General features: G+C 34.4%; 52 protein-coding genes (1 of these 52 running past the window's edge). 36 read left to right on the forward strand and 16 right to left on the reverse strand.

What is annotated here, in order from left to right; genetic code table 11:
* Positions 1–217: 217 nt before the first annotated feature.
* Both PL77_RS01665 and PL77_RS01670 read left to right on the forward strand, forming a co-directional pair.
* A complete protein-coding gene (locus tag PL77_RS01665) occupies positions 218–673 on the forward strand; it encodes a helix-turn-helix domain-containing protein (protein ID WP_044201071.1) in 456 nt (151 codons plus the stop codon).
* Entirely contained in the window at positions 670–1332 is a 663-nt protein-coding gene (locus tag PL77_RS01670; RefSeq protein ID WP_253273956.1) for an IS630 family transposase, read from the forward strand. Before PL77_RS01665 ends, PL77_RS01670 begins: the two co-directional genes overlap by 4 nt.
* Before the next feature lie 402 nt (positions 1333–1734).
* Here PL77_RS01670 and sucD read toward each other — a convergent pair whose 3' ends face one another.
* Positions 1735–2613 carry a succinate--CoA ligase subunit alpha gene (sucD, locus tag PL77_RS01675; protein WP_044201074.1) on the reverse strand — a complete coding sequence of 293 codons (879 nt, stop codon included), beginning with the start codon at positions 2611–2613 and terminating at the stop codon, positions 1735–1737.
* A 177-nt stretch (positions 2614–2790) separates the two neighbouring features.
* Here sucD and yidD point away from each other — a divergent pair, with 177 nt between their 5' ends.
* The 4 genes from yidD (at position 2791) to PL77_RS01690 (ending at position 6298) form a co-directional block, all read left to right on the forward strand.
* Positions 2791–3012 carry a membrane protein insertion efficiency factor YidD gene (gene yidD / locus PL77_RS31440; RefSeq protein WP_082026351.1) on the forward strand — a complete coding sequence of 74 codons (222 nt, stop codon included), beginning with the start codon at positions 2791–2793 and terminating at the stop codon, positions 3010–3012.
* 172 nt (positions 3013–3184) lie between these two features.
* Entirely contained in the window at positions 3185–4300 is a 1116-nt protein-coding gene (locus tag PL77_RS01680) for a C1 family peptidase (RefSeq protein ID WP_052444089.1), read from the forward strand.
* Positions 4301–4359: 59 nt separating this feature from the next.
* Entirely contained in the window at positions 4360–4809 is a 450-nt protein-coding gene (locus PL77_RS01685) for an FdtA/QdtA family cupin domain-containing protein (RefSeq protein ID WP_052444090.1), read from the forward strand.
* Between the two features lie 169 nt (positions 4810–4978).
* A complete protein-coding gene (locus tag PL77_RS01690) occupies positions 4979–6298 on the forward strand; it encodes a lipopolysaccharide assembly protein LapB (RefSeq protein WP_044201076.1) in 1320 nt (439 codons plus the stop codon).
* 77 nt (positions 6299–6375) lie between these two features.
* Here the strand turns inward: PL77_RS01690 and PL77_RS01695 are convergent, their stop codons facing one another.
* Positions 6376–7122 (reverse strand): porin family protein, encoded by a 747-nt coding sequence (locus PL77_RS01695; RefSeq protein ID WP_082026352.1) that lies wholly within the window; start codon positions 7120–7122, stop codon positions 6376–6378.
* Positions 7123–7307: 185 nt separating this feature from the next.
* Here PL77_RS01695 and PL77_RS01700 point away from each other — a divergent pair, with 185 nt between their 5' ends.
* Positions 7308–8198 carry a fructosamine kinase family protein gene (locus tag PL77_RS01700; protein WP_044201081.1) on the forward strand — a complete coding sequence of 297 codons (891 nt, stop codon included), beginning with the start codon at positions 7308–7310 and terminating at the stop codon, positions 8196–8198.
* A 364-nt stretch (positions 8199–8562) separates the two neighbouring features.
* Here PL77_RS01700 and PL77_RS01705 read toward each other — a convergent pair whose 3' ends face one another.
* Positions 8563–9420: an NAD(P)H-binding protein gene (locus tag PL77_RS01705; RefSeq protein WP_044201082.1), complete on the reverse strand. Its 858-nt coding sequence runs from the start codon at positions 9418–9420 to the stop codon at positions 8563–8565.
* A 467-nt stretch (positions 9421–9887) separates the two neighbouring features.
* On the opposite strand from PL77_RS01705, the gene PL77_RS01710 reads away from it, so the two are divergent.
* The 3 genes from PL77_RS01710 (at position 9888) to PL77_RS01720 (ending at position 13341) form a co-directional block, all read left to right on the forward strand.
* Positions 9888–11762: a helix-turn-helix domain-containing protein gene (locus PL77_RS01710; protein ID WP_044201084.1), complete on the forward strand. Its 1875-nt coding sequence runs from the start codon at positions 9888–9890 to the stop codon at positions 11760–11762.
* A 189-nt stretch (positions 11763–11951) separates the two neighbouring features.
* Complete coding sequence (locus tag PL77_RS01715) at positions 11952–13055, forward strand: Mrp/NBP35 family ATP-binding protein (protein ID WP_044201085.1); 1104 nt, start codon at positions 11952–11954, stop codon at positions 13053–13055.
* Between the two features lie 34 nt (positions 13056–13089).
* Positions 13090–13341, forward strand: coding sequence for a NifU family protein (locus PL77_RS01720; protein ID WP_044201087.1), 252 nt, complete (start codon positions 13090–13092; stop codon positions 13339–13341).
* Between the two features lie 67 nt (positions 13342–13408).
* On the opposite strand, the gene PL77_RS01725 is transcribed toward PL77_RS01720, so the two are convergent.
* A complete protein-coding gene (locus tag PL77_RS01725) occupies positions 13409–15976 on the reverse strand; it encodes a DUF5916 domain-containing protein (RefSeq protein ID WP_052444091.1) in 2568 nt (855 codons plus the stop codon).
* A 772-nt stretch (positions 15977–16748) separates the two neighbouring features.
* On the opposite strand from PL77_RS01725, the gene PL77_RS01730 reads away from it, so the two are divergent.
* From PL77_RS01730 to PL77_RS01740, 3 genes are read left to right on the forward strand one after another with little or no spacing between them, the layout of a single operon-like run.
* Positions 16749–17210 carry a hypothetical protein gene (locus tag PL77_RS01730; protein ID WP_156152209.1) on the forward strand — a complete coding sequence of 154 codons (462 nt, stop codon included), beginning with the start codon at positions 16749–16751 and terminating at the stop codon, positions 17208–17210.
* Complete coding sequence (locus tag PL77_RS30110; protein ID WP_052444092.1) at positions 17207–18199, forward strand: RHS repeat-associated core domain-containing protein; 993 nt, start codon at positions 17207–17209, stop codon at positions 18197–18199. The genes PL77_RS01730 and PL77_RS30110 overlap by 4 nt, the downstream gene beginning before the upstream one ends.
* Positions 18189–18776, forward strand: coding sequence for a hypothetical protein (locus PL77_RS01740; RefSeq protein WP_044201091.1), 588 nt, complete (start codon positions 18189–18191; stop codon positions 18774–18776). Before PL77_RS30110 ends, PL77_RS01740 begins: the two co-directional genes overlap by 11 nt.
* A 137-nt stretch (positions 18777–18913) precedes the next feature.
* On the opposite strand, the gene PL77_RS01745 is transcribed toward PL77_RS01740, so the two are convergent.
* Positions 18914–20206, reverse strand: a complete 1293-nt coding sequence (locus PL77_RS01745; protein ID WP_044201093.1) for an aminopeptidase P family protein — start codon at positions 20204–20206, stop codon at positions 18914–18916.
* Between the two features lie 279 nt (positions 20207–20485).
* Between PL77_RS01745 and PL77_RS01750 the strand changes: the two genes are divergently transcribed.
* From PL77_RS01750 to PL77_RS01770, 5 genes are all read left to right on the forward strand, one after another.
* The gene (locus PL77_RS01750) at positions 20486–22027 is read left to right on the forward strand and encodes a S8 family serine peptidase (protein ID WP_052444093.1); all 1542 of its coding nucleotides are present in this window, start codon (positions 20486–20488) and stop codon (positions 22025–22027) included.
* Positions 22028–22111: 84 nt separating this feature from the next.
* On the forward strand, positions 22112–22687 hold the full coding sequence (locus tag PL77_RS01755) for a hypothetical protein (protein WP_044201095.1): 576 nt from the start codon (positions 22112–22114) through the stop codon (positions 22685–22687).
* A 314-nt stretch (positions 22688–23001) separates the two neighbouring features.
* Positions 23002–24804 carry a DEAD/DEAH box helicase gene (locus PL77_RS01760; RefSeq protein WP_044201097.1) on the forward strand — a complete coding sequence of 601 codons (1803 nt, stop codon included), beginning with the start codon at positions 23002–23004 and terminating at the stop codon, positions 24802–24804.
* A gap of 98 nt (positions 24805–24902) precedes the next feature.
* Positions 24903–25292 carry a GtrA family protein gene (locus PL77_RS01765; RefSeq protein ID WP_044201099.1) on the forward strand — a complete coding sequence of 130 codons (390 nt, stop codon included), beginning with the start codon at positions 24903–24905 and terminating at the stop codon, positions 25290–25292.
* A gap of 9 nt (positions 25293–25301) precedes the next feature.
* Positions 25302–25691, forward strand: coding sequence for a hypothetical protein (locus PL77_RS01770; RefSeq protein WP_044201100.1), 390 nt, complete (start codon positions 25302–25304; stop codon positions 25689–25691).
* Positions 25692–25721: 30 nt separating this feature from the next.
* Here the strand turns inward: PL77_RS01770 and PL77_RS30115 are convergent, their stop codons facing one another.
* A complete protein-coding gene (locus PL77_RS30115; RefSeq protein ID WP_052444094.1) occupies positions 25722–26597 on the reverse strand; it encodes a DUF6624 domain-containing protein in 876 nt (291 codons plus the stop codon).
* 286 nt (positions 26598–26883) lie between these two features.
* Between PL77_RS30115 and PL77_RS01780 the strand changes: the two genes are divergently transcribed.
* The 3 genes from PL77_RS01780 (at position 26884) to PL77_RS01790 (ending at position 30529) form a co-directional block, all read left to right on the forward strand.
* Positions 26884–28218 carry a carboxypeptidase-like regulatory domain-containing protein gene (locus PL77_RS01780; RefSeq protein WP_172665789.1) on the forward strand — a complete coding sequence of 445 codons (1335 nt, stop codon included), beginning with the start codon at positions 26884–26886 and terminating at the stop codon, positions 28216–28218.
* 120 nt (positions 28219–28338) lie between these two features.
* The gene (locus tag PL77_RS01785; RefSeq protein ID WP_044201104.1) at positions 28339–30183 is read left to right on the forward strand and encodes a M1 family metallopeptidase; all 1845 of its coding nucleotides are present in this window, start codon (positions 28339–28341) and stop codon (positions 30181–30183) included.
* 10 nt (positions 30184–30193) lie between these two features.
* Entirely contained in the window at positions 30194–30529 is a 336-nt protein-coding gene (locus tag PL77_RS01790) for a septum formation initiator family protein (protein WP_044201106.1), read from the forward strand.
* A gap of 51 nt (positions 30530–30580) precedes the next feature.
* Here the strand turns inward: PL77_RS01790 and PL77_RS01795 are convergent, their stop codons facing one another.
* The 3 genes from PL77_RS01795 to PL77_RS01805 form a co-directional block, all read right to left on the reverse strand.
* Positions 30581–31678 carry a hypothetical protein gene (locus PL77_RS01795; protein WP_044201108.1) on the reverse strand — a complete coding sequence of 366 codons (1098 nt, stop codon included), beginning with the start codon at positions 31676–31678 and terminating at the stop codon, positions 30581–30583.
* Positions 31679–31778: 100 nt separating this feature from the next.
* Positions 31779–32924, reverse strand: coding sequence for a C45 family peptidase (locus tag PL77_RS01800; protein WP_044201109.1), 1146 nt, complete (start codon positions 32922–32924; stop codon positions 31779–31781).
* Between the two features lie 575 nt (positions 32925–33499).
* The gene (locus tag PL77_RS01805) at positions 33500–34747 is read right to left on the reverse strand and encodes a C45 family peptidase (RefSeq protein WP_044201111.1); all 1248 of its coding nucleotides are present in this window, start codon (positions 34745–34747) and stop codon (positions 33500–33502) included.
* 239 nt (positions 34748–34986) lie between these two features.
* Here PL77_RS01805 and PL77_RS01810 point away from each other — a divergent pair, with 239 nt between their 5' ends.
* The 5 genes from PL77_RS01810 (at position 34987) to PL77_RS01830 (ending at position 40407) form a co-directional block, all read left to right on the forward strand.
* Entirely contained in the window at positions 34987–35961 is a 975-nt protein-coding gene (locus PL77_RS01810; RefSeq protein ID WP_044201113.1) for an AraC family transcriptional regulator, read from the forward strand.
* Between the two features lie 410 nt (positions 35962–36371).
* On the forward strand, positions 36372–37631 hold the full coding sequence (locus tag PL77_RS01815) for a pitrilysin family protein (RefSeq protein ID WP_044201115.1): 1260 nt from the start codon (positions 36372–36374) through the stop codon (positions 37629–37631).
* A gap of 28 nt (positions 37632–37659) precedes the next feature.
* A complete protein-coding gene (gene mltG / locus PL77_RS01820; protein ID WP_044201117.1) occupies positions 37660–38715 on the forward strand; it encodes an endolytic transglycosylase MltG in 1056 nt (351 codons plus the stop codon).
* 3 nt (positions 38716–38718) lie between these two features.
* Entirely contained in the window at positions 38719–39456 is a 738-nt protein-coding gene (locus tag PL77_RS01825) for an endonuclease V (protein ID WP_052444095.1), read from the forward strand.
* Positions 39457–39561: 105 nt separating this feature from the next.
* On the forward strand, positions 39562–40407 hold the full coding sequence (locus tag PL77_RS01830) for a hypothetical protein (protein WP_044201119.1): 846 nt from the start codon (positions 39562–39564) through the stop codon (positions 40405–40407).
* Between the two features lie 186 nt (positions 40408–40593).
* Here PL77_RS01830 and PL77_RS01835 read toward each other — a convergent pair whose 3' ends face one another.
* Together PL77_RS01835 and PL77_RS01840 are read right to left on the reverse strand one after the other, a co-directional pair.
* Positions 40594–41343: an ABC transporter ATP-binding protein gene (locus tag PL77_RS01835; RefSeq protein ID WP_044201121.1), complete on the reverse strand. Its 750-nt coding sequence runs from the start codon at positions 41341–41343 to the stop codon at positions 40594–40596.
* 3 nt (positions 41344–41346) lie between these two features.
* Positions 41347–42078: an ABC transporter permease gene (locus tag PL77_RS01840; RefSeq protein ID WP_044201123.1), complete on the reverse strand. Its 732-nt coding sequence runs from the start codon at positions 42076–42078 to the stop codon at positions 41347–41349.
* Positions 42079–42322: 244 nt separating this feature from the next.
* Between PL77_RS01840 and PL77_RS01845 the strand changes: the two genes are divergently transcribed.
* From PL77_RS01845 to PL77_RS01855, 3 genes are all read left to right on the forward strand, one after another.
* Positions 42323–43171 carry an AraC family transcriptional regulator gene (locus PL77_RS01845; protein WP_044201125.1) on the forward strand — a complete coding sequence of 283 codons (849 nt, stop codon included), beginning with the start codon at positions 42323–42325 and terminating at the stop codon, positions 43169–43171.
* A 101-nt stretch (positions 43172–43272) separates the two neighbouring features.
* Positions 43273–43851, forward strand: coding sequence for an SRPBCC family protein (locus tag PL77_RS01850; RefSeq protein WP_044201126.1), 579 nt, complete (start codon positions 43273–43275; stop codon positions 43849–43851).
* Positions 43852–43860: 9 nt separating this feature from the next.
* Complete coding sequence (locus PL77_RS01855) at positions 43861–44709, forward strand: AraC family transcriptional regulator (RefSeq protein ID WP_044201128.1); 849 nt, start codon at positions 43861–43863, stop codon at positions 44707–44709.
* Between the two features lie 295 nt (positions 44710–45004).
* Here PL77_RS01855 and PL77_RS01860 read toward each other — a convergent pair whose 3' ends face one another.
* Positions 45005–45982 (reverse strand): calcium/sodium antiporter, encoded by a 978-nt coding sequence (locus PL77_RS01860; RefSeq protein WP_044201130.1) that lies wholly within the window; start codon positions 45980–45982, stop codon positions 45005–45007.
* A gap of 321 nt (positions 45983–46303) precedes the next feature.
* Between PL77_RS01860 and PL77_RS01865 the strand changes: the two genes are divergently transcribed.
* From PL77_RS01865 to PL77_RS01875, 3 genes are all read left to right on the forward strand, one after another.
* Positions 46304–46690 carry a hypothetical protein gene (locus tag PL77_RS01865; RefSeq protein ID WP_044201132.1) on the forward strand — a complete coding sequence of 129 codons (387 nt, stop codon included), beginning with the start codon at positions 46304–46306 and terminating at the stop codon, positions 46688–46690.
* A gap of 293 nt (positions 46691–46983) precedes the next feature.
* Entirely contained in the window at positions 46984–48108 is a 1125-nt protein-coding gene (locus tag PL77_RS01870; protein WP_156152210.1) for a hypothetical protein, read from the forward strand.
* A 405-nt stretch (positions 48109–48513) separates the two neighbouring features.
* Positions 48514–49809 carry a C45 family autoproteolytic acyltransferase/hydolase gene (locus PL77_RS01875; protein WP_044201136.1) on the forward strand — a complete coding sequence of 432 codons (1296 nt, stop codon included), beginning with the start codon at positions 48514–48516 and terminating at the stop codon, positions 49807–49809.
* A gap of 494 nt (positions 49810–50303) precedes the next feature.
* Here the strand turns inward: PL77_RS01875 and upp are convergent, their stop codons facing one another.
* The 4 genes from upp to PL77_RS01895 all read right to left on the reverse strand — a co-directional run bounded on the left by upp (position 50304) and on the right by PL77_RS01895 (position 54230).
* The gene (gene upp / locus PL77_RS01880) at positions 50304–50957 is read right to left on the reverse strand and encodes a uracil phosphoribosyltransferase (RefSeq protein WP_044201137.1); all 654 of its coding nucleotides are present in this window, start codon (positions 50955–50957) and stop codon (positions 50304–50306) included.
* 421 nt (positions 50958–51378) lie between these two features.
* Positions 51379–51630 carry a hypothetical protein gene (locus PL77_RS01885; protein ID WP_044201139.1) on the reverse strand — a complete coding sequence of 84 codons (252 nt, stop codon included), beginning with the start codon at positions 51628–51630 and terminating at the stop codon, positions 51379–51381.
* 24 nt (positions 51631–51654) lie between these two features.
* A complete protein-coding gene (locus tag PL77_RS01890; protein ID WP_044201141.1) occupies positions 51655–52179 on the reverse strand; it encodes a redoxin domain-containing protein in 525 nt (174 codons plus the stop codon).
* Positions 52179–54230 (reverse strand): mechanosensitive ion channel family protein, encoded by a 2052-nt coding sequence (locus tag PL77_RS01895; protein ID WP_052444096.1) that lies wholly within the window; start codon positions 54228–54230, stop codon positions 52179–52181. The genes PL77_RS01890 and PL77_RS01895 overlap by 1 nt, the downstream gene beginning before the upstream one ends.
* 58 nt (positions 54231–54288) lie before the next feature.
* Between PL77_RS01895 and PL77_RS01900 the strand changes: the two genes are divergently transcribed.
* The 4 genes from PL77_RS01900 to PL77_RS01915 all read left to right on the forward strand — a co-directional run.
* Positions 54289–55260, forward strand: coding sequence for a glycosyltransferase (locus PL77_RS01900; protein WP_044201143.1), 972 nt, complete (start codon positions 54289–54291; stop codon positions 55258–55260).
* 77 nt (positions 55261–55337) lie between these two features.
* Positions 55338–56081 carry a tetratricopeptide repeat protein gene (locus tag PL77_RS01905; RefSeq protein ID WP_044201144.1) on the forward strand — a complete coding sequence of 248 codons (744 nt, stop codon included), beginning with the start codon at positions 55338–55340 and terminating at the stop codon, positions 56079–56081.
* 8 nt (positions 56082–56089) lie between these two features.
* A complete protein-coding gene (locus PL77_RS01910; protein WP_044201145.1) occupies positions 56090–57445 on the forward strand; it encodes a sigma-54 dependent transcriptional regulator in 1356 nt (451 codons plus the stop codon).
* Between the two features lie 92 nt (positions 57446–57537).
* On the forward strand, positions 57538–57671 hold the start of the coding sequence (locus tag PL77_RS01915; RefSeq protein WP_044201148.1) for an Hpt domain-containing protein. It continues 214 nt past the right edge of the window; the window shows 134 of its 348 coding nt (coding positions 1–134); it begins with the start codon at positions 57538–57540; its stop codon lies off the right edge, out of view.

Consider the following 57671-nt stretch of genomic DNA (forward strand, 5'->3'; position numbering starts at 1 on the left):
TGACGCTTTTCCCTTCAAGGCCAAGGGAATAAGTAGCAAATGAATTGGGTAGAATGTTCACTGGCGCGAATGTTAAGCGTTAGCGGCATTCGTGTCCTACAGATCAGTAGAAATCTCCTGATTTCTAAATACCTTAAATATTCGAAAACTTAGTTTACAATGTACTAATACACTGTAAACTATATTTTCGTAAATTGAGGTTCTTAAATTTAAAGAAATGAAAAGAGATCATATTCAATTAAGTGAAGAAGAAAAAAATCACATCAAAGAACTTCTTTCTAAAGGTGATATAAAATCAAGAGTAAGTCTTCGTTTGACTTCTTTACTATTGCTCAATGAGCACAAAACATATAAGGAAGTGGCTTCTATTTTACAAGTAAGACTAGCCACTGTTTCAGATTGGAAAAAGAAATATAAGTTAGAAGGTTTAAAGTCTTTACTGGAAGAAAAACCTCGAAGTGGCCGTCCTGCAGGTCTAACAGGTGAAAATAAGGCAAAAATTACGGCATTAGCTTGCAGTATTCCTCCTGAGGGTTATTCTAGATGGACCTTAAGAATGTTGGCTGATAAAGTAGTCGAATTAGGTTATGTAGATGAAATCTCCCATACACATGTTCAAGAAATATTGAAAAAAACGAACTTAAGCCTCACCTCAAAAAACAGTGGTGTATAAGTAGAATGACAGGAGAGTTTATTGCAAGGATGGAACAGATCTTATGGTTATATAACCAGCCTTATGATCCGAAATACCCTGTAATATGCTTTGACGAACGTCCTTGTTTCTTGATTGGAGATAAAGTGGATCCTATACCCATGCGAAATGGAAAAGTAAAGAAGGAACATTATAGTTATGAAAAAAATGGTTCGTGTGTATTATTAATGGCGATAGAGCCTTTAACTGGAAAGCGATTTGGTAAAGTCTATAAGCAAAGACGGAAGCAGGAATATGCAGATTTTATGCTTGAATTAAGCCTCTTGTATTCAGGTGCTCACCGAATAAGATTAGTCCAGGACAACTTAAATACACATAATAGTAGCTCTTTTTATCAAAATATGGAAGCCGAAAAAGCATTCGAACTCACTCAGAAATTTGATTTCTATTTCACACCAAAATCTGCAAGCTGGCTTAACATGGTAGAAATTGAATTTTCAGCATTATCAAAACAATGTTTGTCTGATAGAATTCCATCTCAGGAAGAATTAGAAAAAAGAGTGATGGCAGTAATCAAAGATCGGAATGACAAAAAAGTCAAATTCAAATGGCAGTTTACGAAAGAAAATGCCAGAGATATTATGCATAAAAGCTACAATCAAATATTAACGAAAACATAGTTTACAATGTAAGTAGTACATTGTAAACTAAATTACCGTAAGCTTTTGGTTGATTATTCTGCAGGCTTTTATGTTCTACTTTCAAGCTTCATTTTTCCATTGATGAAAAACGAAGCAAAAAATCTAGGCTTAGAAGTTAAAAGCTAAATCTCATTCCTCTCACCTAAATGATTTTAAACTCGCTTTGCTCAAACAACAAAATCATTTTTAACGGCTCAAGTCATGAAATTCTTAACGCTTTTCTCTTCAATGCCGGGGGTAGATATAGCTTAATAATTGTCTGATTACCCATTAAAAGACAAGAGTTTTTGAAATAATCGTCTAAATTTATGAAATAAAAAAAAGCTCAATGACTCTAGGAGTCTATTGAGCTTTTTTATGATTGAAACTCTAAATTAGAGCTTAAGCTTCCACTAGAAGTTTTGCTAAAGTTTCGCCGATATTTGCTGGAGATTTTGATACCGCAATACCACATTCTTCCATAATACGCATTTTAGCTTCTGCAGTATCGTCTTCACCACCAACAATAGCACCTGCGTGACCCATTCTACGTCCTTTAGGAGCAGTTTGGCCAGCAATAAAACCTACAACAGGTTTAGGGTTGCCTTGTTCTTGGATCCATTTTGCAGCTTCAGCTTCATAGTTACCACCGATTTCACCAATCATTACGATAGCGTCAGTATCAGGGTCAGCCATTAATAATTTCACAGCTTCTTTTGTAGAAGTACCAATGATTGGGTCTCCACCAATACCAATGGCAGTAGAAACACCATAGCCTGCTTTTACAATTTGGTCAGCAGCTTCATAAGTTAAAGTACCTGATTTAGATACGATACCTACTTTACCAGGTTTGAAGATAAATCCAGGCATAATACCTACTTTTGCTTCACCTGGAGTGATAACACCTGGACAGTTTGGTCCAATCAGTGTTACGTCCTTACCTTTTAAGTAGTTTTTGGCTTTCACCATGTCTGCAACAGGGATACCTTCTGTAATTGCGATAATTACTTCGATACCAGCGTCTGCTGCTTCCATGATTGCATCTGCCGCAAATGCTGGCGGTACAAAAATGATAGAAACATTAGCACCTGCTCCTTTTACTGCATCTTCTACAGTGTTGAATACAGGGCGATCAAGGTGAGTTTGTCCTCCTTTACCTGGAGTTACACCACCTACTACGTTTGTGCCGTAAGCAATCATTTGCTCGGCGTGGAAAGTGCCCTCAGATCCAGTGAATCCTTGAACAATTACTTTTGAGTCCTTATTGACCAATACACTCATGGTTGCAGTTGGTTATTTGTTAGTAAATATTAATATTACTTTTTGCAGTTGCAATTTATATAATTACATTGTCAAAGTGAATAAAGATCATCCTTTTTATTACATTTTATCATTGGATCGCTCTAAAAAGGCTAAAAAAGGGGTTTTTTATAGCGACTTGTACCCGAATAAGCGAATATGAATAAGGTTTTTTCGAAGATTTTAGTGATTTTGGTTAGAGGTTATCAGTTATTGATTTCACCATACACACCATCTTCTTGTAGGTATACTCCAACATGTTCAGAGTATACAATCCAAGCTTTGAAAAAGCATGGAGTTAAAAAAGGAGGCAAGTTAGCCATCAAAAGAATAAGTAGCTGTCACCCATGGGGAGGAAGTGGTTATGACCCAGTTCCCTAATATTTAAAAGGGCTTCAACTCCGTATTAACTGAAGCAAAAGAAAAAGTAAACTCCGTTTTGGAAGAGGGATTTTGTCAGGTGAAAATTAGAGTTTAAGCCAAAATAAAAGTATATTGTAGCCATGTTACCTTTAAATGGTACTATTTATCTAAAAATTATAAATATTAGAATATGAAAACGCTATCTTTTAAAAGTGTAGTGGCTTCTGTATTAATGGCTGGTATTTCAACTGTCGCTGCTTTTGCCCAAAATGATGCAATCGTAGATGGAACACAACTTAAAGTGGTTCATCAGGTGAAGACTACGCCTGTAAAAAATCAAGGGAGAACGGGGACTTGTTGGAGTTTTTCTACAACTTCATTTATCGAGTCAGAGTTGATGAGAAAAGGAAAGGGAGAATTTGACCTTTCAGAAATGTATTTTGTGAGAAATACTTACCCAGAAAAAGCAGACAGATATATAAGAAGACACGGGAAAACACAGTTTGGAGAAGGAGGATTGGCTCATGACGTCATGAATGTCATCAAGGAAGAAGGTTTTGTTCCTAACAGTGTTTATGATGGAAAAGGTGGTGATAAAGGTATGCACGATCATCAAGAATTATTTGGTGTAATGGAAAGCATGCTCAACACATTAGCTTCTTCTAAAAAATTGACAACGAAGTGGAAATCAGCATTAGAATCTGTTTTAGATGCCTATATGGGAGCTAAACCGACTTCATTTACTGTTGATGGAAAAGAATACACTCCTCAGGAATTTGCACAAGCAATGGATTTTAATCCGAGCGATTACGTGGAGCTGACTTCATTTACTAATCATACTGATTACAAACCTTGCGTTCTTGAGATTCCAGATAACTGGTCAGATGGAATATATTATAATTTACCCTTAGCCGATTTACAACAAGTAATGGATAATGCTTTGGATAAAGGTTATTCTTTGGCTTGGGATGGGGATGTAAGCGAAAAGTCATTTTCACACCGTAAAGGAAAAGCTACGATTGAAGATGAAAATGGCGTTGAACCTCAAGTGACAGTAGAAGATCGTCAGGCAGCTTATGAAAATTACATTACTACTGATGACCACCTGATGCATATTGTAGGAATTGTAAAAGATACCGACGGTAAAAAATACTATGTAACAAAAAACTCTTGGGGAGCAAACTCCAATGATTTTGGCGGTTATTTATACATGTCTGAAGGATATATTCAGATGAAAACAGTATCAGTAATGGTACATAAAGACGCGATTCCAAGTTCAATTAAGAAGAAAATTGGATTGATTTAAAGAGATTTATTCCCTAGTGATTCCGGTCACTAGGGAGGCTATTTATACTTATTTGTGCGATGACTCTCAAAAAGAAAGATATTATTAACACTTTGCCTCGAATTATAGATTTAGATGAATTTGGCTCTTATGATGAGGGCTTTATTACAGCAGTAAGCGAATTATCTCAAGTGCCTTTCAGTATTAAAAGGGTATTCTGGACCCATGGAGCAAATAAAGATACCGTTAGAGGAAATCATGCCCATAAAGAAACAGAAGAGGTGATTATTGCAATACAAGGCAGTATCGAAATTGAAGTAATTTTAGAAGACATGAAAAGACGCGTTTATCTGTTAGATAACCCACGTCAAGGTTTATATCTTCCTCCGCATGTATGGAGAACGTTGTACTTCTCGAAAGATGCGATTTCTATTACTTTGGCTTCAACAGATTACAATAAAGACGATTACGAAAAGGACATGGTCAATTGGCTACAAAGAGACTTTTCTGACGATAAATTTTATTCTTAATCGAAGAGTGGAATAATAAATAGAGTTTGTAATTCGTTATTAATCCGAAAAAAACTCTAATTTTAGAGGAATTTAATTTAAAATGTCGTGATTTTTAGTCTATATCATTACTAAAATATGTATAGACTTACAAAATATAAGAGGCACAAACTCAATGTACTCGTTTATTATGGCTCGAACACTATTCAAAATATTTTTACTCTCAGTATGTTTTGTAACATCCGCTACTTTATTCGCTCAAAACGATAAGGCTTTGGATCATTTTGTTAAAGCTGAAAACCTTTTTAATAGTAAACAATATACCAAAGCAATTGATGAGTATTCATTAGCGATTAAAAACGATTCATCGCAGGAAAAGTATTTTTTAAGAAAAGCAAAGTGCCAAGTGGCATTAAAACAATTCAATAATGCTATTGATACTTTTTTAGAAGGACTTTCGAACTTTCCTGAAAATGGAGTGATGAATTTTCAAATTGCCAACCTTTACTTAAGAAAGGATTATTTAGATGATGCAATTTATTATTTCGATAAAGCATTTGATTTTAATGATACTGAAAAAATAAAGGTGACATCGAAGAATCAGATTATTATGATTCTTTTCAAACAAGAAAAGTATGATCAAGTTCGCCCGCATATTAATGATGTTTTGGCAGTAGCTCCCAACAATTATTTAGCACTTTACTATTCAGCAAAGCTGTATAACATGAATGAGGAGTACCCTAAAGCGGTCGATGATATTCATAAAGCATTAGAATATGTAAAGTCCAATAATAAGAATCACTTAGCAAGGTTCTATTATGAATTGGGATATGCTTATTACAACTTGGAAGAGTACGATAAGCTTGATGGGATTATTGAAAAGGCGAATTATGGTTCTTACAGAAAATTGGTGTTGAAATTAACACCTGAGTATAAATATTGGATTGCTTTGTGTTATTATGAAATTTATGATTTTGAAAAATCTACAGATTTATTGTACACTGCATTAAAGCAAGATCAAAGTAATTTAAAAGTACACGAACTTCAGATTAAAATTGCTGAAACAACTTCTGACAAAACAGAACAAATTCAGAAGGCTTACCATATGATTGATAACCTTGACGATCAGCAGATGAAAGTCAAAACGTATCAAGATGTGGCTACTTGGCAATTAGGTTCAGAACATTATATTGATGCTATAAAGTCATGTGATGAGACCTTAGCACTAGATGAATATAATTATATCGTAAAGTATACAAAGGCAGTAGCATTGTTCAAATTAAATCGAACAAAAGAGTCTATGGATGTATTAAACGAATTAGTGAAATACAATGGCTTGGATGTGAAAACAAAGTCAAAATACTACTTCACATTGGGCATTGTAGCTATGAAAGAAAAGGAATACGATCTAGCAATACACTCTTTCAAGAGTGCTAAGTTGGATAAGACTTATAAAGTTGCTGCAGATGAAATTATATCTTATCTGAAGTCTAAGGAAGATAGCATCTGAAGGTAATTTTTACCGGATAAAAAAACACCTATAAACCATGAAAAGTTTATAGGTGTTTTTTTATATCTTAGTTTTGATTAATCTCTTCTTTCCCAACCACTTTCATCGGGTTGCTCTATACTTTGCCCACTTTCGTTATTTTTTGGTTTTTCTTTCCACCCACTGATTGGGATAAGATAAGAAAAAGTAACACCACCGAGCACGGAAGTAGACCCTTCAGTAGAAGTTCTTCTTTCGTTTTCTAAAACATTCATCATACTCGCTGCAAAGCGTCCTTCTACCTGGAAATGTCCAATTTTAGTGATGAGGTTTAGTCCACCACCACCTGCAATAGAGAGAGTAAATGGATTAACAGGCTTCTCATAATAATCATAACTCTGATCATCAAGATCGGTAATGACTTTTTTAGATTCTCCAATAAGAATATCCAATTGAGGACCTAGAGTGATGAAAAATTGTAGGTTTTTCTTTCCTATATAAATATGAGTAAGAAAGGGAACTTGGATGTATTCAAATTTCCTATTATAGATTTCCTGAGTAATATCAAAGCGGTTGACTTCAGTCCAGCCAATAGCATTATAATTGACCTCAAGTTGTGCTCCAAAATACTTTTCTGCATGGTATTTCATCACTACACCAAAACTAGGTGAAGTTTCTGGTAAGGTACTGATTGCAGGAAGGAAACCAATTGATGTAGAGAAATAACCTCCTTTTATACCAGCGGAAATCTTAGCTGGTTTGAGAATATTTTTTTGTGCGAATGTTGAAGTTGACAACAAAAACACGGAGAAGATGACTAAGAAGGTTCTATAAATTAGATGCATGTAAAAAATAATATATCTAGCATAACTTTCAGTAAAGATAATATCTAATTCTAATGTTTGATAAAAACTGTAGTATAAATTACAACTTATGAAACTTTATCATAAGCTACTTTTATTTCATTTGACTAAATTGGAAACAATTGTCAAAAGAAAAATTGTTAGGACTATATTAATGTGATAGCAGAATGTCAGAAGATCCACACACTTTTTATCAATCTTTATTACAAAAAGAACTAGGGACACATATTCGGTTAAGGGAATATCGTTCCATCTCAGGTGGTTGTATTAATGAAGCCTTTAAGATGAAAACAAATCAAGGCGATTATTTTTTAAAGGTAAATACACATATGCCTCTCCATTTTTTTGAAATGGAAAAAGAGGGACTCCTTTTATTAACTGATAAATCAAACTTTACGATTCCTAATGTTATCGCTTTGGGGACATTTGAGGGAGTACAGTATATTATTTTGGAATTTATTGAAGGTAGACGAACATCCACTAACTTTTGGGAATCGTTGGGGAGTAAGCTTGCCGAATTACATCAAAATAGTCATGAGACCTTTGGTGGTGTTCGTGATAATTATATTGGTGAATTACCTCAGTCAAACCAAAGTAAAGAAAACTGGTTGGACTTTTTTATTGAAGAAAGACTTCTACCTCAGGTTCATTTAGGAGTCCAAAATGGAGTTATTCCTCAAAAATATATCGAAAGTACGAATGCTCTCCGTCAACTTTTGAAAGACTATTTTCCGGAAGAAAAACCTTCATTATTGCACGGTGATTTGTGGAGTGGAAATACGATGTATGATACAGAAGGACAGCCCTGTATTATTGATCCGGCAGTGTATTATGGACATAGAGAAGCGGAATTAGCATTTACGACGCTATTTGGAGGTTTTGATAAATTGTTTTTCGAGGTTTATAATGAAGTTTTCCCATGGGAAAAGGGGATAGAAGAGCGCTTGGAGGTTTATAATATCTACCCCTTATTAGTGCATACCAATCTTTTTGGTGGAGGGTATTTGGAACAGGTAAATGAAATCTATAAGAGAATTGATAATGCTTTGGGCTATTAAAAAATACTTTTTGAGGTAAAAGGAGAGGGGCTTATTTCGGTTTAAATCAAAGTATCTCGATTTATTTATCTCTTCAATATTTATGGACAGTTTTCCCTAAAAAAGTTGAAGATCAGAGTATAAACTAATTTCGATTTTCTTTTATCGAAAGAAAATGGGGGTTTGTCGAAAAAAGAATCACTTTAAACGAAATAGTATAAAAGTAAATATTTAATAACTTAACTTTACAATACACTTAATGATTAAGTGTCTCGAGCTTAAAAAAGTTCATCTGTTTTATGACAGAATAGATATTTAATTACATTATTTGGTTTAATTGTTAAGGGGAGAGAAACTCACTGTTTTGCAGTGAGTTTCTTTTTTTTTATTTCATTTCATCATAAATAAAATCAGTAGGGTTCTCATATAAAAATGTGAAACCGATTTTATCTTGTATTTTTTGACTATCTACGATTTTGAAAGGCGGTGCAGATGCAGGAGAAATAAATGTAGGTACAATATAATTTCCATATTTAGCGGTAGCTTCATAAACAATCCTTTTTGGAGGGTGTTCAGGTGCCACTAAGTTGAAAACCTTATTCCAGCTATTATGATCATTGATTTCAAGTACTTTCATAATCGCTCTTATAACATCATCTCTAAAAACATAGTTCACTGGAATGTCACCTGTAATTAAATCTTTTTTGCCGTCTACATATTTTGCAGGGATTCTATCGTATCCCATCAGTCCACCACATCGTAGTATAGTGGCGTCAAGATCAGTATTAATTCTAAGTACTTCCTCTGCTAATATTACAGATCTAGAACGAGGGCTATCAGATGAAGCTGCATTTTCATTGACAATGGCGTTTACATCTTTATAAACGCTTGTTGAACTTGTATAGATAACTTTATTGACAGGCAGTTTCTCAATTTCATCTCTGATACCTTTTATTTGTTCTGCATGAAAAGTCATCATTTTATGCTGACTAAACCTTGGTGCCATACAAATAATAACAGCATCAGTATCTAATAAATCTATTAAACCATCAGTATCATTGCAGGTAGGATCAAATCGCAGGAAATAGCCTTTCGCTCCTAATTGCTCTATGGTCGCTATTTTTGATTTAGTTCCAGTACTAGCTTTAACTTCAAAACCATTTTCTATTAATGTGGAAATAAGAGGAAGGCCAAGCCAACCTGCTCCAATGATGCTCACACGCTTTATTTCGGGGAAACTCATAGTTGTTTTTAGTTGAATGTATAAAAAGAGTTTTAAAAAAAGAGTATATTTCTAGTAGACTCTAAATTTATTGACACAAAAAGTATTGCTAACAGGAAAGATACATATAAGCATGTAAAATTCCACTTTAAAGCAGTACTAATATTTATTGAAATAAAAGTGAATGATTTTTCACATTTAAGGTGATTTCATTCATAAAGCACCATTAATTTTGTACTCATAATCTTAATTTTTCAAATTAAAATTACATTATAACACAATTAATTCGTGTTAAAGTGTTGTCTTGTCGATGGTAATCTTTAATTTCAAGTTATCTTTAGAAACAACATCGCTCAATCATGATGAAGAGTTTATCTGGAAGCTTTGCTTTTTTTATTAAACAAAAGGTTCCAGAAATGTTCGAATAACTGTATTAATTAGTTTACACTTTAATAAGTTTTCAATACCATTGACTAGCATGAAATAGAATGAATAACAGAACACTACATCTATTTTACCTTCTTTTAATTTTTTTAAATTTTCCAAGCTTCTCTAATGCTGAAAACGGAGAAATGGTTTTTAAAATTATTGAATTACCAGAGTTTACTCCTGACTCTGCAGACATTTATTTAGCTTCCTCACTAAACCAATGGTCTCCAAATGATGAAAAGTATAAGTTTAAAAGGAGTCATGATGGGTATTATTATTTAAAACTCCCCAGAATGGATGAGTCATTTCAGTATAAGTTTACGAGAGGATCTTGGGAATCTGTAGAATCTACTGAAAATGGAGATTTAAAGCCGAACAGATATTACGATCCGGAAAGTCCATCGATGATTGAAATACAAATTTATTCATGGCAGGACCTTGCAAACCAAATGGAGGAAAGGATACAATTGATTGTAACCGAACTTCCAGAAGCTACACCGTATGACGCCAGTTTATTTGTCGTTGGCGATTTTAATAATTGGAAGCCATTGGATCTTGAAAGTAAGATGGTGAAGCATTCGGATGGGTTTTATTACCTGACTTTGCCCACCGGGTTAAGAAAGTTTGAATACAAGATCACCAGAGGTTCTTGGGAGTCTGTAGAAGGGAGAGAAAATGGTAGAGCGATTCCCAACCGTGTTTATGATGTAGCTGTAGATGGGTGGAAGAAAACAATCAAAATCCGTTCATGGGAAGACTTGTCAGGTAGTACAACTACGCCTTATATGTTTTTACTATTATTAGGTGCATTCCAAGGCTTGTTATTAATTTTCTCAATTTTTGGAATACAAGAAAATAACAGGAGGGCCAATGTTGTACTAGCAGTATTGATTTTATTTACCTCTATAGCTTTAATGTCTAGAGTAGCCATGTATTACAGGGATATATTTCAGATGTTTCCAAAGATATATCTTATCCCGGAAATGCTATTGTTGATCTATGGTCCTTTGTTTTTCATATATATTAAGCAACTCACGGAATCTGAATCAAAGTCAAAAGAAATCTTTGTTCGTTTGATTCCGTTTGGCATTCAAGTACTTGCATACCTTCCACTTTTTGCACTGTCAAATGATCAATTCGAATACGGTGTTTTAAATAAACATTATGAGGTATTCTTCAACACTATTGGTGGTTTGGGGTTGATTTTTAGTGCTTATTATTGGTGGAAATGTAAATGGTTATTAAGGTATCAACATCATCATAGTATGAACATTCTTTCAGAAGAGAGAAATATTAATTACCTCAATGGAGTAATGTTGGTATATGCTACTTGCTTGGCGATTTGGAGTTTGATGTATGTTGTAGGTATAGGAGGGGTATTTTTCGATTATTCACCTCAAAATATCATCAATATGCTTACTGATACGTTATGGTTAATTATTGCATGTATTTCATTTATAATGGGCTATTATGCAATGAATCAACCTGAAATATTGAGAGTGGCAGAGGAAGAAGAAATCAAAAGTATTGTTGAAGCTAAAGTAGAGGAGGAAGTGGAAGAGAAAGCACCTCAAGGTTTGACGGAAGAACAGCTTTTACTGAAAGAAAAATTGGCTCAAGAAATGAATGAGCATAAATTATATACCAATTCAAGGTTGACTTTACCCGAACTTGCTCATCATCTTAAGACAAGTACGCATGATATTTCTAAGGTCATTAATGACGGATATCAGAAGAACTTTTATGATTTTATAAATGGCTACAGAATTAATGCATTTATTGAGGAGGTAAATAAGGATACACATCAAGAATTGACGTATTTAGGGCACGCTTATAATGTGGGCTTTAACTCTAAAACAGCCTTTAATAGAGCGTTTAAAAAGGAGAAAAAGAAAACACCAACGCAGTTTTTTCAACAATTAGTTTCTCAGTAATTAAATATGCCCTTTAAATAAGTTAATTTATTATAATTATTTTATGGTATGTTGTTGATTCTTTGGGAAATATTTAAATCTCAATATTTATACTATTATATTTGTAATTAATCTAAATAAGAATAAGGTTTACAATATCTTTTGTATTAATTTTGTGCCAACAAATATCTAATTGAGGAATATAGGAATATGGCATATACGCAAGATGATATAATTAAGGCCTTATCAACTGTAGAAGAGCCAGATTTAAAGAAAGATTTAGTTTCTTTAAATATGATTAAGGATGTGGAGGTAGAAGGTAATAAAGTATCTTTTACTGTAGTTTTAACTACACCTGCTTGTCCATTAAAAGAGTTAATAAGACAGCGTTGTGAAGACGCTATACATAGAGATGTTGCTGAAGATTTGGAGATAACTGTAAATATGACTGCAGAAGTAACCTCCCTTCAACAACGCGGACCAGTGTTACCAGGCGTGAAAAACGTAATTGCGGTTTCATCTGGAAAAGGTGGCGTAGGGAAATCTACTGTCACTGCAAACCTTGCTTTAGCACTTGCAGAAACAGGAGCAAAAGTAGGTGTAATGGATGCTGATGTATATGGACCTTCAATTCCTACAATGTTCAATTGTGAGAATGCTCAGCCAGGAGTTGTGCAAAGAGGAGAGAAAAACGTCATTATTCCAATCGAAAAATATGGAGTAAAGCTATTGTCAATTGGTTTCTTAACACCTTCAGATAATGCTGTAGTATGGAGAGGACCAATGGCTAGTTCGGCAATTCGTCAGTTCTTCATGGATACAGATTGGGGAGAATTGGACTACTTATTGATTGATTTACCTCCAGGTACAGGTGATATTCATTTATCATTAGTACAAACTGCAAAAGTGACAGGTGCTGTCATTGTCTCTACACCACAAAAAGTAGCTTTAGCAGATGCTGTAAGAGGATACAAAATGTTTGCTTCTAAAGATGTAAATGTTCCTATCCTTGGTGTCGTAGAGAATATGGCTTACTTTACTCCAGCAGAACTACCTGACAACAAATATTACCTGTTTGGTCAGGATGGAGCAAAAACATTTGCACGTAGGTATGAGTTACCTTTCCTAGGAGAAGTGCCTTTGGTACAGAGTGTTAGAGAAGGTGGCGATGATGGAGTGCCGGTTGTAATGGAAGAAGGTAACCCAGCAGGTAAAGCTTTCGTTAGCATTGCAGAGTCTTTAGCAAGAAATGTAGCCATTAGAAATGCAGAATTGCCAGAGACAGACCAAGTAGAAATTAAGACTTGGGAATAATAAAAGATATTAACGCCTTAATAGGATTACATATATGAGTGAAACATTAATTAATGAAGTAGAAAAAGCCTTAGAAACAATTCGTCCTTATTTGGAGGCGGATGGTGGAAATGCCAAAGTAGTCGAAGTTACTGAAGATGGTGTAGCTAAAGTGGAGTTGTTGGGAGCTTGTGGTGATTGCCCTATGTCAGCGATGACATTGAAGGCTGGAATAGAGCAGGCCATAATTAATGCAGTACCAGAGGTGAAAAAAGTTGAGGCCATCAATATGACAGTAGAGTCTTAGGACTTCACTGTTTGTAAAATAAGCAATAAGCCACTTCGCTTTATACAAGTGAAGTGGCTTATTGTGTTTAAAGCATTCTTTTGACCTGACCATAATCCAAGAAATAACTCAAACGTATAGAAAGCGTATTCAGCTGAGGCTCTTCCCACATTTCCTTCATGTTGTCTGAGAAGTTGGTTTCAGAATTGTGAGTGGAAGATTTTAATTCATTTCTCCACATAGCGGTAAGAAAACTACCCGGAAGGAACTCCCAACTGTAAGAAAGCTCCATGTCAAATGTATTATAATTGGTGTTTTGTGTATGCTCACCGTTTTCATCAAGGTCTGTATAATCTGTGGTTAACAGGTCACCTGTTGTTGATAAATCAAAAAACTCATCATAATCTACTCTTCTCCAATAATGTCTTAAACGTAGTTTCATGGACATTTTAGGATTGAAATAATATTTAGAAGTAAAATTGTTCTCAAACGTTTTGACGTCTCTATTGCCATAAATTACACTTTCCACATCACCATTATCTTCGTGAAGTGTGGTCACATACCCCTTCTCATCCCTCTGATTGTTCCAAGATACAGAATGTGTGAGGTCAAAACGATCCGTAGCTCTGTAGGTTTGATTATAAGAAATAAAATTATCCAACTGAGAAAATTCTGGTCTTGCCCAATAGGATATTCTCACACTTCCCGTATATAAGTTTCTACTGTCTGAATTGATTGTAAAGCCTCCACCATGTGACATGTACTCTTTGAAGTAATAACCGTGCTCTCTTGGTCCAAAATAATCATAAGATATTCCAGGATGGATATAACTATCAACGTTCATACTCCAAAAGTTATTAAACAGGAAATAACCATCTGCCCATACTTTCCTACTTGTGAAAGTTCTAGGATTGTAAAGCCAATTTTCATCATAACCTACTCTCAACCAGTAGCGTTGATAAAATGGTCCCGCTTCAAATTGATTATAAGAGGCATTCGAATAAAACCCAATTTTATTTACTGCGGAGTTATACCCCATATCATTAGGGTTGTAAGTGTCTGATTCAATATTTGATGATGCCCAATAACGCCACTTTCCACTCACTTTACCACCTCCAACATCGATTCTATGTCCTAGTTGAGTATAACCTTTTTGTTGTGTTTGTCCATTTTCACTTTCTTCTGAAGGAAAAAACTCCTGGCTCAAAGCACCAAAACCTCTGACTCTATACGTATTGGTTCGGTCAAAGAAATTGAAATCGGTTGAAGTAACATTCGAAGATTTAAATCCTTCTCCTCTATAGACGTTAGCGTTCATCACTCCAATCTTAGAGTTGTTGGGTAATGCTTGTTCTACAGAGATGATATTAAAATTAGTTACTGGATCAGCGAGTTCTTCTCTTCTTTCTCCTGTAGTACTATCTTCTATGATGGCAAAGGTTTCATTGGTAATAGAGTTTAAAATACCCACTCCGAGTCCTTTTTCTGTAATACCCGTCAGTTTTGTATTATTAAGAATAGGAGCATCTGAAGGTTTATAAATAAAGGCTTCATTTTCTCTGAGTACTTCATCGCCAGGATTATTATGGTTTTGACCGATCCTTCTGGAGTAAAACTGATCCCATTTATTGAAGATGGTGGTACCTTGGGTGAAAAAATCCCTAAACTCTCCAAATTGCACTTCATAGGCAGAGAGGTTCAATACTTGGTTGTCTGCTTGTACTTGAGAGAAATCGGGAATTAAACTTACATCTAAAGTAAAACTTTGACCTAAACCTACCTTTATATCTGCTCCACCTGAAAAAGTGTGTGCAAATTGCCCTCCTTGTTGACCAATAGAAACATTACTAATATAAGGTGTAAGCGAGAGTCTAATTGGTGGATTGACATCGTAGATTCCTCTGAGTGTACCAAATTGATTGACATATCCTGACTTATTGGCATCAACAGCATTCCAATAAGAAGTCTCACCCGAACGAGCGATGACCCTACCAAAGTTCAATCCCCATATTTGTTCTTTTCCATCGGGCATTCTCAATGCTCTATAGGGGATTTCCATTTCAACAGCCCATCCTTCCTCATTGACCTTTACGGCACTTGTCCATATTTCATTCCAGTTGCCATCCCATCCAGATGTGCCTTGAATACGATCACTTTGTACGCCTGATGCACTTACCACAAATTCATAAGTGTCTTGTTGCGTGTTGTAGGTATCAAAAGAAACAATAAAGAAATCACCACCATTACCGCCTGAGTCTCTTTCTCCCATATTGGTGCGTATGGAGTCTGGTGCTGTGTCATAAAGTTGTGCACTTATATAAATGGCGTAATTGTCATAGGCCACTTGGACTTTGGTCTTTTGGGAAGATTTTTGAAGGTTGTTGGGAGAATTTTGAATAAAATATCCCTCAGAAACATATTTCATTGGAGTGTCTTCAAAGTAAATATAGTTTCTTGTACTGGCCGTAAGCTTATTGATTTGTAACGGATCTTTCCATACCTGATCATCCAAAATGCCATCTATTTTTGGTGGAGAAGCAGTGGGCCAGGCATGCAAATTTTTTCTACTAATATGTTGTGCGTTTAATTGCTGAATTGGTAGAATGATAATTACAATTGACAAGCATAAAAAAAGGTTCACGAATTTAGTTGCCATGCTAGTTAATAAGTTGTGCGTTTGATTGTAGGGTAATAATTCAAAGATATATTACGATACTAAAGATGATTGCGAATTGATTTTGTTTTAATATAGTTGTTGCGAAGTTTCATTTCTTCCATTTGAAGGTATAAAAAAAAGGCCACAATATATTGAAGTACTAATACATTGTATAAACTAAATTAACTTCTAATCGATCTTTCTACTAGCTTTTATAGGGTCTGCTTTCAAGTTCTCTTCTACTTCATTTTTTTTGTATTGAAACAAGAACAAAACAATCAAGGCTTAGAAGTCAAAAGCTAAATTCCATTTCTATCGCCTAAATGATTTTAAGCTCGTTAAATCTCAAACAAGAAAATCATTTTTAACGACTCACTTCATGAAATTTTCAAGTCCGTGGTAGAACTACCAAACTAAAAGAGTAGTAAATCCACTGGTACGAATGTTAAACGATAGCGTGATTCGTGTCCTACAAATCAGCAGAAATTTCCCGATTTCTAAATACTATAAATATTTGAAAACTTAGTTTATGATGTATTAATTACAATTTCAGTATTATATCATCAGCATTCAATAGTTATTAATATTACTTAAGGAAAGGGAGTGTATACTTCGTTCTTTTATGATTTTTTGCATTTTGTTTTAAATATTAATCAAGATCTAAAACTTTTAAGTCAAACCTAAAAAATAGGTGTTATTTTTCTACTAAAGTTTACACGTTGTAATAAGCTTTCTTACTAAACGGGATAATGAAATATAAAAGCAAATGAAGATGCCTGATAGAATTATGGTTAAATATTATGTATTACTATTAGTGGTTGTTTTTTTATTAGGGGGGACTTTAATATCATGCACTAATAATGAATTAGAAATTCAATCTATTGATGTCTATGCTATAAAGTGGTATACTTTTACTGAATATTCATATGATAGTGAAATTATTATTAATCATAGAAAGAAGAAACATTTTAAAATCGAGAATAAAAAGGATTTAAATTTAATAAGTAAAAGGTTATCAAAGCTAAAACCATTAGAAGGCTATGATGATCTTGATGTACGGATGGTATGTCATATTAATTATTCTGATGGTTCAAAAGATGAATTGTGTTTTGGAACTACCATTGTTTCAAAGTATAAGGGAGCTATTTATGAGAAAGATACTATTTTAATTAATACTATTGAAAAGTATTCAACTGTTGATAATAGTATTCGTAAAAGATCAAGAAAAAAATGAAACAACTACTCCACTTCCTATTTATACTTTCTCTCATCAGTATAAATTCCTTCGCACAAAATCCTTTTGAGCAATACAACTACAAACCAAAAGTAGCAACATTAAGCCAAGGAGAATACAATGAATTTCACGACCAAGACACTTTAGTTCAGATTGGATCTGTAATTCTAAATACCAAAACACAAGAAATTGTCGCTTTTGTAAAAAAGGATACACTTTATTCAGAAGCTACTCTTGAGCCTGATATTGTGAGTAGGTGGTTGAGTCCTGATCCTTTGGCGGAGAAGTATCCAAAATGGACTCCATATCATTACGTTCACAATAATCCTTTGAATATGATTGATCCCGATGGACAAGATGGAATTAGGGTGATTGATAAAAAAAATAAGACGATTACGATTAAAGCTGTATATTTTGTACAATCAGCTGATAGGAATTATTATACTTCAAAAGGAAAAACAAAACAATTCGGTGGTTACTCTGAAAAGCAAATTAGCAAAATGCAGGAGGGTACCAATAAGTATCTTAATAAATTAAGCTTGAGGGTTTCTGATGGTGAGTATAAAGGTTATTCAATAAACTTTGATTTAGAATTTAGAGATGGAGGTACTGTTGAACAGAGTAAAAACAGTGCACAAAAGGAAATGCAAGATGGACATTCTATTGGAAATAGTTTTACCAAGGGAGATAGTAATGTTTATTCTGGATTTGCTTCTAAAGAAATTGATAATGGTGATGGTACTATAAGTACTACAACTGTTGGAGGTATTACTATTGGATATAAAGATGTTATGATGAACTCCTCAAAAGATACCAAGATGAATAGAATCCATGAAATTTTTCATACTCTTGGTTTTAGTCACCCAAAAGGTATTGGTGGTTCTGGTGGAATTATGAAATATCCACCAGAGAAACCTAATCAAAATGATGCTAATCAATTAGGTAATGATTCATTCTTACCTGCAGTTATATTAGAGGATGAAAAATAAAATAACTTTATTAGTAATTATATTGGGCGTATCATTTTGGATGTTTGCTGCTGAAAATGATCCATCTAAGGATACTCTATTTTATATTGAGTTTAATATTCGTAGTGAAACGAGTCATCCAATTGTAATGGGTGGAATAATAAAAAAGTTTGATTATTCTAAATTGGATTTAAGTGATGGAGAAAATTTTGTATCAAGCTTTTATGAGCAAGGTTATTTTGTACCAAGTTTATTAATTTACGACCAAGTGATCAAAGAAATTATTAGGATAAATAATGATAGCACCTTGTGTAAATATTTAGGTCAAGGACAAAAGTTAATGAACCTAACAATTGGAAATGGGCGTGAAATTAAGTTGATTTTACAAAGTGGTGAAAATGTCTTTCTTAAGATTACGGAGTTAACAGGACAGTTTTTACATTGCAAAAAAGAAAATATGCAATTGCCTTCAGTTTCAAATGAATACCCTCCAAATAATATTGAAGAAATAGTTGATATTTATATTCCAATTAATATTACAAATTATACAAAACCATCAAAGAAATACATAAAGGAAATAATAAAAAATAAGAATTAGACATAGTTTTTTTATACTCTCTTTTATGTCTAATCTTAATACTAACACTTCTTTTGAATTTACATGTTAAAAAAACACCCTAGCTCAATGTTTTACATCAAACTAGGGTGCAATATATATTAAAGCTATAAAGTGAATTACTTCGCCATAATGCTTTCAATCTCCTCAATCTCGATTGGAATATTTTTCATCAAGTCAAATGGCTCACCTGATTCTTGGATAACGAAGTCGTTTTCAATTCTGATACCCATGTTTTCCTCTCTGATATAAATACCTGGCTCCACTGTAAATACCATTCCAGCTTCAAAAGTTTTATATCTGTTGCCATAGTCATGAACGTCTACGCCAATGTGGTGAGAAGTACCGTGCATAAAGTATTTCTTGTAAGCAGGCCATTTTGGATCTTCGTTCGCAATATCTTCACGAGTGATCAAACCTAAACCTACTAATTCTTCTGTCATCAATTTACCTACTTCCACATGGTAGTCCATCAAGTTGTTGCCTGGAACAAGCATTTTAGCAGCTGCTTTGTGTACTCTTAATACAGCACTGTAAACTGCCGCTTGACGCTCTGTAAACTTACCATTTACTGGGATGGTACGCGTTAAGTCAGAAGCGTAGTTGCCGTACTCACAACCGAAGTCCATTAATAACAAGTCACCGTCTTGACAAACTTGATCGTTGTCGATATAGTGCAATACACAAGCGTTGAAACCTGAAGCAATGATTGGCGTGTAAGCATGTCTTCTTGAGCCATTGCGAACAAACTCGTGAGTGATTTCAGCTTCGATTTCATACTCCTTCACACCTGGCTTTGTGAATTCTAAAACTCTTCTGAAACCTTTCTCAGTGATGTTACAAGCTTTTTGCATAACATCAATCTCAATTTGTGACTTTACAGTACGTAAGTCGTGCATGATTGGTGAAATACGCTCGTATTTATGAAGAGGGAAGTTTTTCATGCATTCCACTCTAAAACGATCATCTGGCGTTTCAACAGTAGTGTCAGCACGAAGGTGCTCGTTTGTGTTCAAGTAGATGTGCTCTGAATCGAAAACAACCGTTTTGAATACTGTATCGAAATCAGATAACCAGTACACCGACTCGATTCCAGAAACTTCAGTAGCCTGTTCTTTTGTCAATTTTGCTCCTTCCCAGATGGCAATTTCCTCATTGGTTTCAATTAAGAAAAGCATTTCTCTATGGGCAGGATCTTTGGCGTCAGGATTGATCACAAGAATACTCTTTTCTTGATCAATACCACTTAAATAGAAGATGTCAGTTTGCTGAATAAATGGCATTGTACCGTCAGCACTAGTAGGCATGATGTCGCTTGAATTGAATACAGCAACTGAATTTGGTTTTAATCTCTCTACTAGACGCTTACGGTTCTCAATGAACAATGTCGAGTCGATTTTTTCGTATCTCATGATTGATCTATGTGTATATATTAATATTTATGATTAACTTTTCGTCAAGTTAAGCGGCAATACGCTTGTACTGCTAAGTACATGGAAAGAAGTAAAGGGATAATTTTAGGTTAATATTTTTTATTCTAATCAAGGCAGATTTGCAGAGCATAGCCGTAGCTACGTGATAAAAATCTAACGAAGAGTAGGATAAAAAAGATAAGGTAAAATGTCCGTTTTCTTTTGTCCAAGTACTGACTTAATTCGAATTTACTTCTTCCATTGAATTTTCAAAACTAGATGACAATAAGACTGGATATTTATTCTGTTTTTTTTTCAGGAGAAAAACGGCTTAGAAGGCTATTCTTAAGCTATTTTTTCATCCTTTTTACTGTTTTTCCAGTTTTCGCTGACGAAAACCAACGTTTTTGGGTTGTTTTTGTAGATAAGTGTAATAATGAAGATTTAGAAATTTTTAACCAATCCATCTGTCAGGAATATATTGAAGCATTGCACGAGCAAGACTTTTTCGCCCAAACGAAATCCAATTGGCTTAATGCCGTGACAGTTGAAATTACATCAAAAAAAGAGTTAGATCAGCTAAAAAGCCTTTCTTTTATCAAAGAAATTAAGCCAGTCAACAGAAGTTGGAAACTAGCGAGTATTCATCAAGAAAGTGATTTTAAGCAGTCCTCGTATACAGTAAAGCAAATCCAACCTAAAAAAATCTATGATTTGAAACTAGATGGAAGTGGGGTAACGGTAGGTGTGATTGATGCAGGCTATTATAATGCTACTAAAAATACCTATCTAAAACATATTTTTAAAGACGATCGAGTTTTGGGTTTTAAAGATTACCTGTCAGGTCCATCAACGACAAGTCAAACTTTCTTTGGAACCAAAAGGACGAGTTCAGATAGTCATGGTACCACCGTTTTAAGAATGATTGCGGGGCAAGAAGGTAATATGAGATACGGACTGGCAGATAAAAGTAATTTTTATTTAGCGAGAACAGATCACGGAGACAAAGAATCGAGGAGTGAGGAAGAAAATTGGATCATGGCTTTGGAGTGGATGGTAGATTCTTTAGGAATAAAACTGATCAATAGCTCATTGGGCTATACGAATGGTTTTGATCGTAAAGATGAAAATTATCTTCCTTCTCAGATGGATGGAGAAACTTCTATGGTGACGAAAGCAGCAGAAGTAGCCACTCAGGAAAAAGATGTGTTGTTGGTGGTTTCGGCAGGGAATGAAGGAGATTCCAATTGGAAAGTCATCAGTGCTCCCGCAGATGCCAAAGGAGTATTGAGTGTTGGGGCAACAACAAAATCAGGTGTGAAGGCGAGTTACAGTAGTTTAGGTCCTGATTTTCTGGATTATGTAAAACCCGAAGTTTCTTGTTATTCACTGTTTGGAACCTCTTTTTCAGCTCCAGTAATTACGGGTCTTGCGGCTTGTCTGTGGCAAATGAAACCAGAGGCGACGGCAAAAGAAATTAGAGGTGCTATTATTCAGTCTTCTTGGTTTTACCCTTACGGTAATAACTATGTGGGCTACGGTGTTCCGAATGCAAGCAAAGCGATCAACATTTTAAAAGGAATACCGCTAGAAAATCAGACCGAAATAATTCATGCCCAAAATGAAAAAAATATTGAAATTAAACCTCAAGAAGGTGAAGGCACTTTGTTAATTGCTTATCATAAAGTATCAGAAACTGTTGTTATTAAGCAAGAATTCATATATTTGAATAACGATGCATGGAAAGTCAAGAAAACTAAAAAATCCATAAGCACTACACTTTGGACGGGAGACCGTCATATTGAAATTTTTTGGAAATAATATAGGTACATCTTCAAAAGATAAAATATTGAAAATCAACTTCTGTATTTTGTACTTATTCTACTATCACCTTTACTATTTAACATGAAATTGTTCGTTCAAATTACCATTATTCACTTTATACTTAGTTCTTTATTTAGCTGTGCCCAATTAGATAAAATTCAAGACACTGAAGAAGTTTATAACTTTGATCTTACAAGTGTTGTTGATTCAGCTGTAAAGGATTTAAGCCGAACATCGCCAGCTGTAGAGAAAAAAGTACTCTATGATGGACAAGAAGACAAAGTTGCTTCCTCTACTATTAATTGGGAGGATGAGTTGGAAGTTTTTGAAGATGCGGATATCAATAAGCCCATTTTAAAAAACAGCTATCAGAAATCAATACAGAATAAACCTGACGGAGGAACACTTACAAGATTTGAAGCCAGTGGTCCAAGAGAATTAGTCCGATGGATGGAAATAGAGAAAGATTCGGATGGCGAACTTCTGAAGATTGCTTTCAAAATGTTGACCGATAATTCTCTTTACGCTACAGAAAAAGAAGGGCAGTTGGTGTTTTCTGAAGGTCAAAAGTTAAAAAGTTATGCCATTGAAGGCATACAGACGATTGTCTTTTTAGGCGATAAACACTATTCTATTGAAGGTAACTTAGTGTATTAGAGACACTTGTAATATTGTCATTTTTAAGAAGAGATATTTGAAGAAAGAGCTTGAAATAAGCTCTTTTTTTGTTAATGATGGAAAAAAAGTAAAAATAATTGCTCTCATTTATAAACGTTTGTGTCGTTAACTAGCAAAACAAAAAATAAATAGACTACCTTTGCGGTTCAATTAGGAAACTGTAGCGCTTTTGTCCGCATCATCATAACTGTTGGTTGTCCGCCGACAAAGAATAAGGATTATGAGAGAAGTAATATTCAATCTAGTACTTAAACTTATAGTAGTATGGAAGGAAGCGTCTTAAAAAACAAAAAATGACAAAATTTAGTGAATTAGGGCTTAAAGAAGAATTGCAAGAAGCAGTAGCAGAGCTCGGTTTTGAACAACCTACACCAATACAAGAAGAAGTAATCCCAACTTTATTAACAGAAGAACTTGATTTAGTAGGTTTAGCACAAACAGGAACGGGTAAAACTGCAGCATTCGGCCTTCCACTCCTACACCGTGTTGATGTCTCAAACAAAAAGGTACAAGGGTTAATTCTATGTCCAGTTCGTGAACTTGGACTTCAGATCGCAAAAGATCTTGAAAACTTCTCTAAAAAGCTTAAAGGTTTAAAAATCGTTGCCGTTTACGGTGGTGCTCCAATTGACCAACAAATCCGTCAGTTGAACAAAGGTGCACATGTAATTGTGGCCACTCCAGGACGTATGCACGATTTAATCCGTAGAAACAAAGTAAATATCTCTGAAGTAGAGACAGTAGTACTTGACGAAGCGGATGAAATGTTGAAAATGGGTTTCAAAGACGAGCTTGATGCAATTCTTGAAGAAACTCCTGAAGACAAAAACGTATGGTTGTTCTCTGCAACTATGCCAAGAGAAGTAGCTCGTATTGCTTCAAACTACATGACTGAACCAAAAGAGGTAACAGTTGGTACGAAGAATACGGGTAACAAAAACGTAAAACACTACTGCTACACTGTAAGAGCTCAAGATAGATATGAAGCTTTAAAACGTGTAGTGGATTACAATCCAAATATATACGGTATTGTTTTCTGTCGTACAAGACAAGAAACAAAAGACGTAGCAGAGCGTTTGATGCAAGATGGTTACAATGCAGATGCATTGCATGGTGATTTATCTCAAGCACAACGTGATTATGTAATGGGTAAATTCCGTCAACGTACTTTACAATTATTAGTAGCAACGGACGTAGCTGCTCGTGGTTTGGACGTTAACGATTTATCTCACGTCATCAACTACAACTTGCCAGACGATATCGAAACGTACAACCACCGTTCTGGTCGTACAGGTAGAGCTGGTAGAGATGGTACTTCAATTGCAATCATTCACATGCGTGAAAAGCACCGTTTGAGAGCTATCGAGCGTGTATTGAAGCAATCATTCATCATGGATCCAATTCCTTCTGGTCCTCAAATTTGTGAGCGTCAGTTGTTCCATTTAGTAGACCGTATGCACGGTGTAGAAATGGTAGAAGAGGAGATTGAGGAGTACTTACCAAAAGTATATGAGAAATTAGAGGACTTAAGCCGTGAGGAAATCATCAACCGTTTCGTTGCATTAGAGTTCAACCGTTTCTTGGATTACTACAGAGGTGCTAGAGATCTTAATGTACCTGATCGTAGAGATAATTCTAATTCTCGTGAAAGAGGTGAAAACTTCAGACGTAACGCAGAATCAGGTTTCACTCGTTTCTTTATCAACTTAGGTAAGCGTGACGAAGTATCACCAAGAGATCTAATCGACTTGATCAACAAAGGTGTTCGTGGTGACCGTATCGATATCGGACGAATTGACCTTAAGCAAAACTTCTCATTCTTTGAGGTAGCTCAAGGTAGAGAGGATGATGTGATCAAAGGTATGGGTACTTTAGAATTCAATGGTAGAAAAATTGATGTTGAAGTATCTAATACTACTGGTGGTGGCGGTGGCCGTCGTGGTGGTGGACGTCGCGGTGGCGGCGGAGGAGATCGTCGTCGCTACAATGGTGGCGGAGGAGATCGCCGAAGAAATGGATACGGAGGTGGAGATCGTCGTAATAGTGGCGGTGGAAACAGACGTAGAAACAGCAATAGAGAAAGTCACAAAGATTAATTTTCTTTGAACAAAATAATAAAAGAAGGTCATTATTTTTCGAAATAAGACCTTCTTTTTACTTTTACTCAAATTAATCATAGCGTATAACAAACAATATGGATTGGGAAGCCTTATTCTATAAGTTTCTGAAGTTTGGTGTAGTTGGTTTTTCTGGCTTATTTGTTGATTTTGGAACGACTTATCTTGTAAAAGAAAAGCTAAAGGGACATAAATATTTGGCTAATAGCCTTGGTTTTATTTTAGCAGCAACGAGTAATTATATACTGAATAGAAACTGGACTTTTGAAAGCCAAGATGCCAATATTGGTCTTCAATACATGAAGTTTTTTGGTGTTTCCATCATTGGTCTTCTCTTTAGTAATGCCATTATTTGGTTGTTACATGAGCGTTTTAAAATGAATTTTTACATTGCTAAAGTTTTAGCAGTAGGAGTGGTAATGTTATGGAATTTCTTTGCTAACTTAATGTTCACATTCGTTGAATAGCAGTTAGTTATGTTACAAGATAAAAGAGATTTTTTACAGAGGATGATCCGTAGCTTGGAGAAAGTAATGCTCCGATTTACAGGAATAGACCTAGAGCTTCATTTTGAAGAAATGGCATTGACCATAGATAAATACTTAGTAGAGGTGCTAAAAGTCAATGAGTCTGATTCAGAAGAAGAGATAACATTAAAAATGATGGACCTTTCTTCTAAAACAGACTTCAAGGAATTAGAACTTTTAAACGATGTTTTAATTTATAAAGGAAAGCTAACCCAAGACAAAAAATACTTCAATGCCGCTTACAAAATACTATCAGAGATAGAACAAAAAGACCTTATGACTTTTTCATTTGTAAGACAACAGAAGCTGGCAGAGCTTGAGACTTTGCTGAAAAAATAAGTCAACCTTCCTTAGAGCAGATTTTATTACTTATTCTTCACTCTCAAATTGCCCCATATAATCTTCAATAGGCTCCAAACCTACTTGTGCTCTTCTATGATTTACATTGGCAGGGTCTTGAAGAGAATAGATTTCCATCTCACCTGTTTTTGAATTAAAAACAATTTGAGAACCGTACTTTTGTGGTTTTCCACTATCAAGGAATATCATATCTTCCATCATAGCAAGCTTATAAGGTTGCAAATCACCCCTTTCGGTTGCATCTTCAAACAGATGGAAATATTTAGAGCGGTAATGAGGTCCGGCGTGCTGAATGATAATCCAAACCGTATTTATACCATTATTTCCGACTTCTTCTACTGTAGGCATTCCGCAGATTTCTAAAATACTTACTACTTTGGTGAGGTTTTCTAATTCGATATTTTCATTCACCATTCCACTTGATCTATTTTCCTGATCCATAAAACGAATGTGTGCTAACATCTTATCAATCTTATCACAATCAATATCTACTAACTCAACCTCTGTACGTTTTCTTTCTTTAATAGCGGCTATTAATCGTCTTTGAAACAAAGTGTCTTCATGGGTAGGTTTTCTTAGAATCACAACCTTAATTTCGTGGTTGGATGATGCATAATAATCATACCCCCATTCTAACGGGTCGGTCTTTTTTATTTTATCAAGAGAAATAACTTCACCACTTTTATACCTGTAGATCGGTGGTTTAGTTTCTTTGTCAAAGTTATTAAGAGTGATTTCTATAACGTCTTCTTGATCTAATTTAACGAGTTTTTTTATTCCATGAGGGTCACTTAAATTACAGGATGTAAAGAATAAAATGAGCGATAATAATAATGTTGTTGTTTTGTTTTTGAGCATGGTATTAGGTTCTTGAGTTTTATACATAGTGATTACTCCCTTTTGCTTAAAAAAGATTCCTGAATAATAAAAAAGCTTTAAATTTTCGTGATAAAATCCAATAATAACTTAGTGATGTGCGATTTATGAGGTAGAAGGGTAGGTGCTTTGATAGAAGGAAAGAGGTAGAAATAAGCATTAAAAAACAGCAATGGTTATTGTGATTACCTATTCAATTTATTTACTTTATGATATAATTATTATAGTGTCAAAATTAAATAACCTGTACATTGAAGTCGAAGGTGTACAGGACAAAGAAAAACTATCAAAAACTATGAATTTAAAGTTACTCACAAGTACACTTCTGTTATTAATTTGTATAACAGAAATGATGTACGCTCAATCTACAAAAGAAATCAAAGGTGTTGTGATGGATAATGATGGAAACTCTATTCCATACGCTCATATTTTGATTTCCAATACCTCAAAAGGGACGTTCTCCAATCTGGAAGGGGCTTTTTCTATCAATATTTCAGAAAAGTATGCAGATCAGCAGTTGCAAATTTCTGCCACAGGTTTTGAAATGGTTAGAGTGAATATTTCAGCTTTATCTACTAAAAAGAAGAATAAAGTGACATTGAAGTCTTTTGTTACAGAACTGGATGAAGTAGTCATCACCCCCAAAGATATGAGGGAAATATTGAAAGAGGCTCTTCGTAAAATTCCAGAAAACTATGCTTTGAACCCCGCTAAAGTACATGGGTTTTACAGAAATAGAACGTCACTTAATGAAAGTACGGCGAATTATATAGAAGCGGCTATGGATATTTATCTTCAAGGGATTCAGGAAGAAGATAAAAAAAACCAACTGCAATTGGTAAAAGCAAGGAGTTTGACGGATTCCACGGCTTGGGAAAGCTTTCAGTTTGATGATGATTCTATGGATATGGACATGGATATGACAGGAATGGCACATGAAATGTTAGAGTCTGATTTGGTCAAGGATAATGGAAACTTGTTTGGGGATGATGAAGAGATGTCCTCAAGGTTTGTAATGTTCCTCAATGAGAAAACAATGGATTATTACACATTTGAATTTGTAGAAATGACCACTTATCAGGGACGTTCTGCCATGGTGATTGACTATAAACCACGATGGAAAATGGATCTTGGTATGTTTGAAGGAAGAATCATTTTGGATGAAGATACAAAGGCTTTTTGTCATGTGGATTATAATGTACCCAAATCCTATTTGAAATACATCATTCCCCTTAGAGGTATCGGAAAGGGATTGTTAATTGGTGCATTGAAGATTTTTGGAGGGTTATCATTCAATTTTCATATTAACCATATCAGAGGAAGTGAATCGTATCAGTTTGTTGATAATAAGTGGTATCCTAAATATAAAAACGGTGATTTTTCATTTTTCTTAAAAGTAAGATATCCTAGAGAGGAGATTGATATAGCAACGGATATTGGCATTAAGGCTGACTTCTTTATTACTGACGTAACCACTGAAGATATACAGGAAATTGAAGAGGAAAACAGGCTGAAAAAAGAAGATTCTTTGGTGGAATTAAGTGATGCCTTTGACGATCCTTTTTGGACGACATATCCTTTAATTCCTGCCTCTGAGGAAGTTCTGAGTGATGTACAACAGTTGAATTAACTTTTCTTCAGATTTAGTGCTCTTATTTTTTAAGATGAAAGTCGACTTTCAATCTAATTCTTTTGTAATTTGCGAGATCATAGTAGACACAGTATAGAACAAACAGTGAGGATCTTTTTAATGAAAACGTATTTTCTAATGTTGTCGATGTGCCTTTTTGCTTTGGGTACATTTGCACAATCTGATAGGTGGCAACAAAAAGCAGATTACGAGATGGAGGTTGAGCTTGATGTGAAAACACACAAGTTCGGAGGGACACAACGATTGGTGTATTACAACAATTCTCCGGATACACTTCATAATGTATACTATCATTTATACCTCAATGCTTTCCAACCGGGAAGTATGATGGATGTACGTTCAAGAACAATTGAAGATCCTGACGGAAGAGTAAAAGATAGAATTTCTAAATTACAGCCGAACGAAATCGGATATCAAAAGGTATTGTCATTGAAACAAAATGGTAAGTCGCTGAAGTATAAAACAGTGGGGACTATTTTGGAAGTAGAGCTGAATAAACCGATTCTCCCGAATACAAAAACTGTATTTGCAATGGAATTTGATGCACAAGTTCCTATTCAAATCAGAAGAACAGGTAGAGATAACAAAGAAGGGGTAGCTTATTCTATGGCACAGTGGTATCCTAAATTAGCTGAATATGATTATGAGGGATGGCATCCAGATCCTTATGTAGGAAGAGAGTTTTATGGTATTTGGGGTGACTTTGATGTAAAGCTTACACTCGACGAAAAATATGTGGTAGCTGCTACAGGTTATATCCAAAATGCAAAAGAAGTAGGATATGGCTATGAGGGCATCAAGAAAGGACAACCTAAAGATGGTAAACTAACTTGGCACTTTGTAGCTCCTAATGTACATGACTTTACATTTGCTGCAGATCCTGATTTTCAACACAAAATTGTACCGATGAAAGAGGGGCCTGAGCTTCATTTCTTCTGGAAAAAAGATCAAGGTATCGATGAAGTATGGAATAAACTTCCAGCATATTTAGAGCAGGCCATTTTATATACGAATAAAAGAGTAGGGAAATATCCTTATAAAGTTTACAATGTAGTGCAAGGTGGTGATGGCGGTATGGAATACGGCATGCTTACTTTGATTACAGGTAAAAGAAGCTTGAATAGTTTAGTAGGTGTAACGGTTCATGAAATGCTACATAGCTGGTTCCAATTTGTTCTAGCGACCAACGAGAGTTTATATGCTTGGATGGACGAAGGGTTCAATTCTTATATCGGAAACGAAATTGAAGCACATGTCAACGGAAAAGCAGATGCTCATGGAGGATCTTACAACTCTTATTTTTATGTAGTGAAAAGAGGTATCGAAGAACCATTGAGTACGCATGCGGATCATTTCGAAAAAAATGCTGCTTACTCTATCGCCTCTTATTCTAAAGGTGCTGTTTTCCTTCATCAATTAAGCTACATTATGGGACAGGAAACATTTGATAAAGCCTTCAAAAGATACTACGAGGAATGGAAATTTAAACACCCTAATGTCAATGACTTCATGCGTGTAATGGAAAAAGAATCAGGATTGCAATTACAATGGTATAAGCAATACTTTGTCAATTCCATTAAAACCATTGATTATGGTGTGAAAAATACTTTCATTGAAGGTGATACAACTTATGTGACCATAGAGCGAGTGGGTAAAATGCCAATGCCTACGGAAGTGAAAATAACATTGAGTAATGGTGATGAAACGACTTATTATATGCCCTTACGTGTAATGCGTGGAGCCAAAAAGTCTGAGATAGAAGGAAAGTGGGTACAGTTGGAAGATTGGCCTTGGACGCACCCTACTTATACTATTGCTATTCCAACAAAAGATGCTAAATTGAAGAAAGTAGAGATCGATCCTTCTGGTAAGGTGGCTGATATTGATAGAACAAACAACATTCTTGAAGTATCTTACCTTGTTGAAAAAGGAGCAGGTTTATAGAATTGTTTAAATGATGAGAGAGAATAAGCAACTTAATTCAACAAATTATCCGGGCTGGCTTAATTATTTTAAAAATTTTTATGTCCTCGTTGGTACATTATTCTTAGTATGGATGTTGTTTTTTGACAGCGACAATTTTTTAAGAAGAAAGAACCAAAGAGAGAAGGAGTTTGAATTGAAAAGTCAACAAGCATTTTATGAAAAAGAAATTGTTGACCTTCAAGAAAAAATGAGAGAGTTGCATACCAATAATCAAGAGTTGGAGAAGTTTTCACGAGAAAAATACCTTTTCCACAAGAAAGGAGAAGACGTTTATGTGATTAAGGATCTCTCAAAAGAAGATTAATTTTATCAAAATATACAGACCTCTATTCGGCACTCGGATAGAGGTCTTTTTTTACCAACCTTTTAATAGATCAAACCCCACTCTTACGCCAGCCATTATCATCATTTTGTTATAATAGTTTTCGTCCCCATGCGAAGGATTGAGGTTGATGAAATTTCCATTTGAAGAATAACTTCCTACAATATGAAATCTGAGGTTTTTGTTGGGTATAGGGTAATATTGTAAAGCCAACTGAACAGTATGTGTGTTGGCATTTTCGAGTAATTCCTCATCATTTATATCACCGGTGCTATCAATCTGATCAAAAATGTATTTGATATAAGGTTTGAATTTCTGACCGTTATACATCACTTTTACAGGCACTGATTTGTAGATGGCATTATCTTGAAAATTGGGCATATTTCGAATATATGCGAAATCGGTGTCGATAATCCATTGTCCGTATTTCCATTGAACACCAAGGTTAATACCGTAAGGCGTATCGGAAGACAAAGCGGATTTGTCATTGATAAAAGTGTAACTGACATACGTTTTGATTTGATCTTTTTTGATGAAACCATACCAATAAAAGTTGTATTGCAAGTTGAGCTGATTTCCTAATGAATCTTCTATCGCATTCACAACTTGCAAGCCGAATTGCTGCCCACTTTTGGTATTGTATTGTGCGGTTACTCCCGTTTTAAAAATGTCTAGCTTATTACCAATAATAGAGTAAGTATACACATCATTGGGGTTATAACTTTGCTCAACTGTTCCTACTTTCATAAAATTCCTACCAGCCTGCAAAAACCAATGTTTGTCTTTGGTGCGATAAGTCACATTAGCTTTCAGAATGTTCCCTGATATTTTATTGACAGCTACCCTTGAATCATAAGGAGAGTAGAGAAACTCAAAACCAAAATTTTCATTAAACATTCCTTCTAAACCAATTCTGAAATCGGAAAACAAAAAGCGTTGATCATTAGCATACCCATCTAATTGATTTTCGTAGCCAATATGTCTGAAATCTAATCGACTATCTAAAGTAAAGCTTAAGTTTTTGGGTTTGAATAGTTGTTTTAAATGATCCGTTTTAGGATCATTATCTGTTCCGTAAGTATTAGCTAGGAAAAAACAGAAAATACAGCAAAGAAGAATTAACTTTTTCATAGCAGTAATGATGTAGTCAGAGGTTGATGGAGAGGTTATCAATTCAATAAAAATCAAGATGATCTAAATATTTTCAGATCATCTTGATTTTTTAATTCGATTATTTCCAAAGTGTTTTCAAATCGATTTCAGTCCAATCAGCGAAGTATTCGGGGACTGGAACCTTCATGTATACTTTTTGGTTATGAATATCAAATACTGTTTGGTAAACTGTCAAGTCGGCATCTTGTAAAGCAGGTTTAGTACAACCACCGTTTTCTTTAAATGAATCATCTTCATTGAATAATCGAAGATCCATCAAATCTTTTGTTAATTGGGTATCCATTTTACCTTTATTTTCCGCAAGACGTGCTTCCATATTAGAGTATCTTCTGAGTGAATTACTTACTGTTTCTCTTTTGCCTAAACCCCAATCATCTACCAAAAATGAATTTACAACTGTAAGTGCATCGCCTTTTGGTAAACGAATTCTATTTCCATTTGATGAAGAACATTCTACTGAAGCAGCTCCTTTACTGTCGGCAATTGTGAAGATGGTAGAAGTACTATTATTAGTACCATTAAATCTAGCTTTTAAGGCATCCAATGTTGGAGATTCGCTCATAAAGTCAGTTAAGGTATTGATAGTAGAGGGTCTTTCTAAATATACAACAGAACCACCCATGCTAGAACCATCATGTAGGTCTAGGTAAACTCCTTTTTCGTTCATTACTGTAAATGCACAGTACATACCAGGCCATCCCATAGTAGCAATTTTATATGAACCGTCATTTGGTTTTCTTACCGTAAATACAGACGGAAACTTTAAGAATTCTTCACTCCAATCCATATTACGTCCTATGTACATTTCACCATCTACTGAGTTTTCACCCCAAGATGCAATTGATGTACAACCCGCAAAAGAGTGAAGCTTACCGTAGTAGTAACCAAATTCCATTACTTGATCTAGAAATACTACTTTCTCCAATGTCCATTCAGTACCTTTCACTACACCATCATAGAATTGTTTTGTTCTTAGAGAACCAGTTCCGTATGCACGAGTTACCCAAAAATCAATAGTTTCTTGATCTAGTTCTCCTGCATCAATAAGTTTCTTAACAAGTAAATCGTATGTTTTCTGCATTTCACCTTTCATCAAAGCTCCATATTGCTCACCCATTTCAAGGTTAGACCCTTCTAATACTGGAACTAAAAAGTTGTTATTTGTATAAAGTTTACCCGCTTTGAATTCTTTTACTAATTTCATTTTCTTTTTCTTTAACAATGATAAAATAATTAATGTAATGGCTTCAAGAAGAGTTGTTTAATTGTTTTTCCCGATTGATTACATTACAAATGTCGCGGTATTTTGAGGCAATTATTTGTACAAAATCTTTAAGCGGTTATCTACAATCGTCAAGTATTATTTTAATGATGAATTAAGGATGGGATACTATTTTGTTATTGATTTATTATAGGCCTTGTCTTCAATTCCTTTTTAAGAAAAAAACGGACTCCAAAGTGGAATCCGTTTTCATTATTAAATCAAAAACTATTATTTCTAAATCAAAATTAGAGTGCTTCCAATCTGGAAAAGAAAGAAAGGATTGAAACCACTCACGGCTATAATCATAAGGTTATTCCCTTTTGATTACATTACAAATATCACGTTTTATAAATGAATAGATTTACAAGAAATGGTCATCTAGTTATGTAATATCGTTAGAGTGTAATTGATTGAAATTGAATCTTTTATCTGTATAATTTGTGTAGCAAAAAAAGTTGATCCTTATAACAGAACCAACTCTTACCTCTTATTTTATATTTCTAACCTCACAAAAACTATTTCCATAATTCATTTAAGTTGATCTCAGTCCAGTCTGCAAAGTATTCAGCAACTGGTACTTTTAAGTATACCTTTTGATTATGAATATCAAATACTGTTTGGTATACAGTGATATCAGCATCTTGAAGTTCAGGTTTAGTACAACCACCATTTTCTTTGAAAGAATCATCTTCGTTGAACAAACGGATATCCATTAAGTCTTTTGTCATTTGAGCATCTACCTGACCTTTTGTTTCAGCTAAGCGATCTTGCATATTTGAGTATCTTCTTAAAGAGTTACTTACAGTTTCTCTCGTTCCTAAACCCCAATCGTCAGCTAAGAATGTATTGACAACTGTAAGTGCATCATTTTTAGGAGTACGAACTCTATTTCCTGCCAATGAAGAAGCTTCAACGGATGCAGCACTATTACTATCTGCTATTGTGAAAATAATTGAAACACTATTATTGATGCCATTAAATCTAGCTTTTACAGCTTCCAATGAAGGTGACTCACTCACAATATCAACCATTGTATTCAAGATTGAAGGTCTTTCTTTGTACACTAATGAACCACCCATACTAGTACCATCATGAACGTCTAAGTATACCCCTTTTTCATTCATAGCAGTGAAAGCAGCGTACATACCTGCCCATCCAGTAGTAGCCATTTTATACGATCCATCATTTGGCTTTCTTACCGTTAATACTGTTGGGAAGTTTAAGAAAGACTCACTCCAGTCCATATTACGACCAATGTACATCTCACCGTCTTTAGATTGCTCACCCCATGAAGCGATTGAAGTACAACCTGCGAATGAGTGAAGTTTACCATAGTAGATACCAAATTCCATTACCTGATCTAGAAAAATAACATCAGTCAATGACCAATCAGCTCCTTTAGCAACTCCTTCATAGAACTGCTTCGTTCTTAAAGAACCTGAACCGTAAGCTCTATCCGTCCAAAATTGAATAGTTTCTTGATCTAATTTTCCTTCTTCAATTTCTTTCTTTACAAGAGCATCATATATTTTTTGCATTTCATCTTTCATTAATGCACCATATTGTTCCCCCATTTCTTCATTTGAACCTTCAATAACAGGAATTAAAAATCCGTTGGCTTCATAAAGTTTTCCACCTTTATATTCTTTCTTTAAGTTTAAATCCGAAAGGTTATTTTCAACATCAACAGGGTTTTGTGCAATTGCATTGAATGAGAAAATAAACCCTAAAACGATTGATAAGTAGCTTTTTAAATTTTTCATTTTCTATTTGTTTTTATAATGATAAATATTTGATGTAATACATTCAGAATAAGTTTTTTAATTGTTATTCCCGATTGATTACATTACAAATGTCTAGCTTTTTCAAACCAATGATTTGTACGTTTTCTCTAAGCGGTTGTCAAAAATCGTCAACTATAAAAAAGAGCCTCATTTGAGAATTTTAATATGATCTAGAAAGAGAGAATAGTATATTAGAATAAAGGATTCAGTATAATATTATGGAAGATAAATACATTATTAACTCCAGTGATGCAGACCATCATAAGGGGTATGAGGTTATAGCAAAGGAATTAGGAGGGTCTTGGGATGGTGAAGAATTATTGATTAATACTAGTTGGTGTGATATTAAAGCCAACTCTATTTGTTTCTTGGAAGATATGTATGTGGATATTTTTAGTATGTATGCTAAAAAGCCCATATTGGTAAAGTACACACCAGATGATGAAAAACATTATATCATAGTAAGAATTGGGTTTACAGGTTCCTTCTTTCGTAAGGAAGAAACTCAAAAGTTCAATAACCTTGGTGTTTTTATTTATAACTCCAGTCAGGACTTTGAAATAGAATTTCCAGTAGATGCTCAATGTCAATGGATCACCCTTCGTTTTTCTTTAGACCTTTTTAATAGTTTTAATACACCCAACCCCGATTACAAACTCAAAACTCTTTTCGATGATAAATCACCTTGGTTTCAATACTTTTCACTTGATGTGGAAATTGAAAACTACGTAAGAACAATCATCGCTAATGTAGATAAAGAAAAGAGAAGACATATTACTTTTTTTAGCAAAGCGGCTGACATAATGGGTGTTATCGTTGAGAAGATGGAAAAGGAATCTTCTTTGGTAAAAAGCAATATTCATCCTGATGATCTGAAGGCCATGATCCAATTGAAGGATACCTATCTTTCTGATTTCTCCGAACAACCTAACTTGACGGAATTAAGTGAAGAATATGGAATGAGTGTTTCTAAGCTCAATAGAATATTTAAATCCATTTTTGATCAACCAGTACTTCAATTCTATAATCAACAAAAAGTGGAGGAGGTGTATAGGCAAATCACATTTACCGAGAAAAGCCTTACAGAGATTGCGTTTGATCTAAATTTCAGTCATATCGCTCATATGAGTAAGGTCTTCAAAAAGCATTACGGTCATGCTCCTTCGGAACTGAGGGAAAAGAACAAGAAATAGTTGTTGGAAGTCATTTATACTATTGATATTCATTTTTTTTATGGTTTAAATATACCGGATAACCGCAATTTTCATTTTAAGGTTTTTCGGTATATTTCCGTTCGTCTCCATGAATTATTGTGTTGACGAGGAGTAGGGTGAAACCAATTTTAAAAGGAAAATATAACCTGTATTCCACATGAACACTTAGACTTTTTGATGAACTCAAAAACATTATTCTATGTCTTTCTGTTTCATTCTCTAAAACAAACTTCATCGAAGTTCATTATTTTATCTCTTTTTATTAATAAATCTATCCAACAGCCTTATTTTTTAATACCATTAGGTAAAAGAGTGAATGATTATCAGTAAATTTGCAGGCTCGTTTTTAAGAAGAAATGAGGTTCAATTTTGTGGGAAACAAATAGTCAATGGATAAAAATTATCAGATTCACCGTTTATCAAACGGAATTCGACTAATACACAGACAAGTAAAAACAACTAAACTGGCACATTGTGGTGTTGTTTTGAATGTAGGGAGTAGGGACGAAACTTTAGAACAGCAAGGCATTGCTCACTTCTGGGAACATATGGCTTTTAAGGGTACGAACAAGAGAAAAACGTATCATATTCTTAATAGTATTGATTCTGTAGGAGGTGAGTTGAACGCGTATACTTCTAAGGAAAAAATTACATTTTATACTTCCACTTTAGTTGAACATTTTGAGAAGTCTGTTGATATTCTTTCAGATTTAACGTTCAATTCGAACTTTCCTGAAAAGGAAATTGAAAAAGAGCGTTCTGTTATATTGGAAGAAATGTCCATGTACAAGGATGATCCCACTGATGCAATTGGTGATGAATTCGATGAAATTATCTTTCCAAACCACCCTCTTGGAAGAAATATTCTGGGTACTGTAGACAGTGTCAATAGTTTTCAACAAAAAGATTTCTTTGATTTCTTAGAACAAAATGTAGATACACATCAAGTGGTTATCTCTTCTATTTCTAATTTACCTTTTGAAAAGGTGGTAAAATTGGTAGAGAAGTATTTTGGAGGCATAAAGGAAGCGAAGAAAGATCGTACAAGAGAAATTTTCACGGGTTATAAGCCTCAGTTTGTCGAAAGGTATAAACCAATCAACTCTGCGCATGTGATGATAGGTTCAGATGCGTTTGAAATGCATCATCCTAAGCGATTGACATTTTTCTTGTTGACGAACCTTCTGGGAGGTCCGGCGATGAACTCCAGATTGAATTTGGGGATTAGAGAGAAGTACGGTTATGTCTATGATATTTCGGCAGGGTCTACATCATATCTTGATTCGGGACAATTCAGTATTTACTTCGCTACAGAAGATAAAAGTTTAAATAAATGCTTGAAATTGGTACATAATGAATTATCGAAATTAAGAGATAAAAAATTAGGTGTACAACAATTAAGAAGCGTGAAGCAACAAATCATGGGACAAATTGCCATGTCGGGTGAGAGCAACTTGTCTATCATGTTAGGAATGGGTAAGGCACTGCTAGACAAGGAGAAGTTTGAAACAATAGAGGAAGTCTTTCAGCAAATTAAAGCGATCAGTGCTGAAGATTTACTTGAAGTTGCCAATGAAATGTTTGCAGAAGAAAGGATGAGTACTTTAATTTACCATCCAGAATTAAAAAGTCACTCAAAGAACACCTAAATCTTTGAAGTGCCAAAATTAAACAGCAATGGTAAAAAGTAATTTACGTATTTTTTTATTTGTAGGCTTTTCAGTCTTTACAATTTCGATTTTAGTCTATATTTATCAAGTTTTTTACACGGCTAACATACAAGTTGATAAAGAGCCTGCAGTCATCAGAATTCCACATGGGGCATCCATCGAAAGTGTGTCAGATACTTTACAGAAGTATGATATTCTATCGGAGTTGGTTCCATTTCGTTTTGTAAGTAAAGCATTAAAATATAATGAAAACGTAAAGCCTGGTTTGTATGTATTACAACCTAATATGACTAACCTTGAGGCGGTACGTTTCTTAAGATCAGGAGCTCAAACTCCTATCAAAATTACATTCAACAATGCAAGAACAATCCAAGATGTAGCAGAGAGAATTACTCCTCGTTTAGAGATGACGTCGGAACAGTTCTATGAAGCAGCAACGGATGCAGAATTGTTGAAAGAATTAGGTCTTGATTCATTAACCGTAAAGGCTCTTTTCTTACCCAATACTTATGAAGTGTATTGGACGATCTCTCCAAAACAATTAATGAGAAGGTTGAAAAAAGAGTACGATCGTTTTTGGAATAGTAAAAGAAAAGCAAAAGCTGAAGCAATCGGCTTGACACCTTATCAAGTGTCTACCTTAGCTTCAATTGTGGAATCTGAGACAATCAAGTCGGATGAAATGCCTAAAGTGGCCGGTTTATATGTGAATCGCCTCAATAGAAATTGGGCATTACAATCAGACCCCACAGTAGTTTATGCTGCTGTTCAGGTAGGAATGGTCAAAGAATTTACAGATGTCAAAAGAGTGTTGAACAAGCACTTGGAAGTAGATTCACCATACAATACTTATAAGTATTCTGGTTTACCTCCAGGGCCCATCAGAATCCCTTCAACAACAGCCATTAATGCGGTGTTGAATGCAGAGAAGCACAAATACATGTATATGGTAGCAGATGCTGATTTTTCAGGTTACCATCACTTCTCTAAGACATTGACAGAGCACAATAGATATGCGAGAATCTATCAAAATGCTTTGAATAAAAAACGAGTATATAGATAATAAATGAGACGTTACAATGGTATTGTAACGTCTTTTTTGATTCCATCTATGGATAAAATAAAAGATAAAGAGCAGGAGGAGTTAGCAAAGAAAGTCATCATTTACCCTGATGATACTCCCCGATTACAACTAGGACTGGAAGATGCAGTGTGTACAATGGACGTAGCCTATACGGATGATTGTGCATTCGTTTCTTGTGATATCATGAGAGGAAAAACAGGGGAGTGGGTCAATACTTTTGTAACCATTCATCCGCTGCCAACCACTCCTTATACTTCAGGGTATTTTGCTTATTATGAGGGGCCTCTTTTGGTAGAATGCTTAGAGCAACTAGCTTTAGAACTAAAATTAAAACCTGCATTAGTCATTGTGGATGGCCATGGAATTGCTCATCCAAGAAGATTTGGAATTGCAAGTTGGCTTGGTTTAAAGTTGAACATTCCTACAATTGGGTGTGCAAAAAAGCCACTGGTCAAATATGAAAGCGAGCTCGGAAAACAAAAAGGAAGTATCTCCCCGATGCTTTTGGAAGATGAAGTGGTAGGTGTTGCACTGAGAAGTAATACAGGTGTGAAGCCCATTTTTATCAGTCCAGGTCACTTAATTAGTATCGAAAACACGATTCATATTATTAAAAAGTACCATGGAGAGTACAGAATCTTTGAGCCAGTCCGTAGAGCAGATCAAGCGGTCAGAAGAGCTTCAAAGGGTGAAAGTGGCGATTTTGAATTGATTACTTGAGAAAGGTCATTAAATACAATTAACGATAATTCATAATCCTTTGGGAGGTCTATACGTATATTTGTTTGATATTAAATTAGATAAACCCGAAAGAAAGATTGAATTATGTTTAAAGTCACAACTAACTCTAAATATGACAGAGAAGATAAAGGTAAATCAAATTTAGTCCATAAAACTGTTTCCAATATCCCATTTAAGTATCGTCCTTTTATATTGTCAGTGGTGTATACTTTTTTGATTGTAGGCTTCGCTTTATTGTTAAATGGAACCTTGGAAGTGACATTTAATCAGACCATAGGCTACAAAGAACCTTTTTATTTCACAATACTATTTATGGTAGTATTATCCTTACTGTTGCCTTATTCAATACCCGATAAAAAGTTGGCTGTTCATAAAGTGAATAGAAATGGTTTTCACGTAGACCAGGTGGTTTTAGAAAGCAATCATAGAAATAGTAAATCCTTGATCATCGGAGCAAAACTGCTGACTTTAGTTTTCAGTATTTCTTTGTTTATGTCTTCTTATACCACCAATAAAAGTACTGAAAAATATGAACGTATTACGATTCATAATGTTCCTATCAAAGGTGTGGATAGTGTACAAATCGCAGTAAGAATGTCGAGAAATACTAGAGATTCTGCCACGCCAGGCCGCTTTAAACAAGCTTTAGAAGCTTCTGTTTCAGAAAAGCAGACCTATATATATGAAGAGTATACCTATGGTTTTCCTTATCAATTATTGAAACCCCAAAAACGTAGAGATATGGAAGAAGGGAAGAAGTATTTAGATGGAAAAAGAGCCAAAATACAAGTGAAATGGTACGGTGAAGAAATTCATCCGACAGATGTGGAAGGTAAAATTAATACTATTATAAACAGTGACGCTATGAACGATCTTTTGATAGAATCTTTCGGTGTTGAAGCAGAAAGTAAGAAATCCATGAAGATGTAATGCCACGTAGAAGTGTAACCCTGTTAGGTATTCATTCAAAAAAACAGTACTCAAAGATATTTATATCATTCTTAAAAAACGAGCATCAAGAAAAATCAATCTTGATGCTCGTTGTATATTTTTTAGAAAAGATAAATTGAAAATGAAATAGATACATTTCCCTTATCATTCTTACCTTTTCTCTCTTTAAATCCCTTTGAATGTCCTCACTAACTTATTTGAGAATAAGAAATCTTTTAATTCTTTTGGTTCCGCATCTAAAATTTCATCTTTAGTCCCTTCCCAAATTTTCAAACCTTTATACATAAACATAATGTACTCACCGATTTCCATTACAGAGTTCATATCATGTGATACGATAACTGTTGTAAGATTATATTCTTGCGTAATTTCATGAATTAACTGATCAATCATCCACGCTGTTTGAGGATCAAGACCAGAGTTAGGTTCATCACAGAATAGATATTGAGAGTTCATCACAATGGCTCTGGCAATACCCACCCTTTTTTGCATACCACCACTGATCTCAGAAGGCATTTTGTGTGCAGCGTTTTCTAAACCTACTCGTTTCAAATAAAAATTGACCTTATCGTCCTTTTCACTTTCTGACATATCAGAGTGAATATTTAAAGGGAAACGAACATTTTCTGCTACGGTAAGTGAGTCAAACAATGCACTACCTTGGAAAAGCATACCAATTTCTCCACGAATAATCTTTTGTTCTCTTATTGTCGAAGCATGGAAATCTCTGCCGTCATATAACACTGAACCTTTGTTAGGAGAGAAGAGACCTACAATTGTTTTCAGCAAAACACTCTTACCTGTACCACTGGCACCGATGATCATATTTGTTTTGCCTTTCTCAAAAGTGGCACTAATATCCATTAGTACTTCTTTTCCTTGGAAAGATTTCCCTACATTTTTAATCTCAATCATTGTCTACGAAAGTAAAGTGTCTGCTAGAATAAAGTCTGCTGCAAGTATAGCAATACATGAAGCTGTTACCGCATCAGTACTTGCCTTACCTACTTCCAAAGCTCCACCTTTCACATTGTAGCCTTTGAAAGCAGAAATAGAAGTGACGATAAAACCGAAAACAAATGCTTTGATAATGGCAAAAGGTACCTCAAAAGAAACAAATGTATTTTGAATACCATATATATAATCTTCCGTAGGAGATAAGTTGCCGAAAATTGTAGCGAGATATCCACCCCAAATACCCAATGCCGCTGACAAAATTGCTAACAAAGGAAGCATAGCCATGCCTGCAATAATTTTAGGGAGCACCAAGTAAGAAGCTGAATTAATACCCATCACTTCTAAAGCATCAATCTGCTCAGTGATACGCATAGTACCAATTCCACCGGCAATCTGCGAACCTACCTTACCAGCAAATACAATAGCTGATAATGTGGGTGCCATCTCCAAAATCATCATTTCTCTTGTCGCTAAGCCAATAATGTACTTTGGTAATAATGGACTAACAATATTGTAAGCCATTTGTAATGCAATTACTGCTCCCACAAAAAGAGAGACGAAGCCTACTAAAAAGAGGGAATTGATACCGATGTTGATACACTCCTGAAAAAATAAACGAACGTAAGTGGTAAGAGGCTCCCTGTTGGAGAACATCTTTTTCAAAAAGAGAATATATTCGCCTAAGCGTCTCATGTGATTAGTCTTATTTCTAAAAAAAATTAGAAACCTTATATCAGATTTCCACCCTACAAAGATAAAGATCTTCTTGTCATTACATATTTTTTTAGCATTAACTAAAGAGCAATTTCGGTTTATTTGTTCATTTTCATAAAAATTAATTAATTAGGTTGTTAATCATTCACTATTTTGAGGATAGATTCGCAATTTTTTAAATGAAAATATACTTCGCTCAGAAGTTAAACACCTTACTTATTTTATGTCATCTTTTGATCTTACTCATTTTGAACTTCTAGATAAACCTATTTTTGGAAAAGCTGTTTTTGAACCTCCATTTAAAGCTAATTCGTCTTTTGTAGATGAAGCACGTTTTGTATTTATCATCAAAGGGAAATCCAATTTATATGTACCCAACGATACGCTTTCTTTGGAAACATCAGATTGCTTTCTGATGAAATGTGACAACTTTGTCAACGTTTGGAAGAAAAATGAAGATGAGGATAAAAGTCAGGTCATGGTGATGCATTTTTATCCAGATGTATTGAAGCATATTTATGATAATAATATTCCAGAAGTTTTTAAATCTTCTGATGTAAAACCTCATGGTCCTGTTGCGAAGTTGAAGACCAATGAAATGTTGGTAAATTATATGAAAAGCTTGGAGTTTTATTTTCAAAATCCTTCTTTGATGAATGATGAATTAATCAAATTAAAAGTAAGAGAATTGATTCAAGTCATGCTGAATTCAGACCATACCGGTGTGATCAAAAATATGTTTAGTGATCTGTTCAAAGCCAATGCTTATGATTTTAAAGAGATCATCCATGCTCATCTTTATGAAGATCTAAGTTTACAAGATTTGGCCTTTTTTACAGGGCTTAGTTTGTCTACTTTTAAAAGAAAATTCAAAACAGTTTTCAATACCAGCCCAACACAATATATCAAGTCAAAAAGATTGGAAAAAGCCATTAGTTTACTTCAAACTACTGATCAACGTATCTCCGAAATTGCTTATGATTGCGGTTTCAATGATATTGGTTACTTCTCCAAACTCTTCAAGTCTACTTATCAGGTTTCTCCTTCTGACTATAAAAAGTCATTGGTCTAATTTTCCAAATCATTGAACTTTTTGTCGCTATAAACCATTCATAGACCCGCCATATTTGTAATGTCAACAAAAACAATTATAGCTTTTAAATACATTACACTATGAAAAATACGGTCTATTTTACATTCTATTTTTTACTACTTTCAGCGAGTCTTTTTGCTCAAAAGAAAACACAGTTCATTTCGGTAGAACGAACGATTAAAGCGCCAGCAGCAGCGGTTTGGAAAGTAGTTGGAGAAGAATTTGGTGAAATTCATAAATCACATCCTCTTGTCGTTAGTTCTAGTTATACAAACGATCAACACCAAGGTTGTGAAGGTGCAGAAAGAGTTTGTAATCTTAATTTAGACGGATCAAAATATGTCAAAGAAACACAGGTAGATTATGATCCTGAAAATTACTCTTTTAAGGTGCAAATCACTACTACACAAGGGATCCCATTAGTACCAGAGTACTCTTATGCTACTTATAAAGTAGTTCCGCTTGATGCCAATACAAGTAAGTTAGTTTTTGAATTTAACTATAGAACTAAACCTGCATTTATGGGAGGTCTAGCCAAAGGGAAATTCAGAAAACAATTGAGTAATTATATGTTGGCCGTGGAGCATTATGTCACAACAGGCGAAGAAATTAATGCGGATAATTTTGATGAAATCAAGAAACAATACGAAACGAGATAAGGTTTTTCTATGAGTCTTTTAAGTTATGATCATTTTCAGTTAAATGGGAAACCTGTCTTTGAAAAAGCAAGTTTTAAACCTCCATTAAAAAAGGACGCAACTATGAATAATGAAGCTTGCTTTATACATGTACTTCATGGAAAAGCAATGCTTTATGCAACCAATGAGCAATACACTTTTACTTCTTCAGACAGCTTTTTGATGAAATGCGGTAACTATGTTAATCATTGGGTGGAGCAACAAGAAGAACAACCTTATGAGGCTATTCTGATTCATTTTTACCCAGATACTTTAAAATATGTCTATGATGAGGGATTGCCCGAAGTGTTGAAATATCCTAGAAAAGTGAGCCAGAATGTGGAGAAAATTCCATTAGATGAAATGATCACAACTTATATTGATAGCCTTTTATTTTATTTCAAAAATCCATCAATGGTCAATGAGGAATTAATAAAATTGAAAGTCAAAGAGTTGGTTTTATTGCTTTCCAATGCCAAAGAAGGTAATAATGTCAAAGCATTATTGAGTTCATTATTTCAACCAGAGGAAACGCAATTCAAGAAAATTATCCATAGCCATTTATATGAAGATTTATCAATAGAAGACATTGCAATTCTGACCGGTTTAAGCTTGTCCACTTTTAAAAGGAAGTTTAGACAGACTTTTGATGAAAGTCCTAAGCAGTACATCAACAAAAAGCGGATTCAAAAAGCATCGGAGCTATTAATTCAAACCAACCATAGAATCTCTGAAATTTGTTATGATTGTGGGTTTAATGATGTGGGATATTTCTCTAAAGTATTCCATCAACATTATGGTTTTTCCCCGTCAAGTTTCAGAAAAAAAGAAATGATTTAAAGCGAGCGAAACACAGTTTGTAATTAGTTAATAGGAGAGAACACAATAGTATTATTAGAGAATACAGAATATTTATTGAGAAAGTAAAAAACTTCTACTTTTTGAGTAGAAGTTTTTTGTCTTAAGTACAAAGTCAAAAATAAATTATAGTTAATTCTAATTTATTTTTGTGAGTACAACGCTAAAAAACGTATGAATAGTGGTTCTATTGAAAGTTTTTTGAAGGAAGTAATCGCAAAATGATAAATGGAATTAGTATTAGATAATTTTGAATTTGTACTGAGTACTTATTTCCTTAGAAGATAGTGTAGATGTAATAGCAATATGCACTGAGTAGCAACATACCTTCATATCGGTTTAAATCCCTTCCTAAAACCATTAAAGGAATAGTAAGAAGTGTAATTCCCAGCATCCAAACCATATCATAACTATGCATAACTTCACTGACATTAATAGGAATGACCATACTGGTAATCCCTAAAATAGAAAGAACATTAAAGATATTTGACCCCATCAAGTTTCCTAATGCAAGATCAGTCTCTTTCTTAAAAGCCGCCACTGATGAGGTGACTAATTCAGGTAAACTTGTTCCAAGTGCTAACACCAAAATCCCTACAATTCTTTCATTTAAACCCAATTGTTCCAAACAAATAGATTTGGCCCCATCGATAAACCATTCTGCTCCAAATTTTAAAGCGACGATGCCCGTAACCAAAAATGCAATATCTTTCATCCAAAGTGAGGTTGAACTTTTCCCTTTTTCACTTTCATCCAATTGAAATTCTTCATTTGTAGTTTTTTGAAGCTCAATGTCTGATTTAGTTCTTTTAAAAAGGACAAACAGATAAATGATTAATAAGCCAAAAAATACACCTCCTTCTGTTGAAGAAATTACATTGTCAAAAGTGAGTAAGAATAGCAGCAATGATGCTCCCATAGCCACAGGCCAATCGAACTTAAGAGTAGTGTCACTTACTTTAATAGGATAAATGATTGCTGTAATACCTAACACCATTCCGAGGTTACAAATATTTGAACCCACCACATTTCCTATAGCCAGGTCGGCATTTCCTGATAAGGCGGAATGTAAACTAATAAAAAGTTCTGGGGCAGAAGTACCAAAGGCAACAATAGTAAGGCCTACAATGATGGCTGGTATTTTTAAACGTAATGCAATGTTTGTCGCACCATTTACAAGAAATTCACCTCCACCAATTAAGACAATAAGACCACCAATAAGTTCTAGGATATTAATTATTAGTTTATTTTCCATAATAATTACTGCGTGTATAGCACTTCAGACTATTAAAAATAATTTAAGTTGAGACGTTGGCTCAAAAGATAGACTATTAAAAAATAAGATAGGTGCTTATCAAAATGAATGTACGATAGTCGTAAAAAATTTTGATTCTTGCACTTATCAAGTAATATACGACAACATTTCATAATGTAGTGCTGCGTTCCTTTATTTAAAATGTATTTTCAATCACAATTATTGTCTTTACTCTCATAAATATGAGGTAGTGAACAGCTTTTTATCTTTTGTAGGTGATTACAATTTAGTATTTTCGTGTTGCATTAATCATAGAAAAGTATGGCCAGTAAAAATAAAGGAAGTTTAAAAAATCAATCTTCGTCTATTCGTGTCAATAAAGAATTGCATGATGAATACAAAAAGACGATGCGAGGACACGAACAGTCTATACCAGATAATTATGACTTGTTGATGATCAGTACAATTCTACAAGAAATTCCGGAGTTTGAAGGAGGTTTTGAAGAGACAAAATTGATGAAATTTAGTCGTATTGTATTAAATCTTGCCCAAGAAAATGAGCATTACGATTATGTTTCGGCACTTGAATTAATGAAGAGTCAAAGAGGGAAAGATATCTTTGATATGTGCACTACAATGGCTAAACTAAGTGGAAAGCCATTTAATGAGGTGATTCCAGTGATTGTATCCCAAATTGAGAAAAAATAAATCAACTTTTTTAATTACATAAAGAGTACAGTCACTCACTAATTTTTACAAACCCAATCATCATCATAACAGCATTACTTGTAGAAGCCTTTTTTTGAAGGCTTTTTTTTATGTCCAAAATCTACTATTACTAAAGTAAGTTAAAATAATATTTTGATGTAACTTTTTTAATTTTATAAGCGTTACAAAAGTTTATAAAATGAAACACAAAATATTCATTTTAATAACTACATAATGTGTAAAGTAAAATTCTTTACACAATTCAAACATTATTAATCAATTCAAATAGAACAATGAAAAAAGTATTACTAATCTTACCCCTAGTTTTCTCAATGTTATTCTCATGCAGTAAAAGCAATGATGAAGTTCCGACTCCACCAATGGAAGCTCGCAATGTGGAGGTGACTTTGCTTCAAGAAAATGTGACCCCAATGAGTGGAGGCCGAAAAGCTACGGACGGAGTGATCCTCAAAGGATATACATTAGTCCTCAAGGATGAGCAACGTGAGTTTGTTATCGATAGTGTAGATATTCCTAATTTTCAACACACATTTGAGCAAGTATATGGAGCATTTACAGTATCAGTGGTTCACCCTAGTTCCTGCAAGGAAACAGTAATCTATAACTATTACTTATCGGGTGAAGAAAAAGGAACATCTGCTGATAAGAAAGTGAAATTAACTTTGGCCAATCATGATTATGCGTATATCACTGCAAGATCTGTTCAAGACGAAGTGACGGGCGGTAATATCAATGGGGTAGAGATGAAGGTGATGTCAGAAAGCGAGAAAAACTCCTTTTTTGCTTATGTAGTAGCTGGTAAGCAATGTAAATTGACAGTAAATACCACTCGTGGAGATATACCCAAAATGATAAAACCTACGGCTAATTTACAATATACCTACTTTGTGGATTTTGATACTAAAGTGCTTATCAACTACGCTTTAGGTTTTGATACAGAAGTGGAACCGGAAAAGATTCACCCTCCAGTAGTTCCATTAACTCAGGTGTATGGTTATGAAGATATTGCTATTGGTGAAGTAGGAGAGTTAAGAGGTCAATCATCACAAGCTGTCTATGCTTGGCAAGTAAATAAAGGTGGTAAAAGATTAGATGCTTATTCTTTTGATATCAACGTAGCGACATCTTCAGCTAACTCTTTCATGAATGTTTATGTTGAACATCAAGACGGAGGTTATGAAAGACTTACTTATTTCACTGAAGGAGTCAATAAAGGAAAATGGTCCGTTGCAGGTGAGGTATTGGACCATACAACAGTGATGAGTGAATATGGTAGTCATATTGTGCGTAATGATTACTTTGAGTTTCCATTAGGTATGGTCAATTTTGTCTGGAGAAGCGGTGATTCGAATGCAAATGGAGGAACATTTGAAATCAGCACTTTTGATGTAGACTAAAACAAACTAAAATATTTTTACATGTAAAAAGAGTTTCAAAATGATATATAATGAAACACTAAAGTAGCCATTTTGAATATTTATTTAATTAATTGGTTTTTCATGAATATCCTTCTCTTCAATAATAGTATATAAGCTACTACCAATTCTATTGCTGTTCAGATCGCTAAACTTTGACAATAATAAATGATTTAACAGACTAAAATCGATATGAAAAATAAAATTACGACAACAATTCTTTATCTCATTTTTGCCACTTCCATGACCATTTTATTGGGTTCACTTTCATCATGTTCTCAGAATAAAAAAAGTGTGGAAGCAAGATCAAGTGAAATAGAGCAAAGGATAAACAACCAATATTTATCGCAACAAATAATAAAATAAACCAGAAAATAATTAAGAGTTATGAAAGAGATCAATATAATAAGATTAAAGGTGATTGCTGTTTTGGTAGCATGGTTGAGTATTATGATGTTGACATTAAATGTGTCAGTGGCAGGAATACCTCCTGTTTACTATCAAATTGAGCTCAATGAAAGTTCTAATTACTATGTGATTGAGGCAGAAGGTTCACATTATACCGTTGGCTACGAACACGGTAAAAAGTTTAAAAAAGAAATTCGTTATATGCTGAACCGTTTCAAGTATGAATTAGTGGAACCTATGATGATGAGTGTGGGGTTAGCTCCTAATTATGAAAACTATAAAAGTTTTTGCCTTCATAAGACCGGTATGCTTGAAGCCATTCAAAAATACACACCTCAATTACATGACGAAGTAAAAGGTATGGCAGAAGGCAGTGATTTACCTTTGGAGGATCTACTTTGTTTTAATATCTCCTTTGATGAGCTTTTTGCAGTAATGGAAGAAATGAGTGGCAAAAACCCAGCACTTGTTGAAGGAAATAATTTGAGTGGTCATTGTAGTGCAGGGGCAGTGTGGAACGATAATAAAGCTTCAGTCTGTTACTCATTGGATTGGGCTAGAATGTTCGAAGGTGCTCAATGTTTAATGAAATACAATGTTGATGGAGAGGTTTTACTCTTGACGGGGTATGTGGGTACCGTTGGAATCCAAGGTGTACATCTTGAAAATGGCTTTTCATTAAATGCACATTCAAAGTTTGACTTAAGAGCCAATATCGATGAAGGTCTTCCTTCTGTATTTTTTGCAAGATCAATACTAGAAAGTAAAAGTAAGGAAGAGGCATGTACTAAAATCGAACAATTACCAATTGCTGTAGGGATAGGTTATGTACTGACAGATCACTCAGGAGCTACAATTTATGAATTGAGTGGTAAGAAAAAAGTGAAGGTCCAAAACGAACATAATTTTTTAGCCATCAGTAATGACATTAGAGCAAATGATGATTTGAAAGCATCTGTCAAAGCACATTTTAACATCAAAAAGGTCAATGTCAAAAAGTTGCCAAAAGCATACTGGAAAAATAATGAAGACTCAAATACAAGGTATACAATGATTTCGAATTACCTAAAAGGTAAAACATTGGAGCAAGTGAAGTGGGAGGACGTGTTTGGTCAATACCCAGTGAGTAAAGCAGTATCAAAAGAAATTCCAGTGACCAACTTATGGATTATTGTAGATTTTGATAGTGAGTTTATAAATATAAAAACAGCACCTTCTCACCCTGGTGGATTGCCATTGGAAGAGTATCGGGTAAAGTATAAGAACATTCTGTAGTGATGGATTGGATTCACTTTTAATAGACCAAATCTATGGTCTTTACCCAATGAAGGGGCAGGCCCTAGGGTCTGCCCAAATACAATCACTGTATTATTTCAATAAATAAATATTAAACTAAATTATCGTCAATTTTTAATCGGACTCTGTAAGCATTTATAGGGGCAACTTTCAAGCTTCTATCCTCTTTGTTTTAGGCTTGAAGCAAAAAGAAGCAAAAAAAATCAAGGCTTAGAAGTCATAAAGCTAAATTCCATTTCTCTCGCCTCAATGATTCTAAACTCGCTAAAGCTCAAACAAGAAAATCATTTTTAACGGTTCAATTCATGAAATTCTTAACGCTTTTCCCTTCAAGGCCGAGGGAGAGTACTACCAAACTAAAATGATAGAAAGCTCACTGGTGCGAATGTTAAGCGTTTGCGTCATTCATGTCTTTTAAAAAAAGCCGTTGAATTGATCAATTCAACGGCTTCATTTTATATTCTAACTAGAAATTACAATTTCTCTCCGAAACATAAATCACCAGCATCACCAAGACCTGGAATAATATATGACTTTGCATTCAATTCAGGGTCAACAGCAGCAAGCCATAAAGAGGCTGGTACTTTGATATTGTCTTGAATGTATTTTACACCTTCTTCACTAGCTATAGCAGCCATGATGTGTACATGTTTGGGAGTACCATTTTTCAACAACCCTTCCAAAGCAAGTAATAATGACTTACCTGTAGCAAGCATTGGATCTGCTAAGATCACGACTTTTCCATCTAAATTACCCGAGGCAACGTATTCCATATTGATTTCTACGTCATTTCCTGGAGCATTAGATCTGTAAGAAGCTACAAAACCACTGTCTGCGTGGTCGAAAACGTTCAGTACACCTTGGTACATTGGTAAACCTGCTCTTAAGATAGTGGTTACAACAAGTTGGTCAGTGATAGTTCTTGAAGGAGAAACACCAAGTGGCGTAGGCACATCAATATCTTTATATTCTAATGTCTTACTGATTTCATAACTCAATAACTCTCCAAGTCTTTCAAGGTTTCTTCTGAAGCGAGCTCTATCTGTTTGAACAGACGGATCTCTCAATTCATTGATATAATTTGAAGCAACGTTGGCCTCTTTATTCAAAATAAATAAGTTTGACATTGTATCTATGTATATGGTAAGTATCAGATTTACTCAGTGATATGAGCCATCTTTCTAATATATCAGAAATCTAGGTATCTTTTCGTGGAAATCGTAAATTTTTAGGTGAATACCTTTTAATAATGAAAAAAATACACTGTTTTTTGAGCGCATTTAAAAAAATTAAGAAAGTTTATTAAACAAAAAAGCAAACATCATATGATATTTGCCTTTTCCAACCAATTCAATTATTTAAACTTTATCTTTACGCTTACACCTTTATAAGGTATCCGCGGTTTATATCTCTTTTGCACTAGATAATGCCAATTTAAAGCCCAAATATGTAAAGTATTAATTATCAGTCAATTATATATAAATTGAAGATTTTTGATTTGTGCGTAAATGAACACTTTTCTAGCGAAGTGTACGATTTACGTTCGTTTTAGTCCAATAATTTATGATTTTGATCACCTGAACTTTTTAAAGTCCTATGAATATCATAATCTGGCTCTGTAACTATTGTTTCAATATTCTCTAAACGCTGTTTTAATTGAAAGTTTTCTTTTTTTATACTTTCAAGATCTTTCAATATTCTATTGGTTTCACTTTTACTTCTATTCCCTTTGGTTAGTAATGCGACAATTGGCACTGAAAATGCTCCAATTATTGCAACTAAGGCTATAATTGCTCCCATGATTTAATAAAAATTAATTTAATACTAGTTTATTTTTAATACGCTTGCGCCAGCTAAGAGTTTCTCAATACCTTCATTTTTTGCTGGACTTGGAAGATGATCGCCAAGTAAGCTGCCATCTTTTGAGAGTATATAATAAGAAGTAATTTCTGTTTCATCAAAATGAGATGATAAAAAACAATCTTTACACCCTTTACTCATAGAGGGAATATAATAAAATTCTCCTTTAAGCCCTTTATTGGCCGCAAAAGTTTTCCAACGCTCTGGAAGATCCCCAACTATATACATAAATTCGACATCCTTAGATGAAAACAATCGTTGTAATTCTTTGACTTTATTGAGGTCATTGTTAAAATCTAAATCCCAAGATGCTGTAACAATGATAAGTACCACTTTACCATGTAAGTCTTTTTTTGAAATACTCCCATAGTCGTACCTTTTCAAATGAAAATCAACTGTTTTTTTATAAGGAACTTGACTGTAAGAAAAAGTCTTAAAGCCACCTATAAAAAGTAAAATAAGGATTGTATTTAGTATTAAATCACGCATTACATAAATCCGAATGGTTTATTGGAAGACTTTTTCTTTGAAGAAGGTTTCGTTTTGGTATTTTCCATCATATAATCCAATCCTGATGGAGGCATTGCAAACTCCACATCCAAATCATTGGCGATTTTTATGACACTTCGAATGATTTCATGTCTAAAGTGAAGTTCATCACTCCAAGTAGGAGCTTCGAAGAAAATGTAAAATAAAATATCATAAGAGTAGAGTCCTATATTGTTGAGGTTGACCACAAAAAAGTCCTTACGAGTATGAGGATGGTTTCTGATTACTTCCTTTAGCCTTTCAACAAATTCATCCAATTGATCTGGCTTAGTTTCATAACTTACTCTCAAATAGGTTTTATATCTTCTAAAGACCCTCATACCCATATTATCGATTGTGAAATCTGCCATTCTACTGTTCGGAATTGAGACAACAGAGTTTTCAAAGGTTCTAATTCTAGTTGAACGAAGACCAATTTGTTCTACAGAGCCACTTACACCATCTGTTTTTACCCAATCACCAATCACGAAAGGTCTATCCATAAAGATCATGATTGAACCAAATAAGTTTTTAATGGTATCTTGAGCGGCTAAGGCTACAGCAACACCACCAATTGACAAACCAGTCAGTAAGCCCGAAATATCATATCCTAATGCACTTACAGTGAAAACTAATCCGATAAGAATTACCAATAATTTGGCGGTCATGCCAAAGAAAGGAGCAAAACCTCTTTGAATTTGATCATCTCTTTCGTTCGCTTTTCTCAACCAAAGTTGCACCCACAAGTCAATCATATTGTAGAAAAAGCGTATCACTTGGTAGATACTATAGACCTTTAGAGCAATGATCACATATTGTAACTCTTGGATTGTAAGTTCCAAACTCGGAGAAATGAGTCGGTAATAATAGAGGATAACAATCATCATCCCCGACTTGATCATATTTTGAGTGTACCTACTTTCGTCTTTTGATTTAGGTATCCAGGAAACGACCCACATGATGGCCGATGAAATGAGCATTACGGCAAGCCAAGCAGCAATAATCATTGCCACCATACTTGTAATTTGCCACAATTCTAATCCCATTATTTCTTCTCTGGCATAGTTTCCTAACGGCTTACGAAGTATACTGCCTACTGTTTCTAACCCTTCTTTACCAATAGGGAAAACTTGTCGGTGCTTGTTTTCGATCAGTTCAATACTAGACTCAGAAAACATCCATTTTCCTTTGAAGTTTTCAAGGTAAAAATCAGGAAGCTGTTTATCGAGTACGTAAATTTCTTTATTATGACGAGTAGAATCCCTGTAATTGGGTTCTTCAGGGATATCTTCAATTTCAATCCAAAGCCCAAGTCCATCATATATTTGTTTTAATTGTATGGCTAGAGTAATACGTTCTTCAAGTGATAGGTCTACACTCTCAAATACTTTCGCTGCAATTTCAGGGTGGTAGTTATTATCTTGTTGAAAACCAAAGAAAGTAGTTACAGCATCTTTTGGTGTACTGATGTTGAACTTGATATTTGGTTTTTGAACAATTGGCGTTTCTTTTTTAGGCGAAGGCTTACGAATAGTAATTTCTTTTCCCGTTGAGTCTTTTGACGTAACATCTACGCTGTCCGGTTTGTCATTTTGTGGTCTTCGGGGAGGAATTGCGGCAGGGTAATATCTTCTAAATACAATATTAATTTCTCTGACGGACTTAGGGGAATAAAGCCAGCTAGAGCCTTCTTTGATTAAATAAATCTCTGGAATGTCTTCAAAAATGGTATAAATCTGATCACCATCTTCGTTTTTATAATTCCTTCTATTAGAGATATCACTAAGGTCTAACTCTCCATGTTTATCATAGATTTGTTTTAATTTTATGGCTAACCCTATTTTTTGTTCAATAGTATAATCATCACCACCAAGTGTTTTGGCTGCCACCTCAGGGTTATATGCTCCTGACGAGGGACTTAAATACCCTAAATGAGAAACAATTGTTTTGTAGGGGGACTTCGTACTGAATTTTAAATTATTAAATTGAGCATTCGAAACAGTGGAAAACATGAGGAATATAATTCCTAAGACGATCGAACAACTATAAGACTTTTTGAATACCATATATATGCAGAATACCCCTTTAGTTACTATTATATGTTTGAGTTTTAATCACGCACCCTTTATTGAAGATGCATTAGCATCTATTGCTCATCAAACTTATCAAAATATTGAAACGATAATTATTGATGATGGAAGTACGGATCAATCTGTAAATAAAATTACTACTTCATTACAAAAATACAATCTTCAAGCAAAATTTATTGCTTTACCACAAAACATTGGGAATTGTAAAGCCTTTAATATTGGATTAATAGAAGCGAAGGGGAAATATATTATTGATTTTGCGGCAGATGATCTTCTTCTTAAGGATAGAGTGAAAGACGATGTATCGGTATTAGAAACAAAAGAGAAAAGTTATGGAGCGGTATTTTCGGATGTAGTGTCCATTAATGAACAGGGACAGCTATTGACCTCATCCTATTTTAAAAGAAACTCAGACGGTGTGCTATTGGAAGAAGTGAAAGAAGGTGATGTATATGAGAGAATATTAAGAAATCCACCCTTGTTTGGAGCACCCAGTATCACATTTAGAACTTCAACCTTGAAGGAACTTGGTGGGTATGATGAGACGCTTGCTTATGAGGATTATGATATTTGGATCAGGTTATCAAGAAATCATCAATTTGCTTTTTATGACAAAGTCAATACCTATAAGCGAAAGGTCAAGTCATCACTTTCTCAAAATTTTTATAAAAGAAGGGGAAATGAACTCTTAAAATCCACTTTTAAAATTTGTCTAAAGGCTCGTCAATTGAATCAAAATAAAGCCGAAGATCAGTCACTTTCAAAATCAATAGCTTATCATCAGAGGTTAGCGTATTACACTGAAAATTTTTATCGCTCAAAAACCTATTTTTTCTTATTACGAAAAATGAAAAATCCCACATTTCAGGATTATGTGTTTTTTTACTTTTCAAAAATGAGATTAAAAGTATTCCCTATTTATCAGTACTATTTGAAGTACATCCAGCGATAAATTTGATTTGCTTATCAACTTTATGAAATAACTCATGTAAGCTAAATCATATTGAGATTTATTTTTACTTTTGTGGAATGAAAACCAAACAAATAAACCTACTTTTCGCCATCCTTACTTTTTTTGTGATAGGGTGTGGACCAAGTTCATCAGAACTTACTAATCAAGGAAAACAAAAACTTGCAGCTGGTAAATTCAAAGAGGCCGTTTCGTTATTTGATGCCGCTATAAAAGAAGATGCTAATAATATGGATGCCTACAATGCAAGAGGTTATGCACATATGTCTTTAGAAGAATACAGCAAGGCCAATGATGATTTTACGTTAGCAATTGAATTATACAAACAGACCGAGGCCGATGTTCCAGATGCTTACAAATACTTTTATAATAGAGGAAATGTCAGACGAATGACAAGAGATCCCGAAGGAGCCATTAATGATTACACTCAAGCTATTCAGTTAGATTCAACAATTTATGACATCTATTTGAATAGAGCATTTGTAAATGTAGAGGTTGTTGGTCTAGCTTCAGCATTAAAAGATTTCAAAAAAGCGGAAGTATTATCGAAAGGTCAAGATAAAAGAGTATTTTTACATCAGGCCAGAGTGTTAATGTTAACAGAGCGTTTTGAAGATGCTATATTAAATTTTGACAAAGCTATTGCATTAGATGATAAATATGCTGAAGCCTACTATTATAAAGCTTTAGCAATAAGTGGTACAACTGGAAAAGCAGACGAACGAGTATGTAAAATGCTTTCAATGGCCGAAGCACTTGGATATGCTCAAGCAACCGCAGCACTACAGAAATACTGCGAATAAATGACTATATGAATTCACCTGAACTAAAAATATTTGCTTTAGAGGATAATGCCGTTTTTTCTAAAATGCTTCATTATATCCTCTCAATGGATGATGATCATGACGTAAAAATGTTTATCAACGGAAGAGACCTTCTCTACGCTTTGGATGAAAACCCATCAGTGATTACTGTCGACTATTCTTTACCGGATATGACAGGAGAGGAGGTGATTCTAAAAATTAAAGCAAAATTACCTCAGGTGCCAATTATTGTTATTTCTGGTCAAAACGATATTCAGACGGCGGTAAGTCTTTTTAAATTAGGTGTTTATGATTACATCACTAAAGAAGAAGACATTAGAGAACGACTACTGAATGCTTTAAATAAAATCAAAACGAAGCAGTCTTTAGAAGAAGAAGTTCAAACACTACGTCAGGAACTTTCTAACAAATATGAATTTGATAATTCTATTATTGGTAATAGTACACCAATGAAGAAAGTTTTTCAGATGCTCCATAAAACCAAAAATAACAATATCACTGTTTCTATTACAGGTGAAACAGGAACGGGTAAGGAAGTGATTGCAAAAGCGATCCATTATAATTCAAATAGAAAAAATAAACCCTTTGTGGCAGTCAATATTGCGGCCATTCCAACTTCATTATTGGAGAGTGAATTATTTGGGCATGAAAAAGGCTCATTTACAGGAGCAATTGCTAAAAGGGTAGGAAAGTTTGAAGAAGCCAATGGAGGAACCATCTTCCTCGATGAAATTGGCGAAATGGATATAAACCTACAAGCCAAATTACTGAGAGTAATTCAGGAAAGAGAGGTAGTGCGTATTGGTGGCAATAAGGTGTTGAAATTGGATGTGAGAATTATTACAGCCACGCACCGTGACCTTTCACTTCGTATGAATGAAAAACTATTCCGCGAAGACCTCTATTATAGGTTGTTGGGCTTACCAATACATTTACCTCCGTTGAGAGAAAGAGAAAATGACGTGATTTTGATTGCAAAGTTTCTTGCAGATCAGTTTACAAAGGCAAATGGTATGCAAAAGCTTACATTTACAAAAGAAGCCAAAGAGAAATTACTCAATTATCATTTTCCTGGAAACATCAGAGAATTGAAAGCAATAGTGGAGCTTTCTGCGGTTATGTGTGATCATGATATTATATCAGACACTGATATTCAGTTCTCTTCATCACAAGATATAAACACTTTATTGAACAAAGACCTTACATTAAAGGAGTATACTTTCGAAATTATTCGTAGCTTTATGGATCGATATCATGATAATGTTGCTACCGTAGCAAAAAAGTTAGATATCGGTAAAGTAACCATCTATCGTTATTTAAAAGAGATGGATACCAATAGCTAAAATTCAATCGATAATTGAACTACTTTTATAACTAATCTTCATAAATGTAATTTTTGTAGATTAATGCTAATTAGTGTGTTTATTTAAAAATCATGGAAAATTCTAGAGTAGATTTGTCATACCTTGAGACATTTTCAGGTGGAGACAAAATACTGATAGCAGAGATGATGGAACGTTTTGTACTTGATGCCCCTAGTCAACTCAGTAGTGTCGAGGACAGTATCGA

The sequence above is a fragment of the Flammeovirga sp. OC4 genome (assembly GCF_000812565.1).
Lineage (GTDB): Bacteria > Bacteroidota > Bacteroidia > Cytophagales > Flammeovirgaceae > Flammeovirga.

What these genes read in the sequence shown, in the direction of transcription:
- PL77_RS01665 (WP_044201071.1), top strand. Translation starts at nt 218, where the DNA reads ATGAAAAGAGATCATATTCAATTAAGTGAAGAAGAAAAAAATCACATC.
- sucD (WP_044201074.1), bottom strand. Translation starts at nt 2,613, where the DNA reads ATGAGTGTATTGGTCAATAAGGACTCAAAAGTAATTGTTCAAGGATTC.
- yidD (WP_082026351.1), top strand. Translation starts at nt 2,791, where the DNA reads ATGAATAAGGTTTTTTCGAAGATTTTAGTGATTTTGGTTAGAGGTTAT.
- PL77_RS01680 (WP_052444089.1), top strand. Translation starts at nt 3,185, where the DNA reads ATGAAAACGCTATCTTTTAAAAGTGTAGTGGCTTCTGTATTAATGGCT.
- PL77_RS01685 (WP_052444090.1), top strand. Translation starts at nt 4,360, where the DNA reads ATGACTCTCAAAAAGAAAGATATTATTAACACTTTGCCTCGAATTATA.
- PL77_RS01690 (WP_044201076.1), top strand. Translation starts at nt 4,979, where the DNA reads ATGGCTCGAACACTATTCAAAATATTTTTACTCTCAGTATGTTTTGTA.
- PL77_RS01695 (WP_082026352.1), bottom strand. Translation starts at nt 7,122, where the DNA reads ATGCATCTAATTTATAGAACCTTCTTAGTCATCTTCTCCGTGTTTTTG.
- PL77_RS01700 (WP_044201081.1), top strand. Translation starts at nt 7,308, where the DNA reads ATGTCAGAAGATCCACACACTTTTTATCAATCTTTATTACAAAAAGAA.
- PL77_RS01705 (WP_044201082.1), bottom strand. Translation starts at nt 9,420, where the DNA reads ATGAGTTTCCCCGAAATAAAGCGTGTGAGCATCATTGGAGCAGGTTGG.
- PL77_RS01710 (WP_044201084.1), top strand. Translation starts at nt 9,888, where the DNA reads ATGAATAACAGAACACTACATCTATTTTACCTTCTTTTAATTTTTTTA.
- PL77_RS01715 (WP_044201085.1), top strand. Translation starts at nt 11,952, where the DNA reads ATGGCATATACGCAAGATGATATAATTAAGGCCTTATCAACTGTAGAA.
- PL77_RS01720 (WP_044201087.1), top strand. Translation starts at nt 13,090, where the DNA reads ATGAGTGAAACATTAATTAATGAAGTAGAAAAAGCCTTAGAAACAATT.
- PL77_RS01725 (WP_052444091.1), bottom strand. Translation starts at nt 15,976, where the DNA reads ATGGCAACTAAATTCGTGAACCTTTTTTTATGCTTGTCAATTGTAATT.
- PL77_RS01730 (WP_156152209.1), top strand. Translation starts at nt 16,749, where the DNA reads ATGCCTGATAGAATTATGGTTAAATATTATGTATTACTATTAGTGGTT.
- PL77_RS30110 (WP_052444092.1), top strand. Translation starts at nt 17,207, where the DNA reads ATGAAACAACTACTCCACTTCCTATTTATACTTTCTCTCATCAGTATA.
- PL77_RS01740 (WP_044201091.1), top strand. Translation starts at nt 18,189, where the DNA reads ATGAAAAATAAAATAACTTTATTAGTAATTATATTGGGCGTATCATTT.
- PL77_RS01745 (WP_044201093.1), bottom strand. Translation starts at nt 20,206, where the DNA reads ATGAGATACGAAAAAATCGACTCGACATTGTTCATTGAGAACCGTAAG.
- PL77_RS01750 (WP_052444093.1), top strand. Translation starts at nt 20,486, where the DNA reads ATGACAATAAGACTGGATATTTATTCTGTTTTTTTTTCAGGAGAAAAA.
- PL77_RS01755 (WP_044201095.1), top strand. Translation starts at nt 22,112, where the DNA reads ATGAAATTGTTCGTTCAAATTACCATTATTCACTTTATACTTAGTTCT.
- PL77_RS01760 (WP_044201097.1), top strand. Translation starts at nt 23,002, where the DNA reads ATGACAAAATTTAGTGAATTAGGGCTTAAAGAAGAATTGCAAGAAGCA.
- PL77_RS01765 (WP_044201099.1), top strand. Translation starts at nt 24,903, where the DNA reads ATGGATTGGGAAGCCTTATTCTATAAGTTTCTGAAGTTTGGTGTAGTT.
- PL77_RS01770 (WP_044201100.1), top strand. Translation starts at nt 25,302, where the DNA reads ATGTTACAAGATAAAAGAGATTTTTTACAGAGGATGATCCGTAGCTTG.
- PL77_RS30115 (WP_052444094.1), bottom strand. Translation starts at nt 26,597, where the DNA reads ATGTATAAAACTCAAGAACCTAATACCATGCTCAAAAACAAAACAACA.
- PL77_RS01780 (WP_172665789.1), top strand. Translation starts at nt 26,884, where the DNA reads ATGAATTTAAAGTTACTCACAAGTACACTTCTGTTATTAATTTGTATA.
- PL77_RS01785 (WP_044201104.1), top strand. Translation starts at nt 28,339, where the DNA reads ATGAAAACGTATTTTCTAATGTTGTCGATGTGCCTTTTTGCTTTGGGT.
- PL77_RS01790 (WP_044201106.1), top strand. Translation starts at nt 30,194, where the DNA reads ATGATGAGAGAGAATAAGCAACTTAATTCAACAAATTATCCGGGCTGG.
- PL77_RS01795 (WP_044201108.1), bottom strand. Translation starts at nt 31,678, where the DNA reads ATGAAAAAGTTAATTCTTCTTTGCTGTATTTTCTGTTTTTTCCTAGCT.
- PL77_RS01800 (WP_044201109.1), bottom strand. Translation starts at nt 32,924, where the DNA reads ATGAAATTAGTAAAAGAATTCAAAGCGGGTAAACTTTATACAAATAAC.
- PL77_RS01805 (WP_044201111.1), bottom strand. Translation starts at nt 34,747, where the DNA reads ATGAAAAATTTAAAAAGCTACTTATCAATCGTTTTAGGGTTTATTTTC.
- PL77_RS01810 (WP_044201113.1), top strand. Translation starts at nt 34,987, where the DNA reads ATGGAAGATAAATACATTATTAACTCCAGTGATGCAGACCATCATAAG.
- PL77_RS01815 (WP_044201115.1), top strand. Translation starts at nt 36,372, where the DNA reads ATGGATAAAAATTATCAGATTCACCGTTTATCAAACGGAATTCGACTA.
- mltG (WP_044201117.1), top strand. Translation starts at nt 37,660, where the DNA reads ATGGTAAAAAGTAATTTACGTATTTTTTTATTTGTAGGCTTTTCAGTC.
- PL77_RS01825 (WP_052444095.1), top strand. Translation starts at nt 38,719, where the DNA reads ATGAGACGTTACAATGGTATTGTAACGTCTTTTTTGATTCCATCTATG.
- PL77_RS01830 (WP_044201119.1), top strand. Translation starts at nt 39,562, where the DNA reads ATGTTTAAAGTCACAACTAACTCTAAATATGACAGAGAAGATAAAGGT.
- PL77_RS01835 (WP_044201121.1), bottom strand. Translation starts at nt 41,343, where the DNA reads ATGATTGAGATTAAAAATGTAGGGAAATCTTTCCAAGGAAAAGAAGTA.
- PL77_RS01840 (WP_044201123.1), bottom strand. Translation starts at nt 42,078, where the DNA reads ATGAGACGCTTAGGCGAATATATTCTCTTTTTGAAAAAGATGTTCTCC.
- PL77_RS01845 (WP_044201125.1), top strand. Translation starts at nt 42,323, where the DNA reads ATGTCATCTTTTGATCTTACTCATTTTGAACTTCTAGATAAACCTATT.
- PL77_RS01850 (WP_044201126.1), top strand. Translation starts at nt 43,273, where the DNA reads ATGAAAAATACGGTCTATTTTACATTCTATTTTTTACTACTTTCAGCG.
- PL77_RS01855 (WP_044201128.1), top strand. Translation starts at nt 43,861, where the DNA reads ATGAGTCTTTTAAGTTATGATCATTTTCAGTTAAATGGGAAACCTGTC.
- PL77_RS01860 (WP_044201130.1), bottom strand. Translation starts at nt 45,982, where the DNA reads ATGGAAAATAAACTAATAATTAATATCCTAGAACTTATTGGTGGTCTT.
- PL77_RS01865 (WP_044201132.1), top strand. Translation starts at nt 46,304, where the DNA reads ATGGCCAGTAAAAATAAAGGAAGTTTAAAAAATCAATCTTCGTCTATT.
- PL77_RS01870 (WP_156152210.1), top strand. Translation starts at nt 46,984, where the DNA reads ATGAAAAAAGTATTACTAATCTTACCCCTAGTTTTCTCAATGTTATTC.
- PL77_RS01875 (WP_044201136.1), top strand. Translation starts at nt 48,514, where the DNA reads ATGAAAGAGATCAATATAATAAGATTAAAGGTGATTGCTGTTTTGGTA.
- upp (WP_044201137.1), bottom strand. Translation starts at nt 50,957, where the DNA reads ATGTCAAACTTATTTATTTTGAATAAAGAGGCCAACGTTGCTTCAAAT.
- PL77_RS01885 (WP_044201139.1), bottom strand. Translation starts at nt 51,630, where the DNA reads ATGGGAGCAATTATAGCCTTAGTTGCAATAATTGGAGCATTTTCAGTG.
- PL77_RS01890 (WP_044201141.1), bottom strand. Translation starts at nt 52,179, where the DNA reads ATGCGTGATTTAATACTAAATACAATCCTTATTTTACTTTTTATAGGT.
- PL77_RS01895 (WP_052444096.1), bottom strand. Translation starts at nt 54,230, where the DNA reads ATGTTTTCCACTGTTTCGAATGCTCAATTTAATAATTTAAAATTCAGT.
- PL77_RS01900 (WP_044201143.1), top strand. Translation starts at nt 54,289, where the DNA reads ATGCAGAATACCCCTTTAGTTACTATTATATGTTTGAGTTTTAATCAC.
- PL77_RS01905 (WP_044201144.1), top strand. Translation starts at nt 55,338, where the DNA reads ATGAAAACCAAACAAATAAACCTACTTTTCGCCATCCTTACTTTTTTT.
- PL77_RS01910 (WP_044201145.1), top strand. Translation starts at nt 56,090, where the DNA reads ATGAATTCACCTGAACTAAAAATATTTGCTTTAGAGGATAATGCCGTT.